This is a genomic window from Brevibacterium sp. S22, from assembly GCF_004745485.1.
GTDB lineage: Bacteria > Actinomycetota > Actinomycetes > Actinomycetales > Brevibacteriaceae > Brevibacterium.
In genome coordinates, this window is record NZ_RHFG01000023.1 from 1 (window position 1) to 57,671 (window position 57,671).

Here is a 57,671-nt window from a genome sequence, read left to right on the forward strand (position 1 = left end):
GATGCCTGCCTGGTGGAGCCACTCCGGTGGCGGAGGTTTTGTTCTGAGTCAACGACCCGGCCGTGCCGGAGGTTTTCAAATGAGGCAACGATGATGGTTACGCGGAGGTTTTCTATGAGTCAACGCGCCCCCTTGAGACTCAGATCACGGCATCGTATGGTGAGAACACCTGTAGGAGGTGGTCACAATGACCGGAGTCAATGAAGATTTCTACCAGCCCCAGACCCACCCCGGCGACATCATCGAAGTCGAGGACGAAGAGACCGGTGAGATGGTCAAGCACGTGATCTATCTCGACGAGTTCGGCAACGGCACGAAGACGCGGCCGCTGACCGAGGAAGAGCTGAAGGACCGCGGCGAGGCCTGAGTCGCCCCTCGCCGAGGCGGACACGATCACCAGCGGGCGCGCACGGTCTCCGTGGGTCCGTCGACTTCGGTGAAGCCTGCGTCGACGACGCTGATCTGCTGCTCGTTCGCCGCCCAGGCTTCCTTCGTCGCGGTCTGCACGCGCAGACTGAATCCCGACTCACGCCAACGATCCCGCACATCGTCTGGCATCTGCTCGAACGCCAGCTGCGCGGCGTGACCGCTCTGGGCGGCGGCCTTCCCGGTCGTCAACGTGAGCGCGGGTGAGAGTTCGATCGTCACGACCGCCTCGGCGGCGGGGACGGAGCTCTCCCCTCCACCGGGGAATTCGGTGCCGCCGACCTGGAGTTTCTTCAGCTCGGGCGGCAGCGGCTCCACGGGTCCGGGCGCGAAGACGAACGCCTCGGCGGCGGCGAAATCATCCGTCCCGCCATGAGTCACCCCCACGCACCCCAGGGCCTGTGCGTCCTCGAGCTTCTTCCCGTCACCTCGGCGCACGACCTTGCGAATGGCACCATCACGCCAGTATTCGACTGCGTCGTGCCACTCACCTCCTTCGTGGGCGCGCGGGTCGTCAAGGAAGGTGACGACGGCTCGGGCGGTGGCCTCGAGGACGTCGATATGGCGGGCGATGGCGGTCTTCGACCGGCGCACGACGATCGGCAGTGACCATGGGACTTCGTGGTCGGTCTCGTGTCGGCGCATGTGTTCGGTGCGCATGGGTTCGGTCAAAGTACTCGCTCCTGGACGACGGTCGGAAGTCGGATGCTCCCCCCATCACAACGCCCCACAGCCGGCCGTATTCCCGTGGTCGCACCCGACTCGCCGAGGTGGCCCGCAATCGTCGAGGCAAGCCGCTGCCAGCGAGGCGATTGCTTGTCGGCCGGTCGGTCATCAGCGCCCGGTGCGTCCGTCGATGAGCTCGCGGAGGATGTCAGCATGTCCAGCATGGCGGCCGGTCTCCTCGATCATGTGGGTCAGCGCCCACCTCGCGCTGGGGCCGGTGCGGTCGCCTCGCGCACGAAGGACAGGCTTCGAGAGGTCCGTGCACCCGTCCAACACGGCATTCGCCCGACTCACAGTCTCGCGATATCGGGCGACGACGTCCTCGACGAGGTCGGTCTCTGAGCACCGGAACGTCGACTTCCAATCGGTGATCTTCTCACCCAAGAAGACGGTCTCTTCGACTCGCGTGAGGTGGTTGAGCAGGCCGAGCAGATTCGTTCCGGAAGGCACTTGAGCCGTACGCACGGCAGGTTCGGGAGCGGTTTCGACCTTGGCAGCGATCGACTCGCGCAGATAGTCGAGAAACCCGCGGAGCACGTCGATCTCTGTGTTGTCGGTCTTCGGAGGCGGAGTGTCACGGCGACGTCGCCGAGTCGTGGTTCCAGGCATATCATCCTCTTTCTCGTATGGTGCGGTGTCGCGGCCAGGGTTGCCGGGCGGAGGCAGGGCATCGCCTGATCGTGGGTTCCACGCTCCCACGGGCCATTGCAGAACCGTGAGATCTTTTGCAGAATTGCAAGTGATAACGCAGTTGTCGATGTGAGGAGCCGGTGATGGATGACAACGAAGTACTTGACACCCTTGGTCCGCGATTGCGCGGCTTCCGGCAGGCGTTCGGACTCAATCTTGCCCAACTGGCCGAGCGGAGCGGGCTGACCGCGAGCACCATCTCTCGACTCGAAAGGGGCCTGGTGCGTCCCGGCCTCGAGCAGCTGCTGCCCCTTGCCCGGGTCTACGGTCTGCCCTTGGATGAGCTGGTCGCCGCTCCCAGGGTGGGCGATCCGCGCGTCCACCTCAAACCCGTACGCAGACACGGTCTCACCTTCATCCCCCTCGGCGTCCCCACAGGCGGCCTGCAGGGCTACAAGGTCGTCTTCCCGCCGGGACCGCAGCCCGATCCTCCGAAGTTTCACACTCACCCCGGCCGCGAATGGTTCTATGTCCTCTCCGGCACACTCAACCTCACCCTGTCCGATCAGCGCACCGCCCTCGTCGCCGGCGAGGCCGCAGAGTTCGACACGATGACCCCGCACTGGATCGGCAACGCCGACGTCAATCGCCCCGCCGAGATCATCGCGCTCTACGGCACTCAGGGCGAGCGCGTCCACGTCACCGATGTGTGACCGGTGAGCGGATGAAATCGATGATCTCGGCACTGACTGCTTCAGGACTCTCCTCGGCGAGCCAGTGCCCCGAGTCGGGGACCTCCTCGGCCTTCCGCAGATCAGTCACCAACGATTCGAGGGTCGGCTGCGTCCCTGCCAAGGAGCCCTCCGCCGTCAGCAGCATCGTCGGAGCGGCAACCGGGTCTGCAGCGTCGTTGTCCCGCTCGTCCTGATCAAGTGACCTGTAGAGCTCGAATCCGGCGCGAAGCACCTCGGGGCGTGAGTACGTGCGGGTGTACTCATCGATCTCGGCATCCGAGAACGGAGCCTCGGTGCTCTCGCCGCCAAAGGCGGCTCCGTCATGGGCGACCTGTGCGTAGAACTCCTGCAGATATTCCCGGACGTCGCCCCGGTCGTCGACGAGCTTCTCGGGAATGCGCGGCCGGCTGTTGAAACTCATGTGCCAGGAGAACGTGCGATATGTCTCTGCCGGCAACACGTCGCTGCTGGGCAGCGGATAGTCCAGATGAACGTAGCTGCGCACGTCATCCGGATACCGGGAAGCATATTGGAATCCGACGCCCGCGCCGAGGTCGTGTGCGACGATATCCGCCTGCTCTCCATCGAGTTCAACCTCGAGCAGCTCGTGGACATAGCCGGAGAGGGTCTTCTTGTCGAATGCCTCCGGCGTACCCGAACTGTCACCGAATCCAGGCAGATCGATCGCATACACCGTGCGGTGTTCGGCGAGTTCCGGCATAATCTCCTTCCATGCGTACCAGGTCTGGGGCCATCCATGGATGAGCACAAGAGGCGGGCCGTCTCCTCCGACGACGTAATGCATGTTCACGTCGTCGACGTCGACGAATTCATGGCTGAACCGCTCGTTGAAGTCCGTATCGTTGCGGGTGGCCGCATCGTGCGTCCCGTTGACCGTGGAGACCGCCTCAAGGACTCCGCCACCTTGTGAAACGCTGTGGCCCAACGGGACACCGACCGCCGCCCCGATCACCAACCCCGCGCCGAGTGCCGCACCGACAAGTCTTCGCATCCGCCTCGGCGGCGTCTTCGTCTCAGTCATGCGATCAGTCTCGGCAACATAGGATCATTACTGCAATCAATTTTGCATAACTGCAAACCCGCGGCCCGGATATGACGCCCGGACCTACCGTTCGGAAGTGCCGGCCCGGACACGCCCACCCGGGCTCATCACCGGCGGCGCAGACGCGGATCGTTCAACGCAGGCGGAGCGGCGTTCTTCTCTGCGGGAGCGAGGTCGACTCCCGGCGGCACGATCTCGTCGACCGCGTCGAGCACTTCGGTCGACAGCACCACATCCGCAGCATCGAGCTGGGATTCGAGGTGGTCGAGCGTGCGCGGACCGATGAGCGCTGCCGTCACGGACCGGTGTGCAGTGACGAAGCCGAGAGCGAGCTGGATCAGCGTCAGCCCAGCTTCCTCGGCGAGTGCTGCCAACCGCTCGACCGCCTCGAGCTTCGCACGGTTCTCCGGCACCGTGAGATCGAAGCGCGATTGCATGAACGCTGACCGGCTGGTCGCGATCTCCCGACCGTCTCGGACGGCACCGGACAGCCACCCTGAGGCGAGTGGACTCCACACCAACACCCCGAGCCCGTAGTCACCTGTGACCGGCAGGACATCACCTTCGATTCCGCGCTGGAGGAGGGAGTAGTTCGGCTGCTCGGTTGAGTAGCGGCCGAGCCCCCGCTCCCGGGAGGTCCATTGCGCTTCCACGATTCGATAGGCAGGGAATGTGGAGCTGCCGAAGGCGCGGATCTTCCCGGCCCGCTGCAGATCGGTCAGGGCGGACAGCGTTTCCTCGTCGCTGGTCGCAGGGTCCCACCGATGGATCTGATAGAGGTCCACGTGGTCGGTTCTGAGCCTGCGCAGGCTTTCGTCGAGCGCCTTGACCAACCAGCGACGTGAGCTTCCACGGTGGTTGCGCTCCTCCCCCATGGGCAGACCCGCCTTCGTCGCAAGGACGACATCGTCGCGACGAGCTCCCAGCGCCTTGCCGATCATCGTTTCGGACTCTCCGCCGCTGTAGACGTCGGCGGTGTCGATGAGGTTGACACCGGCATCGAGGGCGGAGCCGACGATCGACTCGATGTCCTTCTGCTCGGTCCGGCCGATCTGGCCGAAGTTCATGGCCCCGAGTGCGAGTGTGCTGACCTGGACTCCGGTGCGTCCGAGTGTGCGGTATTCCATGACGGAACTTCCTTCCGGCGGCCTGTCCGCCATTCAGTGTCTGCGCCTCCTCTGGCATGATGGAAGCGGAGCATCGCTCCGTATTCACTATACGGAGCGCTGTTCCGCTTAGCAATGGTTATGAGAGGAGATTCTGTGACCGACCGAGATGAGCGACCCGCCCGCGCAAAGCGCGCGGACGCCAAGCGCAACGAGACGGTGCTGTTAGAAGCTGCCGCCGCTGTCTTCGTGGAATCGGGCGTCGATGCCCCGGTACGCGAGATCGCGGCAAGAGCGCAGGTCGGCATGGGCACGATCTATCGCCATTTCCCCACTCGAGCCGACCTCATCGTGGCCGTCTATCGCCATCAGGTCGACGCCTGTGCCGAGGCGGGTCCGAGACTGCTCACCGAGCGCATCTCACCGCATGCGGCGTTGAGCCGATGGGTCGAGCTCTTCGTGGACTTCCTCGTCACCAAACACGGGCTCGCCGCCGCCCTGGGCAGCGACCAAGCCGGTTTCGCAAGTCTCCACGCCTATTTCATCGACCGCCTCGTCCCCGTCTGCGAACAGATCCTCGACGCCGCGATCGCCGCAGGTGAGATCAGGAAGGATGTCGGTGGGTATGAGCTGCTGCGCGGCATCGGCAATCTCTGCATCTTCGCCGACGACGACGCGGACTATGATGCACACCGCCTCGCCGGCCTGCTTGTCGCCGGGCTGCGAACGTGAACGACTCGGCCACATCCCACGATCTCGCCCAGGCGCTTCTCGCGACGATTCCCGATGACATCGTCGCGTCGATGTCGGTGCAGATGAGGCACGTGCTCGCGATCCAGGCCATGCGTGCCGAATTCTGCCGGGAAACCGGCGACGAGGCCGTTCGAACCGCCTCCGCGCACTCGGATACGCCCCTCCGCTTCGTGCGGAGCCGCGCCGAATACCACGCCGAGCGCGCCATGTGGAACGAAGGCGGCCCCATCATGGCACGCACCGACGATCGACACATCCGCGCCGCCGGCGTCGACGTTCCGATCCGCATCCATCGCCCCACCGCCGAGGCAGTCCTGCCCGGAATCGTCTTCCTCCACGGCGGCGGGTTCACCGTCGGTGACCTCGACACGCATGATCGGATCATGCGGGTCCTCGCCGAGGCGGCCGGCAGCGCCGTCATCGGCGTCGACTATTCGCTCTCCCCCGAAGCGACATTCCCGCAGGCACTCCACGAATGCGCGTCCATCATCGATCACCTCGCCAGGCACGGTGACGAGCACGGCATTGACGGCGGGCGACTGGCTCTCGCGGGTGACTCGGCCGGGGCCGGACTGACGTTGGGCGCAGCACTGCTCTTGCGCGACGAGCCGGAAGTCGTGGCGGCAGCACCGGCGGGCTTCACCTCTCTGCGCGCCCTCATCTCGATCTACGGCGGTCACGGACTCGCCGATTCAGCCAGCCGCAGGCTCTTCGGCGGCGACTGGGACGGAATGGGAGCCAACGACCTGGGCAACCTCATGGACGACTACTTCGCCGAACCTCAGGATGCGCAGTCACCCTACGTCGCACACATGACCGCCGATCTGTCCGGCCTGCCTCCGGTGTTCGTCGCCGCGGCCGGACTCGACCCCCTGCGCGACGACAGCCGCCGCCTGGCCGAGACACTTGAGCGGGCCGGCAATGATGTGACATTCGAGGAGCACCCACACGTCCTGCACTCATTCCTCCACTTCGGACGTGTGCTCGACGACACGACCACCGTGCTGCACCACGCCGCCGAGTTCGCTTCCACCCAGCTGAGCTGAGGCGCCGCGTCCACTCCTGTGTCGACGCCGTCCGGCCCTGAAACGCACCGGACAAGGTCCCTCCGGTCAGCCCGCATCGAGGAAAATCCGAAGAAGCACTAAAACAGAATCTGTACGGTGTGCCGATGACCAGAATGCGACGTTGGCCCTACACCTTTGCCATGGCGCTCTCCCTGCTCGTCGGAGCGGCCGCCGTGGTCTCATCCCTCTACCTCGATCTCCCGCTGAAGGACCCCGACGGCTTCCTCGGACCTTCATACATCCGCCTGCCCCTGCTGGCTCTGGGGTTCATCGGCGGCGGGCTGATCGTCGAGGCGGTGAGACGAAGTGGGTGGCGGAACCTGCCCACCACTGTCGTCGACGTCGTCAAGAAGGAATGGAACACCCACCGTCTGCTGTGCATCGGCACCGGACTGCTGAGCTTCTACGTCTGCTACGTCGCCTATCGAAATCTCAAGAGCGTGCTGCCGGTCTATCGCGACGGCGTCCTCTTCGATCGACAGCTGTTCCGCCTCGACAATTGGCTGAGCGGCGGAAGCACCCCGTCGCTGATCCTGCACGATCTCCTCGGCACGGGCATCGCGGCGAACTTCCTCTCCATCGCCTACCTCGCCTATCTTCCGCTCATCCCGATTAGCCTCGGCGCATTCCTCGTCCTCAGCCGCAACCACGCCATCGGAGCCTGGTACGCGACGACGTTGTGCCTCAATTGGGTGCTCGGCACCATCAGCTACTACCTCCTGCCATCGGTCGGACCGGCATTCAGCCACCCCGAGGCCTACCGGGCGCTGCCTGACACCGGAGTCAGTCAGCTCCAGGAGTCCCTCTTCGACACTCGTCTCGACTATCTCAGCAATCCGATCGGAAGCGACTCCATCCAGGGTGTCGCCGCGTTCGCGTCCCTCCATGTCTCCGTCACCTTCGCCGCCGCGCTGTTCGTGACGCTGACGAAGCAGAAACGCGCCGTCCGGGCGTTCACCTGGATCTTCTTCGGCGTGACGGTCGTGGCCACGCTCTACTTCGGCTGGCACTACATCCTCGACGACATCGCGGGCATCGGCATCGGCTGGGCATCGGTGACGCTCGCCGCATGGGTCACCGGGCAGCATAGAGCACGCCGAGCCCTGGTCGCCTCGGCACATGAGCAGGCGGACGCCACCATCACCGTCGCCGAACCTGAGCCTGAACCCTCCGCCGCACTCGACGTCGTCCCGGAGCCGGCACCCGAACTGTCACCCGTCGATGAGGGGCTCGGGCGTCCGGCCTAGGTACGCTGACGCCGCCCTGCTCACCGACGGATTCTGCTCACGACCCGACGGGCGCTATACTGAAAGTACTTGCGAACCCGTTTTCGGGTTCCCTGCGTCGTCAGGACGCCTCGTCTCTGCAGCTGGGTGAGATCACCCGCGCATGTTTCCGAAGCCGTTTTCTCTCGGCGATCGAGAGCGCCGACAGCGCTCATTCCATGACCGGAAGCGGCTGCCTGCCATCAATCCACGGCACCGGCACGCCCTCCGGCACGTCGAAGGGCCATCCCATCACTACGTCACAGACACGCACCACCCGCACCAAGAAGACCACCCAGGCACCGACCTCGTTCGCCGAGCTCGGTGTTCCCCAGAAGCTCGTCGACTCCCTCAATCGCGAGGGCAAGACCTCTGCCTTCCCGATTCAGCAGGACACTCTGCCGGACACCCTGGCCGGCCGCGATGTGCTCGGCCGCGGAAAGACCGGGTCCGGCAAGACGCTCGCGTTCTCCATTCCACTCGTGACTCGTCTCGTTGAGTCAGGAACGGGTGCACAGAAGTTCCGTCAGCCCCGCGGACTCGTCCTCGCCCCAACTCGTGAGCTCGCCACCCAGATCACCGAGGTCATCGACCCGCTGGCCAAGGCCGTGGGCTTAAGGACGACGACGATCTTCGGCGGAGTCAAGCAGCGTCGCCAGGAGGATGCACTGCGCTCCGGCGTCGACATCGTGGTGGCCTGCCCCGGCCGCCTCGAGGACCTGCTCAACCAGGGTGTCCTCACGCTCGAGCACATCGAGGTCACCATCCTCGACGAAGCCGACCACATGGCCGACCTCGGTTTCCTGCCCGGCGTCACCCGCATCCTCAAGCAGACCCCCGCAGAGGGGCAGCGGATGTTCTTCTCCGCCACCCTGGACAACGACGTCGACAAGCTCGTGCGTCGCTTCCTGCACAACGAGGTCCTCCACTCCGTCGACGAGGCGACCTCGCACGTGTCGGCCATGACCCACCACGTGTTCGAGGTCTCGGTCGATGACAAGAATGCACTGGTCCACAAGCTCGCTTCGGGCACGGGCCGCCGCATCCTCTTCACCCGCACGAAGCACCGGGCCAAGCGCTTCGCCCGCCAGCTCACCGCCGCCGGCATCCCCGCCGTCGACCTCCACGGCAACCTGTCCCAAGGCGCCCGCGACCGCAACCTCGCCGCGTTCACCAATGGTGATGCGAAGGTGCTCGTGGCCACGGACATCGCCGCCCGCGGAGTCCACGTCGACTCTGTCGAGCTCGTCGTCCACGTCGATCCCCCGACCGAGCACAAGGCCTACCTGCACCGTTCCGGTCGCACCGCTCGTGCCGGCAGTGCTGGCGACGTCGTCACCGTGATGACGCCCGATGAACGCAAGGACACCCAGGTTCTGCTCCGCAAGGCCGCCATCAAAGCGACACCGAAGAAGGTCACCGCAGAATCCCCCGAGGTGACCGACCTCGTCGGTGAGATCGCCGGGTACGTCGAACCTCAGCCGAAGGAACCGGCACAGCCGCGGAAGAAAACCGAACCGGCGACCTCCAATGGTCGTTCATCCCGCCGTCGCCGAGGTGGCCGTGGCGGACGCGGTGGAAGCTCGGGCCGCGATGGCGCCGGCAATGGCGCCACCGACCGCAGCCGTGAGAACTCAGGCAGCACCGGTGGCGGTCGCAATGGCGAGTCCCGTCGCGGCGAGGGCAGCGGCCGCGGCAGGGGAACCGGGCACAGCGGCGAGGGCAATCGTCGTCGCGACAACTCCCGCGGAGGCCGTTCCGGCAATGGTCGATCGGGCGGCCAGCGGTCGGGTGACTCCAGCCGTCAGCCGAGCAGCCGCCGCACTTCGGATTCCCGTGGCACGAGCCCCGAGACCCGTCGCCGCAATCGCACCCGCTCCGGAGGCTCGCAGCAGGTCTACTCGACCAGCAGCTGAGTCGGCGAAAGCCTGACGGCTCGCTCTGGGAATTCTCCTCACGGCACACATCACACGGGCGTCGGCCCTGCCGAGTGATCTCCGCGAATGCGCTTGGCGACCACCTCGGCGCTGATGAGGCACATCGGCACGCCGATTCCCGGCGCGGTCGTCGCACCGGCATAGTAGAGTCCGTCCACGCGCCGTGACTGGTTCTGCATCCGCAGGAATGCGCTCTGACGAAGCGTGTGCGCCGGCCCGAGCATTCCGCCCTTCCAAGAGTGGAAGTCCCAGGCGAAATCGGCCGGTCCGAGCGTCTTTCGGAGCTTGATCCGGGAGTGCAGATCATCGATCCCCGCCCACAGTCCGATGCGCTCAATCGCGGCATCGACCGCAGCCTCCACGCTGGGAGACCCTTCGCCGTCCGATCCCCCGCTGCCGATCGCCACGTCCGCCGGGACCGGGATGAGAACGAAGAGATTCTCTTTCCCGTCCGGCGCGACTTCGGGGTCAGTGGCGCTGGGTTTGCACACGTAGAGCGACGCCGGCTCGGGGATCTTCTGCTTGGTACCGAAGATCGCCTGCAGGTTCGCCTCCCACTCATCGGTGAAGAACAGCGAGTGATGACCGAGCTCGGGCAGGGTCCCGTCGACGCCGAGCATCGCGATGATCGCCCCGGGACCGCTCTCGACGCTCGACCACGCCGATTCGGGATAGCTGCGCAACCGCGACGGAAGCAGCTCGGTCTCCGTGTGGTGCAGGTCGGCCGCAGAGACGACGAGATCGGCCAGTTCGACATGCGATCGCCCCTCGGCATCGGTCCAGCGGACGCCGCTGACAGTCGTTCGACTGCCGCGCTTGATAGCGGCGCGGCCACCACTCTGTTGCGTCATCACCTCGGTCACCTCCGCCCCGGTGACGACCGAGACCCCGGCCGCGCAAGCCAGTGCTTCCACGCGCTCGACCACGGCCCAGAACCCGCCCATCGGATAGAAGACCCCCTGGTCCAGATCGAAGGCACTCAACAGATGATAGATCGCAGGAGCACGATTGGGATCGGTGCCGAGGAACACCGCCGGGTACGTCAGAATCCGCCGCAGAATCGGTTCTCTGAACCGCCTGTCCACGAATGCGGCAAGAGGCCGCAACAGCAGTCCGGCAAACAGCGGCAGCGACCGGAGAACATCCTGCCCAGCCATCGAAGCCAACCGGGTGAAGGGGTTGTAGAGGAACCGACTGCGAGCGACGTCGGCGGTCGCGCCCGCCGATCGCACGTACTTCCGCACCGCGCTGCCTGCGCCGGGTTCGATGCTCTCGAACAGTTCGACGACCGCGTCTACACCGTGCGGCACAGTCACCCGGCGCGGCCCGGTCACATCATCAGGTTCGGAGAAGACCTGATATCCGGGGTCGAGGAGCCTCAGATCCAACTGCTCGTCCGTACTCGTTCCCAGCAGCGCGAAGAAATGGTCGTAGACCTCCCGCATGAGGAACCATGAAGGCCCGGTATCGAACCGGAACCCCTGATCTTCGACACTGCCGGCCCTCCCGCCGAGGCGGTCCCCGCGCTCGAGGACGGTCACCTCTTGACCGTCGCGGGCCAGGAGCGCCGAGGTGGCGAGTCCGGCGATTCCCCCGCCGATGACGATCACTCGGCTCACCGCAATGACCCCCTCCGCACCTCATACATCGTCCGGAGGACGAGTGCCGCCTTGCGTGGGCCGGCCACGCGGATCCGTTGTCGCGGAAGCTCGGCGGCAGGCACCGCAGCCAGTCTGTCGGTCAGTTCCGAGAACAATTGCAGCGCGCTCAGTACCGCCAAGCGAGCGTCGCCGGGCAGGAGCGGAATCGTCTGCGCGGCAGCATCGAGCTGATCGCGGATCGCGTCGATCCACTGCTCCTGTGCCTCATCGTCGACCGTGCCCGTCTCGCTGAGGTAGCTGCGTCCCAGACGCTGAGTGTCATCGCCGAGGTCGCGCAGGAAGTTGACGTTCTGGAAGGCCGCACCGAGGCTGCGCGCACCGCGGACCAGCCGTCGTTCGTCCTCAGGTGTGCAGCTCTCATCACGGATGAAGACCCGCAGGCACATGAGGCCCACGACCTCTGCGGACCCGTAGACGTAGTCGGCATGGTCTGCGGGTCCGAAGCTCACCGGATCGGCTGCCTCGGTGATCTTGGGATCTGCCGGAGTCAGCTGCAGGTCAGTGCGCATGGAAGCGAAGAATGGGCGGGTCAGTTCGGCACCGATCTCGGCCGCGCGTGCGGTGCGGGCGTAGGCGTGGATGATGGGGTTGCTGCTGTATCCCAGACGCATTCCGCTTTCGGTCTCGGATTCGAGCTGGTCGAGCATCCGCCGCTGTTGGTCGGCGTCGACCCCTGCCTCGGCCGCCACCCCGTCGACGAGTTCGTCCGCGACCCGGACCAGCGCGTAGATGTTGCGCACATGGTCCCGGTGTCGGGGGGCCGAGCAGTCGCGTCGCCAGGCCGAAGGACGTCGAATACGCTCCGATGACCGATTTCGCGACCCGGTCGGATACGGAGGAATAGCGCCCGAGGGGACCCATTCGGTCCACGCCGTGCCTCATGATCGCCTTCCGTCGAGGGTCTCGATGAGGTCGTCGATGAGCATCACCATGTCCGGCCCGAGGAGGTCCGGTTCGGTGAAGACGAGGTCCCGCGCGTTCACGGAGAGTTCGACGATGAGCGCCCGAATGTCATTCTCCGCACCGCTCTCGGTCAGCAATGACCGCACCGCTGCGCCCTCGGCGGCGCTGAGGTCGCCGGCGCCGAAATGCGGTTCGATGAGCGGCCAGGCTGTGCTTCGTCGGGCGATGGCGATGACCGCTGTCTCCTTGCCCTCGCGCAGGTCGGAATACGGGTCCTTGCCGTGGTCGTCGGGTTCGCCGAAGACCGACAGGAGATCGTCCTGCAGCTGGTAGGCCAGCCCCAGAAGATCACCGACCTGTCCGAGGAGGGCTTCGACCTCGGGTCCGCGTCCGGAGAGGATCGCAGCAGACCGCAAGGGCAGTTCGAAGGAGTACGTCGCCGTCTTCTGCCGGCTCATCTCCACGACCTCGGCCAGTTCGGGACGAACACGACCGGCGCTGAGTGCGACATCGGTCAGCTCTCCCGACACCGATTCCAGCACCGCCTGATCGAGCGCCTCGAGAAGCCGCTGCCCCGCCTCACCCGGTGTCGCTTCGCGGAAGAAGATCTGATGAGCGGTCGACAGCAAGAGGTCTCCGACCAGAGTCGCCGTGCTGCGCGCGGCATGCAGCCGTGACGCGGAACCGCCGTCGTCCTCCTCCCACTCCTCGAGCAGGAGGGCGATGAAGTTCGGGCGTCCGCGGCGCATGAGGTCACGGTCGATGACATCGTCATGGAGGAGGAAGGCGAAATGAAGCAGCTCGATCGCGGCCGCGATGCGCACCGCTGGGCCTCTCGCCTCGGCGTTGCGCTGCTCGGAGCCAGTTAGTGCGTCAACGGCTCCGACGAGCAGCCGCGGTCGCAGCAGCTTGCCGCCGAGAACACAGCGCGAGGCCAGGTCCCATGCGTGCGCCGCCGCAGAACCGAGTGGCGCCAAGCGATCCGCTCTGGAGTCCAGTGCGCGTCTGACTTCGGACTCGATGTCGGTGGTAATGGAGGGGCCGAACGCGACGCCCGTGGCAGTGGTCATCGATGAGTCCTTCGTTCGAGTTTCAGTAGCCTCAACGATATACTACACTTTGGGTTAATATATACAGAAGGTTATTCTTGTGCACTCGAGGGGGAAGCATCAGTAAGATGGCGATATGGCGTCACCGGAGGTCGCGGACAGTCACGACCCGATCACAGCGAACATGTACACCGGCTCAGAACACAGCTTCCCCGGTGACCTTGTGGACTCTTCCGACCTGTCGAACGCTGACCGCGAGCAGATCGCTCAGCTCATGAACTCCCTGGCCCGGCTGCGCGAGGCCGAACGCACTCTCTCCGACGCTTCACGGAAGTTCATGCACTTGAGCGAACAGGACATGCGTGCCCTGCACTACCTCATCGCCGCGAAACGGCAGGGCGCAGTGGTGACCCCGAAGATGCTCTCAACACACATGAGCATGTCGGCCGCCTCGGTGACGAAGCTGATCAACCGCCTGGAGCGCGAAGGGCACGTGATCAGGGCTCTCCATCCCAGCGACCGCCGGGCCTATGCCATCACGGTCACCGAGGAGACAGCTCGCTCGGCACGAGAGACCGTCGGTCGTTCGCAGGCCCGACGGATCTACGCGGCCGCCCGGCTGACCAGCCGCGAACGCGATGCCGTCATCCGCTTCCTCGACGGAATGTCCGACGAGTTGTCCCTGAGCAATGCCGAATGGGCGAACCAACCGTGACTCCGGCTCCTCGGGCGCATCGATGCTCGGGGGTGCGTGGGCGCAAGGCCCGACGCGACGACGAGCCGACCGCTCCTCCCGTCGAGACCGTCACGATTCGCAAGGCCACCGAAACCGGCAATTCCGCCGAGGTGGCCGGACCTCAGCGCGACATGTCCGGAACTGAGCGCGGCATGTGGAGGATCCGTTCCTTCCACGCGGCCCGGCAGGTGTTGCGCGCCCGCGGACGTTCGACGCAGGCGGGCTTCACCGCGGAGAAGATCCCTCGCGGCCTCTTCCGCGCCCACCCCATCCTCATCTCCGACGGCCCGGACCATAACCGGCAGCGCAGGGAGGTCGCCCGGTTCTTCGCCCCTGCTGTCATCGCCGACCGGTACGGTGAGCGCATCGCCGACTCCGCGCAGAAGATCGTCGACGAGGCCGTGGTCACCGGTCGGTGCCGGCTCGACGAGGCGGCTCTGCACTTCACCGTGGACGTGACGTCGCAGGTGGTCGGCCTCACCGAGTCCGATACCGACAGCATGGCTGCACGGCTCGTGGCCTTCTTCCGTCAGCCTCCGGTCGACCTCGCCGCAGAGAATTGGGGACGGACGAAACGCCAATGGGTGCAGGCCGCGGTCAACGGCATCGTGCCGCTCCTGCGCTTCTTCGCCCACGATGTGCGCCCGGCCATCCGCACTCATCGGCGCCGCCACCGTGGTGATGTCATCTCCCATCTGCTCGATTCCGGGCACAGCACCGGTGACATCCTCGTCGAGTGCCTGACCTACGGCACCGCGGGGATGGTCACGACCCGCGAGTTCATCGCAATGGCATGCTGGCATCTGCTCGAGGACGAGGAACTCCGGCAGGATTACCTCACGGCCGAGCAGCCTCGGCGGCTGTCCATCCTCGAAGAGATCATCCGGCTCGAACCCGTCGTCGGTCATCTCTATCGTCGCGCCACCTCGGCGATCGACATCGGCGATGACCGCACTGCCATCACGGCCGGCGACCTCATCGATGTCTGCGTCCGTGAGGCCAACGTCGATCCCGATGTCTACGGTGCCGACGCCGAGGCGCTCTGCCCGCATCGGAGCGGATCCGTCCCTGCCGCGGGCCTGAGTTTCGGCGACGGCGCCCACGCCTGCCCCGGCAAGCCGTTGGCTCTGTTCGAGACCGACGCCCTGCTCCACCGGCTCCTCGCCTGCGAGCCCCGGCTGCTCACCGAGCCCACCATCGACTGGGACGACCTCATCGAGGGATACCGGATCCGCGACTTCGATCTCGGATTCTTCGTCACCGCTCGTCCCGCCCGTGTACCTGGCCCGGCTCCCACACCCCGCCCGGCGAGCAGCGGCGAGCCTGCCGAGAAGGCGCAACCATGATCGGCGCGTGGGACGGCTTCGGCCACTGGGATTATCTCGCCCTCATGGGTGCGTGCGTGCTCATCACGCTGCCGCTCGAATTCGTGTTCTCGGCACGCGTGTACCGCCGGCTGCCGCTTCTGCTCAAGGCCCTGCTGCCTGTTGTCGTCGTCTTCGCCGTCTGGGACATCGTCGCCATCGCCCGTGATCACTGGACCTACGATCCGCGGTTCGGCACCGGCATCGACCTCGGGGTCCTGCCGCTCGAGGAGCTCGTCTTCTTCCTCGTCATCCCGGTTTGCGCGCTGCTCAGCTACGAGGCGGTCGGCACCGTGATCGGTTGGGCCAACCGCTACGCCGTTCACCGGGCGAACGCGAGTCACGGGACGACGTCCACCGACCGGGCCAAGCCCGACCCCCACCCACCGGAGGGAGGGGACACCCGATGATCCCTGAGTACACCGTGTGGACCGTCATCGGCATGCTCGTGGTCATCGGGCTCGAGCTCTTCGTCATCCGCAGCGGCATCTTCCGCCGCGCGCAGTACTGGGCGGCGCTGGCCATCTGCCTGGGATTCCAGTGCCTCGTCGACGGGTGGCTGACGAAACTGTCCGACCCGATCGTCATCTACAACCCGGACATGTTCCTCGGCATCCGCTTCCCCTTCGACATCCCCATCGAGGACTTCGGGTTCGGCTTCGCCATGATCACCGCGGTGCTCATGCTCTGGCAGCGCAACCTCAACCGACGCCCCGAGGAGGCTCCGTGACCCCGCACGATCCCCACGCCGTCCGCATCCCCGCCGCGCCCGGACGTGACCGTCTCCTGCGGCCGAAGACCGTGACGGTCATCGGCGGCGGCATCGCCGGCCTGTCGGCTGCTGTGATCCTGGCCGAACGCGGATCCGAGGTCACGATCGTCGAATCCGGGCACCGCCTCGGCGGGCGTGTCAGAGCGTGGCCGCTGGGCGATGGACGGACGATGAGCCGGGGATTCCACGCATTCTTCCGGCAGTACTACAACCTGCGCGACCTGCTCGCCCGCACCGACCCTGACCTCGATCGTCTCCGACCGATCCCCGATTATCCGCTCACCCGCCGAGGTGGTCCCACCGATTCCTTCGCCTCGATTCCGCGCATTCCCCCGTTCAATCTTCTGGGCTTCGTCCTCGCCAGCCCCACGTTCCCTCTGCGTGGGCTCTTAGATGTCGACCTGCGCACTGCCTTAGAGCTCATCGATGTCGATTTCCCGGACTCGTTCTCCTTCTATGACGGGGAGTCGGCGGCGGCTTTCCTCGATCGCCTCCGTTTTCCCGAGCAGGCGCGCGACCTCGCCCTCGAGGTGTTCGCGCGGTCGTTCTTCGCCGATCCGTGCAAGTTCTCCGCCGGCGAGCTCGTCCCGATGTTCCACACCTACTTCGCCGGTTCGGCTGAGGGGCTGCTCTTCGACGTTCCCGATGATGACTATGACACTGCTTTGTGGGCGCCGCTGGGGCGGTATCTGCAGAATCTGGGCGTGCGCATCGAGACCGGCACGGAGGCGCGCGCGATCTCACGCTCGTCCCGCGGCTGGAGTGTCGAGACGACGGCCGGGGACATCGGCTCCGATGCCCTCGTCCTCGCAGCCGATCCGGCAGGAACGAGGCGGCTCATCGCCACGCTCGGGGCGCATGCCGACGGTATGGATGCCGGCGGCGTCTCGCAGAGCTCGAGGCCCGCCCGGGGTTCGAGATCCGCACAAGAGTGCACGCCGAGCAGTTCGGGAGCTGATCATGAGCGAATGCAGGCCTGGTTCGACCGGGTTGAGGCAGGGCGCAACGCTCCATCCTTCGCCGTGCTGCGACTGTGGTTCGCCGAAGCGGTCTCGGCTGAGCGGCCGGCATTCTTGGGCACGAGCGGCTTCGATCTGCTCGACAACGTGTCCGTGCTCGAACGCTTCGAGGCCGGTGCCGCCCGGTGGACAAACGATCATGCCGGATCCGTGGTCGAACTCCACGCCTATGCCCTGACCGACCCTCCGTCCGAGGACGAGCTCATCGAACGACTGCTCGCGGACCTGCACGACGTATATCCGGAGACGCAGCACTTCGAGATCCTCCACCACGAACTCCTCATCGAGTCCGACTGCGGGCTCACCGACACCCGTCCCTGGGGCAAGCGCCCCGGGGTGACTACTCCACTGCCTGGCCTTGTCCTCGCCGGTGACCACATTCGGTGCGAACTGCCCGTGGCGCTCATGGAGCGGGCGGCGACCACCGGCTACCTCGCCGCCAACGAACTGCTGGCCGACTGGCGGGTCGAGGGTACTCCGATCTGGTCACCGTCACGGCAGGGCATGCTGCGCCGCGGACTCCTGGGCCGTCTGCGACAGCATCGCGGACCTGAGGGCCCGATGGGGCGTGACCCGCTTGGCAGCCAGCGCCGGCCGAAGAAGGAGTCGAGCCGATGAGCGACGACGCTGCTCAACCTGCTGACCATGACCAACTCACCCTGGTCTGGTTCCGCGACGACCTGCGCGTTGACGACCACGAAGCACTGACGGCAGCCCGCACCGACGGTCAGGTCATCGGCATCTGGATCAGAGAGCAGCGTGACGCCGACGGCCTCGGTCCTCGGCCGCTTGGCGCGGCCGCCCGCTGGTGGGCACACGAATCCCTCCGTGCTCTGGGGACCGAACTCGATGGGCTCGGTATCCCGTTGCTTTTCGCCGCTGGACCTGCCGCAGACATCATCCCGCAGGCCGCCGCGGAGCTGGGTGTCGATGCCGTCCGCTGGTCGCGTCGCTATGCGCCGGCCTCCCGTGCCCTCGACGCAAAGATCAAGACGCTGCTCACCGATGCCGGGTGTGCCGCGCACTCCAATCCCGGGGCACTGCTCGTCGAACCGTGGACCGTCAGCCCTCAAAGCGGTGACTTCTATAAGGTCTTCACCCCGTTCTTCAACGCTGTGCGCGACCGCAAGGTCGGAGATGTCCTCCCGGTCCCGGCCAAGCAGCCGCCGCTGCCCGAAGCTCGCCTGGCAGCGATGGACGACCACGATTGGGTGAGCGACCTCGACGGTCTCGGCCTCCGCGACGGCACCGGCCATCGCAACGAAAGCGGCACCGATTCAGGCGGCACAGACATGGGCACCGACGGCACCACCTCGGCGAGGGTTCCGCAATGGTGGAAGTCGACCGTGGCACAGCATTGGTCGCCTGGCTGCCGGGAAGCCCAACGACAACTGCAGGGCCTGGGTGAGAGCATCGACGGCTACGGCGACTCGCATGATGTCCCGGGCGATCCCGACAGCACGTCGGCGCTGTCGCCGCGGCTGCGGTTCGGTGAGCTCTCTCCCAGACAGGCCCTGGCGGCGGCACTGGATCTGCCGGACATCAGTGACGACGACAGGTACGCGTGGATCAGGCAGCTCTACTGGCGGGAGTTCTCCTGGCACCTGACCTATCACCTGCCCCACATCGAGACTGAACCGATGCGCTCGGAGTTCGCACGGTTCCCCTATGAGGACGATCCCGAGGCGCTGAAGCATTGGCAGAACGGGACGACGGGGATCCCACTCGTCGATGCAGGCATGGCGCAGCTGTGGCAGGCCGGGTGGATGCACAACCGGGTGCGGATGGCCACCGCGAGCTTCCTGACGAAGAATCTGCTCATCCACTGGTGGCACGGTGAGCAGTGGTTCTGGGACACCCTCGTCGATGCCGATGAAGCCAACAACCCGGTCTCATGGCAGTGGGTCGCAGGGTGCGGAGCCGACGCCGCCCCGTACTTCCGGATCTTCAACCCCGAACGACAACGGGAACGCTTCGATCCGCACGGCGAATACGTGAACCGGTGGCTGGGACAGGGACCGGGCGGCCTCACCCAAGCGGAGCGGGCCGGCGAGGACTGCGAGCCGATCGTCGACCTCAAGGCCTCGCGGCAGGCGGCACTGGCGGCCTATGACCGGATGAAGGCCGAATCGGACTGAACTCGACGACGTGCCTCGGCGGTTCTCCACCCGTTCGCCAGACGTCTCGCCGGGCACGCCTGCACAAACTCAGCCGACGAGCGCCCGGACGGCGAAGTAGAGCACCGACGGTGCCATGAGCAGGCCCAGACCGGTGTAGAAGGTCGACGTCATCGCTCCATAGGGGACGAGTCGTTTGTCCGTGGCCGCCAGGCCGGCGGTGACACCGCTCGTGGTGCCGAGCAGACCGCCGAAGACGATCGCCGACCGTGGGTTGTTCAGACCGATGGACTTCGCGATGAACGGTGTGACAACCATTGTCAGTACCGACTTGACCAGACCGGCACCGACGCTCAGCGCGATCACACCGCTGCCCGCGCCCAGGGCTGCCCCGGTGACCGGGCCGACGATGTAGGTGGCAGTACCGGCACCGATGGTCGTCAGCTCGACCGGATCACGGTAGCCGAAGAACCAGGCAATGACGGCACCGATGACGAAGGAGAGCACAACACCGAGCACCAACGCGATGATGCCGCCCAGCCCGGACTTCTTCATCTCGTCGAAGCTGGCTCCGAAGCCGGTGGCGACGATCGCGAGGTTCACGAGCATGCCTCCGCCCATGAGCCCGACTCCGGAGAACAGGGTGAGGTCGGCGAGGCCGTCTTCACCACCCGTGGCGACCCCACCGAAGTAGGCGAGTACAAGGCCGATGATGATGGCGATCGCTGAGGCCTGGAACTTACCTCTCGTGAGGACTTTCGAGATGACTACGGACACCGCGACGACGGCGCCGACCAGAGCGAAGGCAACGATGAGGTCGTTGTCCCGTAGGGTCGAGAGCAGGGCGTCCATCAGTTCTCCTCAGCGAAGACTGCGACCGGCTCGTCGACGCCCGGCGTCTTCACGCGGGCGAGCACCGGCACGAGGGCGAAGCTGATAATGACCGCCACAAGTCCGGCGACGAGCGCGACAGGACCCGCGGTGACAGCCCCGACGACATTCTGCGTAGCTGCCATGGCCACCACGATGGGGATGTACATGGCCGACCAGAATGAGATTCCCGAGGAGGTCTCGGGTTTGAGCCGACCGTGTCGCGCCAGCATATTCGTCGACAGAATGAGCAGAATCATGGCAATACCGACTCCGCCGACATTCGCATCGACACCGAGCACATCGCCCAGCAGATTGCCGATGAAAGTGCCGATGAGCAGGCTGCCAGAGAGCAGAGCAACACCGAGGATGACCACGGGAAGAGACCTCCTTGTCAGAAGCTGTGTTCGACTCGCTGGAACTGAGCCTCGACCAGCTTAGTTGACCGACAAGAGCCCTTGACGACAGGGGTGGTTAGTTCAACGTTCGCGGGCGTACGCTGAGTGCTCATCCGCGCTCAACAGCGAAAGCCGGAGCATCATGTCGACCATGCACATGGCAGAATCGAAGCATGTCCATCGTCAACCGTGGGCCGACACTGACCCAACAGACTACCGAGCAGCTGCGTCAAGCAATCATCAAAGGTGACCTGCCCGCGGGAAGCCTTCATTCGGCGACGGCGCTCGGCGAATGGCTCGGAGTCTCACGCACTCCGGTCAGGGAAGCTACCGCCGAACTCGCGCGTCTAGGGCTCGTCGCCATCGAGCCGAATCGCGGCATCCGCGTCCTCGAGACCAACATCGAATCCCTCATCGACGGCTTCGAACTGCGGCTCATCATCGAAGTTCCGCTCGCCCGCAAAGCCGCCCTCAACCCTGATGACAACGCACGGCAGAAGCTGTCCTCCCACTTCTCAGCATTCGAAGAGGCAGCCGACAGCGACGACGCCGAGGCGACACTGCGAGCCGATCGCGATTTTCACTCCGCAATCCTGGAGATGGCCGGCAACGCTCGCGCAATCGAAGTCCTGCAGGAACAACGGAACATGGTTCTGCAGACGGGCGTGGGAACCGTGCCGACGAGCCGAACATGCCGAGACTGCTTCGACGACCACGTCGACGTCTTCAACGCAATCATGGTCTCCGACCCGGAAGCAGCCGCAACGGCTATGCAGCGGCACATACGCAACACCGCCGACCTGCTGATCAAGCAGGAGACACGACAGCGACCCGAGTTCGGCGAGCAGGACCTCACAGCGCGTCTGTCCTGGCTGACCGCCTGACTCAAGCCCAGTTCTGCGAGAGCCGCGCCGGCGCCTCACCGACAAAGCCTCAAGCACCCCACCCCCGTCGCGCTCGACCACCGGGCAGATCATGTAGTTGCATGCAACATGTAACGTAGTTTACGCTGACTTCAGCGAGGCTGTGGTCAGGGTCTCCCCTGCAGTCGCAGGACATCTGGACACACCGCTGCCCCAACGAGGAGGAAGCAGACGATGACAGCAGAGAACCGGCACGACGGACACACATTCGCCGTGATCGGAGCCGGGATCAACGGCACCGCGGTCGCCCGAGAGATCACGCGCAGATTCCCCGATGCCGTGGTCACAATCTTCGAGAAATCCGATCGTGTGGCGGCCCACCAATCCGGTCACAACTCCGGTGTGGTCCATGCCGGTCTCTACTACGAACCGGGCAGCCTGAAGGCTCGACTGTGCCGTCGCGGAGTCCACCTGCTGCACGACTACGCGCGATCCAATCAGCTCCCTTTCGAAGAGTGCGGAAAGATCGTCGTCGCTCTCACCCCCGAAGAAGAGGAGCGCCTGCACGATATCCATGAACGCGCTGTGGCCAACGGGGTGCCCGATGTCGAGCTCATCGGCCCCGACCGGATTCGTGAGATCGAGCCGAACTCAGTCGGACGTCTCGCCCTGCACTCACCTCACACGGCAATCACCGACTACGCGGCGATCGCCCGGTCGTTCGCCGAGGATGTCGAGGCTGCCGGGGGCACGATCCACCTCAACGCCGAGGTCGTCGACATGAATGTGCAAGCCCACGGGTGCACGATCACCTCCGAGCGCGGCACCGACCGACACGTCGAAACCTTCGACTTCGTCATCGCCTGCGCCGGACTCCAATCCGACAGGGTCGCAAAGATGGCCGGCGGAGCGACTCATCCCACTATCGTGCCGTTCTTCGGTCAGTATTCCCAGCTGGCACCCGAACATCGCACCATTCTCAATGGACTCGTCTACCCGGTGCCTGACCCTGCATACCCGTTCCTCGGGGTGCACCTGACGAAGCGCGTCGATGGAGAGATGCTCGTCGGGCCCAATGCATTCCTGTCGTTCGGCAGAGAGAATTACTCGGGACGGAAGATCGGCATCAAGGACAGCCTCACGGTCGCTGCCGACCCTGCATTCTGGAAGTTCGCAGCGGGGAACATGAAGGCCGCGGTCCGCGAGTTCGCCGCCGTGGTCTCTCGGAAGAAGTTCCTGGCAGGCGCTGCCGAATACGTGCCTTCACTCAAGGGAGCGGTCTCGAAGCCGATCCCCCGCGGCATCCGGGCTCAGGCAATGGATGCCGATGGCGGTCTCGTCGATGACTTCGTCATCGAGCAGCAGGACCGAGCAACCCTCATCCGCAATGCCCCGTCCCCCGGGGCCACCTCATCGATGGCGATCGCCGAACACATCGTCGACGTCGTCACGAACACCCACGACCTCCTCCCATCCTCACCGGAATCGACACCAAAGGACGACTGACGCTCATGAGCTCCATTCGCAACGACGCGAGTACCGACCCCCGGCGGTACCGCGATGAAACTCCTCACGACGAGAAGAAGCGGCTGCGCAAGGTCGCGGTCGCGACCATCGTCGGCACCACCGTCGAGTGGTACGACTTCTACCTCTACGCCACGATGGCCTCGATCGTGTTCGGCAAGGTCTTCTTCCCTGAGGGCGACAGCCAAGTGGCGACTCTGTCGGCTTTCGCGACTTTCGCGGTCGGCTTCATCGCCCGACCGATCGGCGGCATCGTCTTCGGCCACCTCGGTGACAGATTGGGGCGCCGCAAAGTCCTCGTCATCACCTTCGCGCTCATGGGTGTGTCGACTTTCTGCATCGGCCTGCTCCCCACGTATGCCACCATCGGTGCGTGGGCGCCGATTCTGTTGGTGGTGCTGCGCGTCTTCCAAGGCATGGGCGCTGGAGCCGAATACGCGTCAGCTGCGGTCAACGCCTACGAACACGCGCAGGCCGGAAGACGCGGGCGTCAGGGTTCCTGGCCTGCTCTCGGACTCAACATCGGCCTCGTCCTGTCTTCTGCGACGGTCTTCCTCCTCACCCTGCGCAACGACGAATTCCTCATGGCCGGCGGATGGAGGATTCCGTTCATCGTCTCCATCGGGCTCGTCGGAGTGGGAATGTGGATCCGATCATCTCTGCCCGAATCTCCGGAATTCGAGCAGAAGGTCGAAGAGAAGATCGAGAATGATGAGAAGCGCGCGCCGAGATTCTTCGACGTATTCATCCACCACTGGCAGCCGTTGCTCGTCGTCTTCGTCATCGCCATCGGCTACAACGCTCTCAGCTACGTGTTCAAGACCTTCTCACTGGCCTACCTCGACGAATTCCAGGGCGTCTCGGCCAACGTCACCTCCGGGGCCGTCATGGTCGCAGGCATAGTGGCCATCGTCACCGTCCCGATCTTCGGCGAACTGTGCGATCGCCTCGGCTCAAAGATGGTGATCATGGCAGGCGGTGCCTTGTCCATGGTGTTCGCGTTCATCTTCCTCGCCCTGCTCCAGGACTCGGGCACATTCATGGTCTATCTCGCGATTGCGATCGGCACCGGCGTCCTGGCTCCGATGATGTTCTCTGCCCAGGGGTCGTTCCTGTCGAGGCAGTTCCCACCGGAATCCAGGTCGGCCGGTGTCGGCACGGCACGCGAGATCGGCACTGCGGTGGCCGGTGGTCTGGCCCCTCTCGGCGCTCTGTCCCTCGTGGTCTCGTCGCCGACGAACTCCACCGCTGGAGTCGGCTGGGTTCTCGTGGCTGCAGGTCTGCTGGTCGTCGTCGGAGCTCTGGCCGACCAAGGCAAGCGCTACACAACCGAACGGAACTGAGTCCGACCGCGACACCGGCCAACGCGGTCCGACACCGTCCCATCAGCCACATGCTCGCCCGTTGCAACGGGTGGGCATGTGGCTGATCGAGGATCTGTGGTCACGACGCAGTCGGCTCGAGCGCGCCGCGGTGCGCATCCGGCGTATCGCCTCGGCGATGGCGTAGGCTTCGCCGCCCGTTAATCTATGTCAACGGTGATAGCGCCTCGCGAAATGATTGGGAGGTTCAATGGAGTGCCAAACACCTTCGCAGTGATGGTGGCGATTCCTTCACGCAGATAGGGCAGCACAGCCATCACGGCCACTTCATTGACGAACTGCTTGATGACGCGGCTGCTGGGTGCGATTCCATCTTCGATGACATATTCACCCGCGACGCTGACCACGGCCTCACCGGCTGGAGCTTGGGTCATGCCCCTGAGACGAACACCGAATCTGTCAGAGTCTTCGTTGATCTGCACTTCGATGGAGATATCACCGTCAGCGCCGCCTCGATCAGAGTCGAAACGACGGGCGGAGACTTCGTGGAACTGCACAGAGTCGAGTCGAACTCGGTCGATGAACTCGCGAAGACCGCTCAGCTCTGATTCCGCATCATCCATCGCTGATCAACCTGCCAGTCCGACATCGGACTGCTTCACAGTTCGCCACTGCCGCACCACCGGCAGCGTCGCAGCAGCGGCCGGCGGTTCCACCGGTAGGGACGTCTTCTTCGCAGTCTCCCACCTGCGGCGCGTTGCCAACCATGCTGATTGCCCGTGATCCCTGTGAACCCGATGCTCATACATCGCCCCGAGAGCATTCGCGTACCGACGCATAGTCGATGCTTTCGGATCAGAGTCGTAGCGTTCTAACTTGTGGATCGCTTGTTGCGAGACACCCATGATCTCAGCGACATCCTTTTGAGACAGACCCGACTCCTGTCGGGTTCGGATCAGAGCGGCCTTGAGCTCGCGGTCCTCTCGGGCCAGCACTTTCGCCCGCGCCTTCACAAACTCAGGTTCGAGCGTCGACATAACGTCCTCCTAGGGGATACCCATAAAGTCCATACTACCGAAACAACCTTTAGGTTGTTAAGACGCTTACGGTATTTAGAGCCAGTACTCCGGCGCACCGAGGCGGTCACCCGCAGCAGTCGTCGATCAACCGCGAAATCATTGTCTCCCCCGGGACAGACTCGCCGACGACTTCGTCATCGAGCAGCAGGACCGTGCCACTCTCATGCGCGCCGGTCACAACCATACTGACGAGATTCACCGGCACCTCGGACCGCCGGTGACAATTTTCGACGCCGACCAATCCAATGCGACGAGTCCTCCGAATTGCCCATGTTCGCTCCGCTGCAGACGACAGCGGCCACAGCCAGAAGAGGACAGTGACAATGAAGAATCTCAAGCTCATCAGCACTCGCACCGCCTCCGGTGCCGCACTCGCGGCCCTCGTCATTGCAGTCGGTCTCATGGCCGCGCCCGCCAGCGCCTCCGCAGCCCAGACTTCCCAGCGGGAATCGACTGAGACATCGGGGGCACTCATCAACGGTCCGATCATCGATCTGGGCGACCTCCTCGGCGATATCAACATCGGTCAGTTCCAGTGACGACCGCTCCCCTGCCACGGCGCCCACGTCACCTCTGCGCCTGATGGTGCTGAGCACCCGCGCTCCTCATCCCCGACGTCACGCCCCTACCCAATGCGAAAGACACGATGACTGACGAGACCTCTCGAATCGACCTCACTTCGGCACAACGCGGAATCTGGTATGCCCAGAAGATCGAACCCGACAACCCGGCCTTCCAGATCGGGCTCTATGTCGACATTCGCGGACCGCTCGATGTCGAGAAGATGCGTGAGGCGGTCGCCACGGCCGTCACCGAAGCCGACTCACTCAATGTCGTCTTCGGCGAGGACGAGCAGGGCCCATTCCAACAGCACGGATCGGCCCGCAGCCATCTCATGGTCCGTGACCTGCAGACGGAGGCAGCCGAGGATCCCAAAGCCTCGGCTCATGCGCTGATGCAGGAGGACCTCGAAACCGTCCACGACATCGACGAGGGTCATCTGCTCAGGTCACAGCTGTTCCACCTCGGGCCCGACCACTGGATCTTCTATCAGCGAGCCCACCACCTCCTCGTCGACGGATACTCCGCCGTCCTCGTCCTGCGCCGCGAATCCCAGGTCTACCGGGAACTGGCCGAGCAGAGAACCGGACCTTCGGACTCGCCTTTCGGCAACCTCGACGACCTGATCGCCGAGGAGGGCGACTACCGCTCCTCACCACGCTTCACCACCGACGCCGAGTTCTGGAGGCAGATGCGCTCCGAATCGGAAACGGCGACCGGTCTGGCCAAACGCCCGGCCTCCCCGGCACGACGGCTTGTCACCTGCAACGCCGACATCCCGCAGGAACTCTCGTCATGTCTGGCCGGGTCCCGGTCGGCACCGACGCTCATCCTCAGCGCCGCGGCGGCCTACCTGCACCGCATGACCGGACGAGAATCCGTCTCGGTGGGCCTTCCGGTCACCGCCCGCCGCAGCGCCCTGGCCAAATCGGTGCCGTCCATGATGTCGAAGGTCCTGCCGGTGCAGCTGCGGACAGCACCGGAGATGACGACAGCAGATCTCCTCGCCGACACCGGCGCTACGCTGCGCGAAACACTCATCCATCAGCGCTTCCAATACCAAGAGCTGGGCACCGACAACGACTACATCGGGCCTTCGGTCAACATCTTCCCTCACGTCGATGACATCGACTTCGGAATGTCGACTGCCTCGCTGCACCTGCTGTCGACCGGCCCGGTCGATGACCTCTCGATCATCATCCACGGCATCGGAGCCGACCCGCACTCCGACGGAGACAGCGGGCCTGCCATCGTCCGTTTTGAGGCGAACGCCGAACTCTACGACCATCACAGCCTCGCCGAGCATCAGCGCCGGTTCCTCTCCGTTCTGTGCCAGTTCGCCGCAAACGACGATCAGCATCTGTCGGGTCTCTCACTCCTGGACTCAGACGAGTCCGAAGTGCTCATCGCGAAGGGCAAGGGACCCGACCTTCAACTTCCCCACCACACCGTGGTGGAGGAATTCTCCGTACACGCCCACAAGTCCCCGCTCGCCACTGCGGTCGTCGCCGAAGACGGACACATCAGCTTCGGCGAACTCGATCGTCGCTCGACTCGGCTCGCTGCCTATCTTCGAGACTACGGAGCCAAACCCGGAGCCCGCATCGCGGCACGCTTGGGCCGGTCCACTGCTCTGCCCATCGCCGTTCTCGGAATCCTCAAAACCGGCGCCGCCTACGTGCCCCTCGACCCCGACTATCCGGCCGGCCGCATCGAAGCGATGATCGCCGATGCAGCGCCGGTGCTCGTCATCAACTCCTCAACGGTGTCGGGTCCGGCGGGAGAGACGAGTGTCATCACGGACCGTCCCGTCATCGACATCGGTGCGGAACCGCAGGCGGCAGCACCGGCTGACGAGTCGCCCCAGACCGAGTCAGTGCAGAACGGGTCGACGCCTTCCCCCGACGACCTCGCCTACGTCATCTTCACCTCCGGGTCGACCGGTCGCCCCAAAGGCATCGGAGTCGAGCACCAGTCGCTGCTCAATCTCTTCCACAGTCACAAAGAGGCCATCTTCGATCCGGCCGTGCAGCGGCTCGGGCGGGGCCTGCGTGTGGCACACACAGCCGGGATCTCGTTCGACGCCTCCTGGGACCCGCTGCTGTGGCTCTTCGCAGGACACGAACTCCACATCGTCGACACGATCACCCGCCGGGACCCTGAAGCCCTCACCGACTACTTCTCCACCCACAGCATCGACTCGATCGAGACGACGCCCTCATTCGTCAAGGCCCTCCTCGCCCACGGCACCTTCAGCGGCACCGAACATCCCAGTGTCGTCGCCCTGGGCGGGGAAGCCGTCGAACGCGGACTCTGGGATCAGCTCGCGACCCTGCCCGAGGTGGACTCCTATAACCTGTACGGACCGGCGGAGACGACCGTCGACACTCTCACTGCACCCATCGTCTCCGGCTCCTCACCTGACCTCGGCAGCTCCGTAGCCAACACCAGACACTACGTCCTCGACTCACGTTTGAACCCCGTTCCCTCACAGGCACGGGGAGAGCTCTACATTGCGGGGACGAATCTGGCACGCGGCTATGTGGGCCGGCCGGCCACCACGTCCGAACGATTCATCGCCGATCCCTTCGCCGACGACGGTTCCAGAATGTATCGCACCGGTGACATCGTCCGCAGACCCCTGGCCGGAGGCATCGAATTCCTGGGCCGCGCCGATGAGCAGATCAAACTGCGCGGTTACCGTGTCGAACTCTCCGAGGTCGAGCTCGCCCTCCAGGCGGAGAGTGGAATCCGATCCGCCGCGGTCATCCTGGGGCAGAATCAGGCAGGCTACAGTCAGCTCCTCGGCTACATCACCGCCGATGAGCAGATTGACACCGCCGAGGTGCGCAGGGACATGAAGACACGCGTACCCGACTATATGGTCCCTTCGTTCATCACACAGATCGAGCGGATCCCCCTCACGGTCAACGGCAAACTCGATCGGGCTGCACTCCCGGAACCGGAGTCGACGCGATCGGAATCGGCAGTCCCGCGGACCCTCCAGGAACAGGCCGTGGCCGAGGCCTTCGCGCAGTCACTGGGAGTGGACACCATCGGCATCGATGATGACTTCTTCGAACTCGGTGGGCACTCTCTGCTCGCCACCCAACTGGTGTCCTCGCTGCGGAAGCGATTCGCCGCCCCACCTGCACTCAGCGAAATCTTCCACCACCCCACCGTCCGCGAACTCAGTGCCGGGCTCGACCTCGGCGATTCTGCCCACGAACCCGTGGCAGAGCTCGTCGCCGCGAACCGACCCGCGACCATCCCCCTGTCCTATGCGCAGAGCCGTCTGTGGTTCCTCAACCAGGTCGACCCGACATCCGCGGCCTACAACATTCCTCTCACCCTGCGCATCCGCGGAGACCTGGACAGCAATGCTCTGCGTGAGGGAATCAACGACGTCGTGTCTCGGCACGAGAGCCTGCGCACCGTGTTCCCGTGGACCGAAGGTCAGCCCGAACAGGTGATCCTCCCCGCTGCCGATGCGCAGATCGCCCTGCCCATTGTGGAGGTCGGCGAGAAGCTCGTCGATCACACCGTCAACTCTGAAGCCACACGCGGCTTCGACGTCTCAACGCAGCTGCCGATTCGGGCCCTGCTGGTCAGACTGGGCGCCCGGGATCATCTCCTGCTCCTGACTCTGCATCACATCGCCGCCGACGGTTGGTCGCTGCGTCCTCTGGCAGATGACCTTTCCACCGCGTACCGCGCTCGGACTCACGGTGTCGCTCCCGCCCTTGCCGAGCTGCCCGTCCAATACGCCGACTACGCCCTGTGGCAGCGGAGAGCTCTCGGCTCCGAGGACGTACCCGACAGTGAGATCGCCTGCCAGCTGGCCTACTGGAAGGACGCACTGAGCGAGGCTCCCGTCGAGCTCAGGCTTCCCGTCGATCGGCCCAGGAGCGCACAGAGCACGGGTCATGTCTCGCGCAGGATCCCGGTCGAAATCGACGCCGCGACCCATGCCGGTCTGCGCCGGCTCTCTGGGGAGAGGAACGCCAGTCTGTTCATGGTGCTGCAGGCAGCGTTCGCGGTGCTGCTGAGCAAACTCGGCGCCGGCAATGACATCCCCATCGGCACTCCCGTCGCCGGCAGGACGGAGACGAAGCTCGACGACCTCATCGGCTTCTTCGTCAACACTCTCGTCCTGCGCACCGACACCTCCGGCAACCCCAACCTCGTCGATGTCGTCGATCGGGTCCGCGCTTTCAACCTCTCCGCCTATGCCAATCAGGATGCGCCCTTCGACCGCGTCGTCGACGAGGTCGGTCCTCCGCGCTCGGACCAGCTCCATCCCCTGTTCCAGGTCATGCTCACCCTGCAGAACACCGCCCCGGCGGATCTGGACATGGGGGACCTCGACATCGAGCCCGCGCCCGGGCCACAGGTGACGGACGCGAAGTTCGACCTCCTCCTCGACCTGGCCGAACGCGAGACCCACGGCGGCGCTCACGCACCCAGTCAAGCCGCCGGCATCACCGGTTCCCTCGAGTTCGACTCCGCGCTCTTCGACGAATCCACCGCCGAAGCCATCGCCGCACGATTCGTCCGCGTGATCGACCAGTTTGCCGCCGATCCGGACACACCGATCTCGGAACTCGAGGTGCTGCGACCGGACGAACTCGCAACGATCCGCGCTCAGGGTCAGGGTCGCGACCTGGTCGCACCCGAGTCCACGATCCTCGACGCCCTCGATTCGACGATGAGGCGCCACCCCGATCGTCGGGCGCTCATCGCCGAGGACGGTGAGCTGACCTTCGCCGATCTCGGTGCCCGCATCCACCACTTCGCTCAGGTCCTGACCGCCCGAGGAGTCACAGCCGGAGATTCCGTCGCCATCGCCCTTCCCCGATCCGCCGACGCCATCGCGGCCCCTTTGGCCGTCCTGTCGATCGGGGCCGTCGCCGTGCCCATCGACCTCAGCTACCCCGGTGACCGGATCCGGCTGATCCTCGACGCGAGCAGTCCCGAGGCCGTCATCACCGACGAGGCTGCGCTCCCGGTTCGGCCCGGCACAGCAATCGCCACCGCCGAACTCCACGCCGCCGAGGCGGGTCGGCGTGAGGTCGGCCGCCCGGCTCCCAGCGATCGCGCCTATGAGATGTATACCTCGGGTTCGACCGGCACTCCGAAGGGCGTGGCCGTCCCCCACAGTGCACTGATGAATCTCCTGGCTCATCATCGGGAGACGATCTTCGCCGAGGCGGGTCTCGGGTCCGGCCCGGTCCAGGCAGCGCACACAGCCGGGTTGGGCTTCGACGCCGCCTGGGATCCGGTGCTGTGGCTCGTGGCCGGAGCGAGTCTGCACATCGTCGGCGATGAGGTCCGCCGCGATGCCGAGGCGCTCGTCCGATTCTGCCGAGAGCACCGGATTCGGGTCCTCGAGACCACCCCGTCCTTCGTCAGGCAGCTCATCATCTCAGGACTGCTCAACGACGAAACCAATGGAGACCGCGTCCCACTCTCGCTCGCCCTCGGCGGCGAGGCCGTGCCCGAAGATCTCTGGCGCGAACTTGCTGCGCACCCCGGCGTGCGAGCTCACAATTTCTACGGCCCCACCGAATTCACCATCGACTCCGTCATCGCAGAAGTCGAGGGAGACCGGCCCACGATCGGACACCCGATCGGGAATGTTCGGACTATGGTCCTCGATCAGCATCTGCGAGAGGTCCCCCACGGAGTCATCGGCGACCTCTATCTCGCAGGAGCTGGAATCGCCTCCGGCTACGTCGACCGACCGAAAGAGACAGCGACACGGTTCGTCGCCGATCCTCTCGAACCGGGCGCGCGGATGTATCGCACCGGCGACCTCGTGTGCCGGAATCCTGACGGCAGCCTCGACTTCGTCTCCCGCGATGACGACCAGATCAAACTGCGCGGATACAGAGTCGAGCTCGGCGATGTCGAGAACGCCCTGGCTTCGGGCGACGGAGTCGCCCAGGCGGCGGCCATCGTCGAGAACCTCACGGAACCCGAATCGGCACGGCTGATCGGCTACTTCACCGGCAACGTCGACGAGGTCGCTCTCCGCGAGCACCTCGCAGCCCAGCTCCCGGCACCGATGGTCCCCCACGTTCTCGTGGGTCTCGACTCGATCCCGCTGACGTCACATGGCAAACTCGACCGTTCCCTGCTGCCTGCCCCCACCACGTCGAGCACCAAGGATTCCCGAACTCCCCGCACCGCCGACGAACGCACCATGTGTCGGCAATTCTCATCCGTACTCGGAACGGAAGAGATCGGCCTCGACGACGACTTCTTCGAACTGGGCGGCCACTCGCTGCTGGCGGTCTCGCTCATCGGCCGCATTCGGGCTGCCTTCGACACCGAGCTGCCTCTGCGCGCCATCTTCGACTCACCCACCCCAGCAGCGCTTCTTCATCGACTCGGTCCACACAGCTCGACCGCGCCGACGCCCGACGACGATGCCGCGATCACGGCAGCCCCTGCCGACGGTGCACCGCACACGAGCCTGACGGCATGGAGTCGATCAGGTCAGCATGCTCGCCCGCAGCTGATCCCCCTGTCGTTCGGGCAGGCACGACTGCACTTCCTCAATCAGCTCGACACCGATGCCTCGGACTACACCGTCTCCGTTGCTGTCCGATGCACCGGAGATCTCGACCCGGAGACTCTCGGGCAGGCGCTGTCGCACGTGATCGCCCGGCACGAGATTCTGCGCACCGTCTACCCCAGTGTCGACGGAAGCCCTGTCCAGCAGATCTTGCCCCCGGACGCCGGTGATGGGCTCGTGGAACGCCGCACCACGGCGTCTGGCACCGAGACCGCGGAGCAGATGAGGGCAGAGGCAGCCATCGGATTCGACCTCAGCCGCGACCTTCCCATTCGCGCGAGCCTCTTCGCCGAAGGTGACGAGTGGGTGCTCCACCTCGTGATGCACCACATCGCCACCGATGGTGCCTCGCTGCGACCACTGACGCAGGACCTGTCGACCGCCTATGCCGCATTGCGAGGCTCCGCCCATCCGATGCAGCGCACACTGGACGTCCAGTACGCCGACTTCGCGCTCTGGCAGCGCCATGTCCTCGAGGACGAGCAGCGTCCTGGCGCAGATTCCCCGCTCCTGGACCGAAAGATCCAGACCTGGCACGAACGGCTCGAGGGGATTCCCACCGACATCAGACTGCCCGCCGATCGCCCCCGCCCCACGACCGCACGACAGTCGGGGCGTCATCATCACTTCAGCCTCGACGCACGCACATCTGCGCGTCTGGCAGCGGTGGCCGCAGAGAACGGGGCCAGCCTGTTCATGGCGCTGCACTCGGTTCTCGCCGGCTATCTCAGCAGGCTCGGTGCCGGTGAGGACATCGTCATCGGCTCGCCCAGCGCCGGACGGTCGGACCCGGCACTGGAGGACATGGTCGGCCTCTTCGTCAACACCATTCCGATCCGCACCGACACTTCGGCGGGCCCCGGCCTGCGCGCACTCCTGGCCCGCACCCGCACCGCAGTCATCGACGCTGTGGAACTCGACGACGTCCCGTTCGAACGCCTCGTCGAATCCGTCAATCCACCTCGTGAACTGGGCCGTCACCCCCTGTTCCAGGTCATGCTGTCCGTCGAGGAGGCGGCAGCACCGAGCCTCGAGCTGCCCGGGGTCGCCACGAGCATCGAGCCTGAGGTCGAGACCGGTGACGCGAAGTTCGACCTCTCGTTCACATTCCGCCGCGGCGAAGCCGACGCGGGGCTCGCGGTGGTCCTCGATTTCAACTCATCGATGTTCGACGCAGAGACCATCGCCGGTCTCTGCCGACGATTCTCCCGATTCGTCGACGAGGCTGTGCAGGACCCCGAGCGACCGCTGCACGACATCGCTCTGCTCGACCCGGTCGAAACGCAGACTGCGATCGATTCTCTCACCGGTTCGACGCCGGCAGACACGCCGCCGCCGGTCCTCGACGTCTTCGCCGCCACAGCAGCCCGAATGCCCGATGCCGTGGCGGTCCGGTCCGACCAGACGTCGCTGTCCTACCGGGAACTCGACGCGGCCTCGACCCGGTTGGCGCACGAGCTCATCGACCAGGGGGCAGGTGCCGGCGAGACGGTCTCCGTTCAGCTCAGTCGCGACATCGGCGTCATCGTCGCCACGCTGGCCGTGCTCAAGGCCGGTGCGGTGTTCAACCCGATCGACCCCGACTACCCCAGCGGCCGCACCACTGCGATCCTCAGCGATGCCGAACCGCTCATCGTCATCACACAGCAGGGCGGGACCGCAGAGCTCACGCCGCTCCTCACCGATGCCGGGATCACCCCGAGCATCATCGAAGTCACCCCGAACGGCAGTTCGACTGATCCGTCATCGGCCCGCTCGCCTGCCGCGGCCGCTGGCTCAGCGAGGACGGCCACGACCGCGATTCTGCCTGTGCCGCATCGGGATTCGGCGGCCTATGTGACCTTCACCTCCGGATCGACCGGTCGGCCCAAGGGCGTCGCGGTCGGCCATAGGGCCCTGGCGAGCCTCCTTGCCTCCCACCGCACAAGGCTGCTGCCGACCCCGAGCAGTGGGGCCGACCGGATTCCGGTGGCCCACACCACCGGAATCGGATTCGATGCGGCCTGGGATCCGCTGCTGTGGATGATCGTCGGGCACCCGCTTCACATCGCCTCTGAAGCCGTCCAACGCGATCCACAGCAGCTGGCGGCCGACCTCCGCAGACTCGACATCGGATTCTGGGAGACGACGCCGAGCTACCTTCGTCTGCTTTCCACCGAACCGGAATTCGGGCGAATGCTCGCAGAAGCCGCCGAGCAGGACTCTCCGATCATCCTGGCCCTCGGAGGGGAAGCGATCGATGCGGACCTCTGGCAGTGGCTGCGCGACCATCCCGGCATCATCGCCTACAACCTCTACGGACCCACGGAGACGACCGTCGACGCGTTCGCCGCGCCCCTGGCCGCTTCCTCAACGCCTGTGCTCGGATCACCGCTCGAGCACATGGTCGGATACGTCCTCGATGAGCGCCTGAACCACGTGCCGTCCGGGACGGTCGGGGAACTGTATCTGGCGGGTGAGCAGTTGGCCCACGGGTACCGGAACCGTCCGGGGCTCAGTTCCGAAAGCTTCGTCGCCGATCCGCACGGTGCACCGGGTGAGCGGATGTACCGGACCGGTGATCTCGTCGTCAGGCACGATGGTGGTGAGCTCGAGTTCATCGGGCGCGGCGACGATCAGATCCAGCTCCGCGGTTACCGGGTCGAACTCGGGGAGGTCGAGCGCGCCCTGCGCCAGGCACCGGGGGTCAAGGACGCGCTCGTCCGTCCGTGCGGCACGGATCCTGCCACCCTGCAGCTCATCGGCTATATCGTCGCCGAGTCGGGCGTGAGCACCGAGACCGCCACCGATCTCGCCGATGAGGCGCGAGACCATGTGCGATCGATCGTTCCCTCGTACATGATGCCCGCGCGCCTCGTCGTCATCGAAGGGATTCCTCTCACCGCTCATGGCAAGATCGATGAGGCGGCCCTGCCCGACCCGTCGACCGCGGTCGTCGGTTCGCGACTGATGCCCCGCACGCCGCAGGAAGACACCGTTGCCGCGATCTTCGCTCGCGTGCTGTCCCTGCCCCACGTCGGCGTCGACGAATCGTTCTTCGAACTCGGAGGGCACTCGTTCCTGGCCCGACCTCTCATCGCAGAGGTCAACGAAGGTCTCGAGGCCGACCTGTCGGTCCAGGCCCTGTTCCGCTCGCCGACAGTCGAGCAGCTCGTTCTCGAGGCCGGCCGAGGCGGCGCCGGCTCTATCGCCGACAGCCTCCACCGCCTGCTCCCGCTGCGTTCGGCGGGCACCAAGCCACCGCTGTTCGCCGTTCATCCGGCTACGGGCATCAGTTGGGGATTCGCCGCGATGCTCCACGGTCTCGATCCGCAGCGTCCACTCATCGGCCTGCAGATGCCCGGCCTCTCCCCGGACGATCCGGAGGAGATGACGGCACAGACACTGACCGAACTCGCCGACGACTACATCGCCCACCTGCGAACGGTCCAGCCCGAGGGTCCGTACCACCTGATCGGGTGGTCTCTCGGCGGCATCCTCGCCCACCGCCTGGCCACCCGCCTCCAGGAGCGGGGCGAGAGGGTCGCGTTCCTCGGCATTCTCGACGCGTTCCCCACCGGACAGGAACGCAACGCCGATGTCGGCGAAGGATCCGAGCTGTGGGCGAACTACCTCGGCGCCAATCATCCGGCGATCACGGAGGCAACGGATGGCCTCGACGACGAAAGGGCCATGGAGATCCTGCGTGAACATGGGGATCCTCTCGGCAATGTCGCACCGGAGACCATTGCGGCGATGACGTCCGGGTTCTTCACCCTGGCCCGGCTGATCCGCGAGGCCCCGGTGGAGACGTTCGACGGTGAGCTGCTGCTCTTCACCGCGACCCGGGACGTACCGAACAGCACTCCCGGACCCGACTCCTGGCGCCGGTTCGTCACCGGCGACGTCCACGTCACCGAGGTCGCTTCGCGGCACTCGGACATGCTGGGCGCCGAGGCCCTCGAAGAGATTCTTCCCGTCCTGTCCATCCATATGGACGAGGCCGCCGAATCACAGACGAGTTCCAATCACTCCTGGAACCAAACCCCGCCAAAGCAACACCACTAGGAGCTGAAAACCAGTGAACAACCCCTTCGACGACACAACCGGTACCTTCCGCGTGTTGGTCAACGATCTCCAACAGCACTCGCTGTGGCCGTCGTTCGCCGATGTGCCCGCGGGATGGGTCCTCGTGTTCGGACCGGCCAGCCGCGACGACTGCCTCGAATTCGTCGAGGAGAACTGGACGGACATCACTCCGCGCCGGCTCGCCGAGATCGCCTCATAGTGATTCGGCTGGAGAACCTGAGGAAGAACTACGGAGCCTTTCGTGCTCTTGACGGCATCAGTCTGGACATCGAGGAGGGACAGATCTTCGGTCTCCTCGGCCCCAATGGGGCCGGGAAGACAACGACCGTGAAGGTCCTGTCCACACTGATTCGCCCCGACTCCGGCACCGCCCTCGTCGCAGGGCACTCGGTGCTCACCGATCCCACGGCCGTCCGCCGCAGCATCGGTCTCTCCGGCCAGTACGCTGCCGTCGACGAGAAGCTCACCGGGTACGAGAACCTCGTCATGGTCGCCCGCCTCTACGGGATGACTCGCAGAGAATCGGTGGCCCGTGCTCGCGAACTGCTGGCCGAATTCGGTCTCAGCGACGTCGCGGGCAAACGCGCTGGCGCCTATTCGGGAGGCATGCGGCGACGACTCGACCTGGCCTCGGCCCTGGTCGTGCGTCCCCCGGTGGTCATCCTCGATGAGCCGACCACCGGGCTCGATCCGCGCGCTCGGCTCGACACCTGGGAGGTCATCACCACCCTGGTCAGAGCCGGCACCACCGTGCTGCTGACGACCCAGTACCTGGAAGAGGCCGACCAACTGGCAGATCGCATCGCCGTCATCGATTCCGGACAGGTCATCGCCGAGGGAACCTCCACAGATCTCAAGGGCAGGCTCGGTGCTGAACGCATCACACTGACGCTGACCCACCGCGACTCCCTCGAAGGGACCCTGCGGATCCTCGACCGCATCATCGGCGAGCCCGCCCGTCCGCAGGCGGACTCCTCGGGACTGCGCATCACCGCGTCCGCACCGCTGGGACAGAGGGACCTGCTGCAGGTGCTTGCCGACCTGGATGAGGAGGGACATTCCGTCACCGAGGCGGCCCTGTGCCGTCCGACGCTTGATGACGTGTTCCTCGACCTCACCGGCCAGCCCGCCTCGGCGAGGCCCTCACAGACACCAGCCGACACCGCCGAGGTGGGAGTATGAGCACCCTCGTCTCGGCCGCCCGCGACAGCTCCGTCATCGCCTGGCGCAATCTGCTCACCGTCCGCCGGACTCCGGGTGCCCTGGTCACGGGGGTTGTCCAGCCGGTGATCTTCGTCTTCCTTCTCGCGTTCGTCTTCGGCGGCAGCCTCGGCGGTGGCCCGTACCGGGAATTCCTCATCGGTGGGATTCTGGCTCAGACGCTGACCTTCAATTCCTCCTTCACCGCCGTCTACCTCGCCAAGGACCTGCAGCTCGGTCTCATCGACCGGTTCCGTTCGCTGCCGATGTCACGGGTCGCCGTGATTCTGGGCAGAACATCCTCGGACCTGGTCACCAGCCTGATCTCCGTGGCGGTGACGATGATCTGCGGTCTGCTCATCGGGTGGCGCATCACCGAGGGATTCGGTTCGGCGCTGCTCGGCATCACGCTCCTGCTCCTCTTCAGCTTCGCCATGTCGTGGATCGGTGCGGTCATCGCGCTGACGGCCAGGAGCGTCGAGGTGGCGCAGAGCCTCGGGCTCATCTGGCTCTTCCCCGTCACCTTCATCTCCGGGGCCTTCGTCTCGATCGACACCCTTCCAGGCCCGCTGCAGGCGATCGCCGCATGGAATCCGATCACCGCCGTCGCCACCAGCGTCCGAGAGCTCTTCGGCAACGCACCGCCGGCAGGATTCATCACCAGCACAGGGTGGGCGGCCGACAACGCCGTCATCTATGCGATCCTCAGCTGCATTGCGGTCATCGCCGTCTTCTCCCCCATCGCCGTGTCGCAGTACCGTCGGATCAGTCGGAGATGACGAGCACCGCGATCGAATATCTCATCAGCGACATCGCAGCGATCGACCGAGTGCTGACCGAACACCCCTGGCTCGATACGCTGCTGTCAGCGGACGAAGCTGCTCGAGCAGACCGTTTTCGCAGGCGCACGGATCGGGATGCGTACCGAGGAGCGCATCTGCTCTTTCGGCTCATGGCTGCCCGCCGCCTCGGCATCGATCTCAAAGAGGCCGGCGACTTGGCGCTGACACGCCGCTGTCGCACGTGCGGCGGTCCCCATGGGAAACCAGAAGTACCCGGGGCCGAACTGAGTCTGTCGCGCTCGAACGACACGGTCGTGATCGCCTCGGCGCCTGCGTCCTCACCGATAGGAGTCGACATCGAGCAGGTTCCGAGCGATGTCTTCTCAGGCTTCGACGACTATGTCATCAACCCCTCGGAATCACTGCCCGATGGCGAGGATCCCGTTCGTCAGCGCATCGACCTCTGGGTGGGCAAAGAAGCCGCGGTGAAGACCACCGGACACGGTCTGTCTGTGCCGCCCGGCGATCTCACCCTCAAACAGGTCAAACGAGCGCCATCACGGTCCAACTCGGACCGGCAATGGACGGCTTCGATCAGCGCTCCCGAAGTCTGCGAACTCGACGCACTCAACATCTCTTCTCTGCCGAGCCCACGGGGATATGCCGCCGCATTGTGCTGCGCTCAGAGACCGCCGATCGAAGCTGTGAGCTTGCTCGATATTGTTGAGGTTCTGCCGAGGCTCGGCCGCTCGAAACAGACGAGCACCGGGTCAATCGGCCAGAGCAGAACCCACGTCGTAACGGAGGATCGCCGCGATGCCGTCCGGCATCGGATCATGGCTGAGTCCGATGTCTGCTGAGGACAGGACGGCCTGGGCCACGATGGCGGCCTCCCCTTCCGATGCCTCGGCGTCATCAAGCAGCAGGGTTGCCACAGCTCCGCGCCCGACAGCCTTCTCGACCTCGGCGCGGCCTTCGACCGCACGGTCATGTGCCTTGCTCTCGGCCAGCCGCTCCGAGTTCGCGGCCTCGCGCTCCTGGGCAAGGCTGGTGACGAGCGTTCGCACCGCCACATCGATCGCCTCTTCAGCGCCCTCATCATCGTCGCCGCCTTCCGAGATCTCGTGAAGCAGCTCTTCGGCCTTCACAGACAGCTCGGCCTTGACCGCCGTTCTGCCCTGGACCTCTCCGGCCAATACGACCGCATCTGGTGCGTGATCCGTGATGAGTCGATCGACGAAGTCAGCGACACTGCGCGCATGGTCTTTGATGATCTCGTCGACACGGCGCCGGATCTGGTTGTGCGAGTACGCGCCTCGCCGCGGCTTGTTGATGTCTTCGTCGTTGTCGCCGGTCACGTGGACCCCGTCAAACTCACTTCGTTCACGATCCGGGGTCACACTCAGCTCGCGGACGGTTGCGCCGTCCTGGCCTGCGATGACGAGGACCACATCGAACTGTCTGCATTCCTGGCGGAGGTAAGCACCGAGTTCTGGCACGTCTCCGTAATGGGCGTCATCCCCATCTCCCAGAGCGGCGTCCCAATGCGCATCGAGTTGGACACCGTGCAAGTTCACCACGATGGTTCGGCCATCCGTGTGGACCTCGGTCGGTTCGTCGACGAGGACGATGGCATCGATGGATTCGAGGAGGGACTCATCCGCCCCGGCCGAGGACAGTCGTTCCCTCAGGTCCGACCAGCGCAGACGCAGCTGCGTGTCGGCATCGGCCGAAGGGGACCGCCCTTCGAAGTAGACCGTGGCGTAGGGTCCGCCCTGCTCGTAGAACTTGCGTAGCTGACTGGTGTTCATCGCTTGTTCCTCCTCGGCTTCCGCGATTCAGGCGACGGGACCGACAGGAGCCCCGCAACGCTTGGAGCGTTGACGTCAGCCTGTCATCACCGGGCGGCCCCTGTAAACAACCCCGACGAATCTGACAGTGCTTCGGTCGACACAGCTGGGGGTACTGCTCAGCGAGGGGACCCGCGTAGACTGATCACCCGCCCGCGCTCTCCAGCGAAAGGTGACGAGAATGTCGACCGAAGACAACACCGATGGCACCACTGCAGACAGCATGCGCAAGGCTGCGGAGAATCTCGACCACGAGGCCGGGGGCGCGCCATCAGCCGAGTACCTCAAAAAGGTCGATCCCGACGAATTCGGTCGCTCCGACGAGACCGCTGAGGATGAGAACGATGACGATGAAGACACCGACGATGAGGATGTCCCACCCGCTGCGCCGTCGACTGATCGCTGACCGCTTTCCTCATCACTGCGTCGCGGGGAACATGTCCTCAACGATGTCGAGCAGAGCCATCGCCTCGTCGTAGTCGCCGCGCATCGACCAGTACGGGAGGTCGTGGACCTGACCGGACTCGAAGGCAGGGACTCGATCGTACGGCGCTTCGTCCTTGAGGTCGTCGACGCCGATGCTCGCATTGTTGAAGCCGACCACAAAGACCGTCTCCGAGTTCAGAATGTCAGGCAGAACCTCGAGCGAGGGCCCGAACATGTCTCCACCGGCAGTGTAGGGTTCGATGTCGTTCTCTTCGAACAGCGGAGCAGTCGTGAAACCGAGCGGTTCCAGCTCCGCCGACAGACTCTCGCCCTCGATGAGGATGTAGGGCGTGTCCTTGCTGTCGAGCGTGAGGATGGAGATCTCACCCTCGGGGATCGAGATGTTGTCCTTCACCTCGGCGACGCGATCCTCATAGACGGATACGAACTTCTCATAGTCCGCCTGTCTGCCCAGCACGTCGGAGGCGATGAATGAGAACTGGTCCTGCCATGTCTGCTTATCCCCGGACACGAGCACCGTGGGCGCCACCTCCTGCAATCTGTCGTAGGAATCGGTCGCATGCTTGAGCGGGAACCCGATCCCTCCGGCGATGATGAGGTCAGGATCGGCCGCGATGATGGCCTCGAGGTCGAATCCATCGTTGCTCCACGGGAGGAATTCGGTTCCCTGCGCCTCAGCCTCCTCAGACCAGAACTGTGAGAACTCCCCATCGGTTTCCGTCACCTCGGGGGTGGTGGCGACGACCGGCACATCGGGATCGAAGAGGTAGCCTGCCAGGGCGTAGTTGAGCACGACCACCCGCTGCGGATCGGCAGGAACCTCAACCTCTCCCTGCTCGGTTGTGACAACACGCGTCTCGGATCCGCTCGCCGAGGAGCTGTCGTCAGCAGCGCTCGTGGGGTCCGCACAGGCACTGATGAGCAGAAGACCTGCACCCACAAAGAGCGCGCTGATGCGACGGAGCAAGGACATTGGCTACCTCTGTCAGGTGAGTAGGACTAGAATCAGACAACATAGCCCAGCCTAACCAAACTCTTCGATTCACCTACGACAAAGGCGACACCATCACTCGACCAGCACGACATGTTCTTCGACGACGCAGCGACACCGAGGCTGAACGACCGGTGCACTTCACGGGCCATGATTGGCACAGCCATCCGTACCCGCTGCTCATTCATGTCATCAGCGGGTCCGTGGACGTCCATCTGCGCGGACACAGATTCGAACCGACGCGCCTCAGCCTCGGCTCCGAGTCCAGCCTGTGGCTGGGTTCGGGCATCGACCACTCGGTCACGACGAAATCGGATTCCATCATGCTCGGCCCGCGTCTGTCACCGGTGACAGAGCCTCCCGAGGGGTTCCTGCATATCCGCCGATCAGACACCATTCGTGAAACCGCTCTGCTCATCCTCGCCTCGTCCCCGAGCTGCGAGGCCGAACGTAGGCCGTTCAGGGAGACTCTCGACGCGGAGCTCAGCACGTTCGCCGTCGATGACTTCTCCATTCCGGAACCGCAGCACCGCGCAGTGAGAGCGATTATGGACGATCCCATGAGCCTGCTGGTGCCGCTGACCGCTGTCGCCGCGCGACATTCGATGAGCAGAAGGCACGTCGAACGGATCGTCAGAGACGATCTCGGCATGTCTTTCGTGCAGTGGAGGACGCGGAGACGACTCAACTTGGCCCTGCGCAGGATCCGTGCGGGATCGACGGTCGCCTCCGCTGCCCGATCCGTCGGCTACCGCGGATCAGACGGGCTGATCAGGGCGATCAGTCGCCTCACCCACCTCACCCGCCAGGATCTCTCCGGCGACCTGGCCGGTGCGGTCAGGGACTCCCGCAGAAGGTGACCTGAGCCCACGGACTCGAATGGAACGGCAGGTGACCGCGGGCATCGCATCGGCACCCTGCCACTCTGCGACCCCGCCGCTCAGGCGGCAGAGGGTGGAAGGCTGCTCGGCGCCGACACCGACCGGCCGCGTCTCGGCCTGCTCCAATTGGTCAACAGCCTGAGGAGGTATTCGGCCGGCCCGTACCGGTGGGACCGCAGCCACCAGGCACTCACCACGGCCTGCACCGCGAAGATCACCACAGCAAGCACGAAGAGCATCAATGGTGAGACCCCGCCGGCAAGGCCGAGGCCGATCCCGGTGAACAGGACGAGGCCCACCAACGACTGCCCGAGGTAGTTCGTCAGGGCGATGCGACCGACCGGTTCGAGGACTCTGCGCATCGGCCCACCCTGCCGAACATGCAGGAGGCGGATGAGAGTGGCCACATACGCGGCACTGAGGAATGGGGCCGTCACCACGCTCACCGCTGTCGCCCATGTGTTGGCATCTCCTCCGAGCCAGGCGAAGAGCACTCCACCGGGCAGACCGACCGCGAAGCCGACCAGCTGAACCCGCCGCAGAAGCTGCGTCCGATTCCCCAGGTCCGAGAACAGCCGGCGTCGCGCGGCGATCATCCCGATGAGGAACATCGCCAGCGCCGTCGGCCCCTGAAGGGAAGCCGCCTGGATGACCAGGAGGTCCAGCCCGGCCAGATGGTGGCCCAGGATCTCGAGCGGGCCACCGAGCATGGCCTGAGTCTGTGTTGCGGCCTGAGCGAGTGCCTCGTCATGGCTGGGCATGAACATCGAGCGGTCGAGGAAGGCGGCACTGACGACGAGCGACAGCGTCACAAATGCGTAGATGATTCCGCTCGTCACAAGCGCCGTCCGATCTCGGACGCGATACATCGCCAGTAGCACCAGGCAGATCACCGCGTACGTTGTGAGGACGTCTCCGCTGTAGAGCAGCACGATGTGCCCTGCCCCGAAGATGAAGAGCCCCAACGACCGGCGCAGCATGCGCGGCACGAATGCAGCCCCCGCCCGAGCAGCAGCGTCCATCTGCAGCACGAAGCTGTATCCGAACAGGAAGGAGAAGAGCAGGTAGAACTTCATTGAAAACAGCGCGGCCACAAGGAACCGGACGGCATCATCAATTGGTCCCGAGAAGTTCGGATCATCGACGAGGTTGCCCGGATAGGCAGATGCCATGAACGTGATGTTGACGACGAAGATCCCTAGCAGGGCAAAGCCCCGGAGTGCATCGACATCATGTACTCGGCCGGCCGGCGTGGGTGGCTGTGATCGTGTTCTCTGAGTCATGCGAATGACGATATCATAGAAACTATATGCCTTAAACTATATGGGTCTGTAGAATCGTGTTCATGTTGGTGGAAGTGGAGAGTTCATGACCGATAACGCTGTACCGGACTTCTTCAGAAGGCTCTGGCGGCTTCCGGAAGCACCACAGCAGCGGGGCCGGAAGTCGACCCTCGATGTCGAGACCGTCGTGAGCACCGCCGTCCGACTCGCTGATGGCGGCGGACTTGAGGCGGCGACGCTGCCCAAGGTCGCTGTGGAGCTGAACGTGACGGCCATGTCGTTGTACCGACATATCGGTTCTAAGCACGAACTGCTTCAGCTCATGATCGATGCGGCCAGTCGGCCGACCGCCCCACGCCCGGCCGGGGCCGATTGGCGGGAGGGCCTTCGATCATGGGCGGGTGATCTGTGGACGCTGTATCAGGAGCGACCCTGGCTCCCCCGCGTTCCCATCTATCGCGCTCCCTCGGGACCGAATCAGGTGGCCTGGCTCGAACGGGGGCTCGCAGAGCTCGCCCATACTGGGATGAGCGCGAAGGAGAAGCTCTCGGCGCTCACGCTGCTCAGCGGCTTTGTCCGGCAATCAGCTCTGCTTCAGACAGAACTTGAGGAAGGACGGGAACCCGGACAGGCGAAATCCGAGAGCGAACGCGCGTACGGCGAAGCGCTGGCGCAGGTGATCTCCTCAGAGACATTTCCGCACCTCGCCGAGGCGCTGTCCTCCGAGGCATTTCGCAGCGGCAACACGGACGACGGCGAAGCGGGAGAAGACACCGACTTCTCCGAGGGCCTCGAAGTCATCCTCGACGGCCTGGCGACCAATGTCGCGGTGTCACGGGCCGGGTCGCGAGCCGCGGAAGAAGACGATGGCGATGATCGGTGAGGCGATGACCTGATAGCTGAGCCACAGCGTCCATCCCTCTGCCCCGCGCCCGAACACCAAGAAGAGCGCAGCTGCGGTCGCAAGGAACCATCCTGCGTCGTAGGCCACAAGATATTTCGTGTGCGTTCCGGTCCCGTTTCGAGCTGCATACGCGATCTCAGCGACCGCGCTGATCGACACCGCCAGCACGGTCAGCAGAAGCAGCCAGGCAGGGGCTCCATTGTGCCTCGTGATCGGCTCGAGCAGAACCAGCATCACAACGGCGACGACCGCCTTGAACACTCCGTCGGCAAAGAACCCGATCCGCAGCAGTTGTGCAGTGTTGCGTCGCATGAGTCCAGCTTTACGTGCCATATGCACGAAGGAAGACGTCGACTCCGGCGCTGATCCATATCGATCGCTCTGCTGCGCTGAGGTTCGAAACAGCGACAGTGTTCGGCCCCGCAGACACGAGCTGAGCGAAGTGTGCCGCAGCGATGTCCGCACGGGGAACCGTCAGCAGTCCACGCTCATCCCAACTTTGGAAAGCCTCGGACAGCTTACCAAGGACCAATCCGGGCCCCGCTTGGTACCACGCCTCAACGAGGGCCGGCTCTTCGTGCGAGGCGATGCCATGCATCTGATCCATGAGGATGCGGTGTTCCTCCGACGGCGCTTCTGTCAGCAGCCACGCCGTCGCGAAGTCGGTCATAGCCGATTCTCTGCCTTCGACACTGATTGCCTCCAAGAGGTGCTTCTCGATGAGTGCCGTGATGTCCTCGGCCACTCGAGCTGCGGATTCGGCAATGATCTCGGTGCACAGCGTCGCTTTGTCCTTGAAGTGCTTGTAGATGGTTCGGGTGGACACATTGGACGCGGTGGCGATCGCATCGATGCTTGCCCGTTCGATCCCATGCTGGGCCAGTACTGTCCGACCGCCTTCCATGATCGCGGCGCGCTTCTCAGGGCGCAGACGGCTCGTTGATTTTCCAGCTGGAACCGGCGTATTGGAAGTCGAAGTCATCCCTCACCTTTCATCTCGAGTATTGGCTTCGTCATGGTGTAAAGCAGTCAATTTACCTTACTCTCCCTCGGCAGACTCTCAAAACGGCTGCGCGTCGGACGCCCGAGAAGGACCATGACCACGACTGCACCCACTGCGCAGACCGCCGCAAGGCCCCACTGCGCGAAAGTCCAGCCGAAGCTGATTGCTCCCGCGAGTGCCGCATCGCCACCGATGTCGACACCCGTCGCAAGCCTGCCCGCCAGTTGCGGATCACCGGTCTCCAATCCGATGAGTCCTACGACCGCCGAACCGAAGAGAGCCATAATGAGCGTTGTCGATGCTCCTCGGACCGTGTTCACCAAGCCTGCTGCCTGCCCGTGCTTCTCCGGCTCGACGTGATTCATGGCCTGCGCATCCACGATGCCTGTGGCTGTCCCCAGACCGAGACCGATGAGCACGAGGGGAAGGATCAGCTCTGGCGCGGAAGAATCGGGGGACACTGCGAACCCGAGCCACGCATTGCCGGCAGCGATGGCGAGCAGGCCAGGACCGATCATCAGTCGGGCCGGCACTTTGGTGCTCAGCTGCCCCACCAGCATCGGCAGCAGCACCATGGGCACGACCGGAGTCAGCAGCATGAGCCCCGACTGCGACGGAGAGTATGCGAAGACGCTGTGCAGGTAGCTGGGCAAGTGGGCGAGCAGTCCGGCGTAGCCGAACGACACTGTTGCCAACGCGATCAACCAGCCCGAGAAGTTCGGGTTGCGCAACAGCGAGAAGTCGATGATGGGAGAAGCGACTCTGCGAGCATGAAAACGGAGTGCTGCGAAGCACACAAGAGCAAGCATGCCGGCGCCGAGCGTGACTGGGTTTGCCCAGCCGCGACTGGGCGCCCCAGCTATCGCGAGCATAAAGGAGCAGAGGCCGGCGACGACCAGCGCGGCACCGATCCAATCGATACGCACCGAGTCGTCCCCATGGGATTCCGGCAAGGCGAAGGATCCGCCGAACACAGCCAGACCTGCCAGAGCGAACGCCATGAATGCACCCCGCCATCCGAGCGTTTCGACCAGTCCTCCCGATACGACAGGACCCGCCGCAAGTCCGACTGCGGCCGCTGTTCCGATCGCGGCGAACATTCGACTTCTCGCAGGACCGGTGAATGCCGCTGCAGCAGTTGCCGCACCGCCTGCCATCACTGCCGCGGCCCCCATCCCGCTCAACACTCTCCCCGCGAGGAGTATGGTGATGCTCGGCGCGAAAGCGGCACAGACCGCGCCGAGGATGTAGATGACGATGCCGAAGCGATACGTTCGTCGCCGCCCGAGGTTATCCCCCAGGGAACCGGTGACCAGCATGAGCGACGAAGCCGCAAGAAAGTACCCGGTGACTACCCACGACGCCGCAGATCCTGCGGACTCCAGGTCATCGCCGATTGCCGGCACTGCAACACTGGCCCCGGACATCGCCAACGGCAGGAGGACTGCGCCGAGGAGAATGACCGGCACGGCCCAGGAAGATGTTCGCGTGTTCATGCCGCTGAGAGTTTCCGACGCACGGTGGTCATCGCCTCAGCCCATGTCACCACCGCATGCAGAGTGGCAGACAGATCAGCCAGTTGTCGCAGCGCCGGAGCGAATGTTCCTGTCGCCGCGGGGTCGGACTCATCCCAGCCGGTGTAGTCGAAGTCCGTGAACGTCGACAGCACGACCTGTGCACCCACATCGGCAAGTCCCAGTTCAGCGGCAATCATGCGCATCTGCTCGACTGCACGAACGCCGCCGTGCATTCCATAGCTGACGAATCCGGCCGACTTGTTGATCCATTCGTTGTACAGATAGTCGATAGCGTTCTTCAACGGACCCGGTACGCCGTGGTTGTACTCGGACAGGACGAAGACGTACCCATCGTAAGAATCGATGGTCTCTGCCCACTGTCGCGAATAGGCATGCTCATACACACCCCACGCCGCAGGTGCGGGCTCGTCGAGGACCGGAAGGGCGAAGTCGACCAGATCGACGATGTCGAAGTGCACTCCTTCCGGCGCTTTCGCTCGCCCGTGTTCGTATACCCAGTCGGCCACCATGCGGCCGCGGCGGTGTACGCGGGTGCTGCCGACGATGATTGCGATTCGAGTCATGACTGTCAGACCTCCAGATGTAAAGTACGTGTTGTACTTTACCCACTTTAATGGTCGATCTCCCCCGCCACAAGCCCCCTCGTCCACAAACATCAAGACAGTGAGCATCTACGTGGAAACGCAGATTCCCACCCGAACGAGCCTCACTGCCCCGAGCAGCGAGCGTCACGTCAGACGGTCACTGAAGACTTCTTCGATCCCGTCGGGTCCGCGCTCGTCCATGTCGGGATCGCGCCGGAGGCCCAGCTTGAGTGCCACGTTTCGCGAGGCCAGGTTCTCTGGTCGCACCCGGGCGACAACGGGACCGTCCTCGGCATGAGCGTCGGCCCGCTCAAGCGCCGCCTTGACAGCCTCGGTCGCATATCCCGACCCCCATGCGTCCGGATGAAACCGAGCTATCAGGTTGCGGGCCGGCATGCCGTTGATACGCATCCTCTTCGTCCCGCAGTAGCCGATGATTCGCCCCGTCCGAATCTCCCGCACGCACCAGTACCCGTATTCGTGATCCGCCCAGTGGCGAAGCCACCTCTCGATGAGTTCGGTCGTCCCCTGAAGGTCGCTGACATAGTCCGAAGGATTGTGCGCAACAGCGCGGTGATCCCCGACGATGGCGAATATGTCCGCGGCATCGTCACGGTCAGGCACATCGAGGACCAGGCGAGATGTGTGGAGGCGGCGGGTTCCGTTCGCATGGGACGAGGCGTTTCGCCCCTCCTGCTCCGAGGCCCTCTTGATCCGCAGGAGAGTCTGGTCCATCCCGTCCCTCATGCTCCGTGTGAACGCGGCCGTTCCACCCATGTGCTTTTCGGTCATGGCATGAGCCCAATCGGATATTCCGTGCGGTGCCTCGCGACGGTGGACCACGCGAGTCGCCTCCGCACCCATCGGCTCCAGAGTGAATGACCACACCAGCCAGTTTTCGTCGACCCGAAATGCCATTTCACGGAGGGGCACGAACCGTACGATCTCCGCAGATGTCGACCACTTCATTCCGTGGTCATGATTGTGATTGACGAAGCGGACGCCGAGCGATGCAGTGTCCGCACCGTCGCAGAATTCCGACGAAACGACCTGTGGACTCCAGTCGGCGAGTCGACGAGGATCGCCGACCAACTCCCAGACCTCTGCAAGTGGCGCATGGATGATTGTTTCGGTTTCCAGCTCTTCGAGTGCAGGCACGTCATCTCCGTTCCGCTCGGCACAGACGTGTCAGCCATTGCCCCTCTCGCCTTCCATCGCCGGCATCACTGCTCATGCGCAGCGGAGACAGCACTGGAGGACAGCAGCATTGACGACGACGCTGTCGAGTTCAATTAGTGTAAAGTACATTCTGTACTATACCTTTTCTTTGCCGCGAACATGCCGTCCGGGCAATTCGACGACGACACCGGTACACGATTTCGGCTCAACGACGCCGCCGTTTCAGATGAGGACCACATATGACAACCTCGAACCACCACTTCGAATCAGTGCTCATCGAGCGCGAAGGCATACAGCTGCACGCGGTGCGGCGAGAAGGATCCGGGCCTCCGGTCATCGTCGTGCCCGGAGCAATGGCTGATTCCCACGATTTCATTGCGGCAGTGCGGGCGATGAACTGCGCGGGACCCGTGTTGATCCTCGACCGACGGGGCCGGAGGCATAGCGGCGCACAAGGGGCAGGGTACAACCTGCACACCGAGATCGGTGACCTGCGGGCCTGGATCGATCATCTTAAGCAGCCGGTGCACCTCGTGGGATGGAGCCTCGGTGGGACGATCACACTCGAAACTGCCGCCCAGGACACGCGCGTTGGATCAGTGGTCGCCTACGACCCCGTGCTTCCTCCGTTCGCCGAGGACGCCGTGTCGACTATGGCAGAGGCCGATCTCGATGAACGGGTTGTCATCATCAACCGCGACATCAGCGGGCTCGAACCTGAGCTTGTCGAAGCCATGAAGGAACAGCCCGAGTGGCCACACCTGCAAGAACTGGCCAGGCCCCTCGCTGCGGAACTCGCCGCTCTCAACGATTTCACGCCCAGCACCGAATGGGACAACGTGGCTGCGGCTCTGATCGTCGGCGAACGATCACATGCGGTCGAACCATATGGACCTGCCTTCGACCGCGTATCGGAGCGCATCCCACGGGCACCGATCACTGTCCTGCCCGGGCAGGGGCACCTTGCACATCTCGAAGACCCCACTCTTCTGGGCACCACTATCGGTGACCTCCTGACCGAAGCGGTGTCGACATGACGAGCGTCGAAGACAACCCCGTGTCTTCTGTGACCGCGCTGCGGGAGTGGATGTTCAGAGTTCGAATCATCCTCGCCCACGCTGTGGTCGCCATTATGCTGATCACGGCCGTGGCGGCATTTCTTCCGACCCCGCGACCATTGCTGACCATGCTGTCCGGCGCGTCGTATGCTGCACTGACGCTGGCGGCGATCTTTCTGGCTGTGTGTGCCTTCGGCCGTCCCCACGGTCCTACCCGGCTTCATCTTCTGCACCCACCCGTCCGAGGCCGATGGCTCGCGGCGAACAGCCCCGCGACGAAGATTCCCAGTCACGGAGTGCGCATGTACGGCCAGTCTCATGCCATCGACCTCGTCGCGTGGCCCGAAGAGAGTCAGGGAGTCGCAGACTACCCCACGACGACCGGCATGCTTCCAGCGGATCAGTTCCCCGGTCAGGGGCTCCCCGTACTCGCCATGGTCGACGGCGTCGTCGTCAATGCGAGCGATTGGCAGAGGGACCACCGCAGCCGGACAAGTCCTCTCTCACACGTCTACCTCGCCATCGAGCAGACAGTGCGAACGATGGGCGGCCCACACTGGATCTTCGGCAACCACGTCACGATCCGGGCAGACGATGGGACTTTCGCCGTCGTTGCCCACATACGCAGACGATCTCTTCGAGTTCAGGTGGGCGATCGGGTCAGAGCAGGAGAACACATCGCCGACTGCGGCAATTCGGGAAACAGCACGGAACCTCATGTCCATGCCCAGCTCATGGACCGTCAGTCCCTCTGGTCGGCTCACGGACTTCCCATGGGATTCCGGCATGCCGAATTCTTGCCCAGAGATGATGAGACCGACCTGGCTGAAACGGACACACCTGTCCTCCCGGCCAACGGCCAACTCATGATCACAGCCGATTCGTCGTGACTCGCGAAGCAGGTCCACATGGACATGTCCAAACTCGAAGCCTTCCTCCTGGTCGCCGAGGAGGAGTCGTTCAGTGCCGCCGCCGATAGAGCCGGTACCGCTCAATCGACGATCAGTTCGCGCATCAAGGAGCTCGAGACTGTGTTGGGTCAGAGTCTTTTCCTACGGAGCACGCGGAGGGTGAGTCTGTCTCCGGCAGGAGTCGCCGTCCTGCCTGCGGCTCGGACTGCTCTGTCGTCGTTGGACGCGATCCGTCAGGTCGTCGACGATATGGCAGGTATCCGCCATGGACGGATACGCCTCGGCGTCATCGCCGGGGCCACCGTCCCTGGCCTGGGAAGAGTCCTGGCAGACTTCGCCAGCGACTTCCCCGGTATTGATCTCGTCATCACGTCGCAGTCGAGCGATGCCCTCGAACGTGCCGTCGCAGACGGCTCAGTGGACATCGCTCTGGTGGTCCGGTTCGGCACCGCGGTCCTGCGATGGGAACGGCTGCTGCGCGACTCACTGATCGTCGTTGATGACCCGCCGCGGCAGGCCCGGATGTCCGCGACTCCCTTTTCGAGCCTGCACGAGACTCGTCTGATCATCCTCGACGGCGGGGTCGGCGTTCGACAGGCTCTGGAAGCGGAGGCTCGACGGGTTGGAATCTCCCTGAGCATCGTCGCTCAGGTCGCGACTCCTGCCGTCGCCGAGGAGCTGCACACTCGAGGCTTAGGTCGGCTCATCGTCCCGAACTCATTCGCACAAGGACGGGGCGCACCGCTCGTGGATGAGCACGGCAGCAAGCTCAACGTCGACGTCGGTCTCGTCGCCCGCCCCGACCTGCACGCCCCGGCTGCAGAACTCCTCATGACCCGGCTCATCGAAGGGATCGGAGACCATTGAGCGGAGTCGAGGATCCTGCTCATCGCGGGGTCAGCCGACTCCTGATCCGCGCGGCCGGAGTGCCTGCCCAGACGCTCGCACCCGGAACCGCCGCGATAGACGAAAGTGGCCCGGCCATCACTCGCCAGAAGGGAACGGGCATGCGAGTGCGCCGCAATACCGATGGGTTCCAATCGACCCCGTCGCATATCCAGGCAAGGAACCGGAGCGCCTCGAGCGGCGTATAGCCTGCAGCCCATGCCCGCTGTTCGAATTCCTTCCATTCTTGGTGGGTGAGCACACGAGTGGCAATGTCCATTCCGTCGGCTTCCTCGTGCTCGAGGTGTGCCCGCAATGGTCCTTCCAGCACGTCGAGGGCGGCAAGAACCTCCTGCGGCCCATTGCGTGCGGCGACGAGACCGCGGGCAGCAGCCTCAAGGTCTGCAAGCGGTTCGTCGATTGCCTGATGCTCGTCCTCCATGGCATCGAGCAGATCAGAACTCTCCGGCGAGCGCTCGAGCAGCAGGGGCCACAGAAAGTGGTCTTCTCCCTCATGGTGTCGGCGCAGCTCACCCATATTCCACAGCAGCATCCGACCGAGGCTGCGTGCACGCCGCGGGCTCAGCCAGTGTGGGTTCTCCAGCAGGAATCGGGCTCGTTCGAGATCTCTGCGCAGCGCTGCGTGGAAGAGGGTCATCGTCAGAGTGTCGGCGGGCCTGGCTGCATCCGGCGACCGCTTCACGGCCATTTCACTCATCACTGGTTCCCTGCGTGGTCAGATGAATCGGTGTCGTCGCGATGTCAGCTGGTCCGCTGACCGTCGGCTTCCAGTTCCAGGGCGATTCAGCGGCCGATACCCGCAATTGTGCTCTCATTGTGCGGACTTCGAGTGTGCTCATCTTCTTGGGACCTTTCTTGAAATCGTGGAATTCAATAGTGTCGCCCGTGAAACTGTGCCGTCCAACCGATCTTTTCGGATCTACCTATCGCCCATTTCGATAAGTCCGAAAACAGAGTTCTTCCCGCCCAGATCAACGTCAATAGACACAGGACCAGTCCGTGCGAAAGACCTCACGCCTCAGCGCTCGTCAGCAGACTGACCTCGATCGACAACACATTAGGTGCGTCGCCCAACACATAAGGTCCCAGCCATCTGTTCGCGAACAGATGGCTCGGACGTTTTGTGGTAATTCAGCCCCTCAGAACTTCGGCACGTCAGAGATCAGCGCCCGCGTGTACTCGTGCGACGGATTCTCCAGCACCGAGGCGGTCGGACCGTAGTCGACGATCTTGCCCTTGTTGAGCACGGCGAGGTTGTCGGCGATGTGCCTCGACAGCGCGATGTTGTGCGTGACGAAGAGCAGCGCCAGCTGTCGTTCCTCCCGCAGGGTCCGCAGCAGCGCGACGATCGAGGCCTGCACGCTGACATCCAACGCCGAGGTGATCTCATCACACACCATCACCGACGGCGCATTGACCAGGGCTCGGGCGATCGCGGCCCTCTGCCGCTCGCCACCAGAGAGGTCACCGGGACGCCGGTGATAGAACGACCGCCCCAACCGCACCGAGTCGAGGGCCTCCTCGACGGCGGCCTTCCGGCTCGCGGCCGTGCCCTCACCGCTCATCTCCAGCGGCACCGACAGCGACTGACCGATCGACCGACGCGGATTGAGCGAGGAGAACGGCGACTGGAACACATACTGAATGCCCACCCGCTGCTCGTTCGTGCGCTTGCGCGTCGACCGCGCCAGCTCCGTGCCCCGCAGCCGCACCGACCCGGAGTAATCGTCGTTGAGCCCGGCCACACACTGCGACAGGGTCGTCTTGCCCGATCCCGATTCGCCGAGCAGCATCGTGCACTCCCCCGGTTCCAGGACCATGTTGATCCCGTTGAGGATCTGCGCCTTCCCGTAGGCGAGCGCCACATCCGCGACCTCGAGCAGAGGCGCATTCGCCGAGGCGGCGCCGCCGTCCCGCTCCCCCGCCGAGGCGGTCGCCCCGTCCGGTGCGTCGCCGCCGGATCCGGAACCGACCGTATCCCCCGACCCGCCACGCTCCCCTGTCGAGACGAGGATATGCGTCTTCTCGTCGTCTTCGGACGGTTCCTTCGCTTCCGCGGCACCGTCGCCGATCGTCTTGCGGCCGGCCAGGTCCGGCACAGCTGCCATGAGCATCTTCGTGTACTCGTGCTGCGGGTCGTCGAGGACCGACGACACCGGTCCCTCTTCGACGAGGTCACCGCGCAGCATCACGGCCACCCGGTCGGAGATGTCCTTGATGACAGCCAGGTCGTGGGTGATGTAGAGGCCCGCGACATTGTTCGCCACCGTCATCTGCCGGATCGTGTCGAGCACGACCGACTGCGTGGACACGTCCAGTCCGGTCGTCGGTTCGTCGAGGATGAGCACATCGGGGTACATGGCGAAGGCCATGGCGATGCCGATACGCTGCTGCTGACCGCCGGAGAGCTGGTGCGGCCAGCGTTTCTGATACGCCTTGTCTCCGGGCAGTCCGACATCGACGAGCACCTCGGCGACGCGATCGGTCCGCTCCCGCTCCGAGGATCCGAAATCGTGGATGTCGAGGACTTCCCGGATCTGTTCGCCCACACGCATGGCCGGGTTGAGCGAGAGTGCGGGGTCCTGTGGGATGTACGCGATCCGGGATCCGCGCAGATCACGCAGGGCCACCTCGTCGAGGTCGCCGACTTCCACGTGGGTGGCCTCACCGCGCGGCCAGATGCTCACGGACCCGGACCCGAACTTCAGCCCTTCCCGGAAGTGACCCATGCAGGCCAGGCCCGCAGTGGTCTTGCCCGACCCCGACTCGCCGACGAGCCCGAGGATCTCCCCGCGGGACAGCGCGAAGTCGACGCCGTGGAGGATCTCATCGTCGGCGTTCGTGAGCACCCGCAGGTCGGACACCCGTAGGACGATCTTCTCGTTTGGTTCGTTCGCGGCATCGTGGCGAACGGTTTCTGTCTTCGGGCTCATCATGCCTCCACGGATGTCGATGCGGTGGCTCTGGCGAAGGAGTCCGCGAGCAGGTTGGTGCCGATGGTCAGCAGCGCGATCGCGATGACCGGCAGCAGCACACCCCAGGGCTGGATGGACAGGGCGATGCGGTTCTCGTTGATCATCAGACCCCAGTCGGCCGCGGGCGGCTGCAGGCCGAGACCGAGGAACGACAGCGAGGCGATATAGCCGATCGAGTAGGTCAGGCGCAGCCCGGCCTCCACGCTCAGCGGTCCGGTGATGTTGGGCAGCAGCTCACGCATGAGCACCTTCCACCGCGGCATCGCGTACATCTCGGCGGCCTTGATGTAGTCCTCGGTGATGACGCCCAGGGTTGCCGACCGCGCGACCCGGGCGATGCGCGGGGCGTGGGTGAGTCCGATGACGGTCACGAGCACCCACCCCTGCGGCCCGAGCACCGTGATCGCAAGGAGTGCGAACACGAGCTGCGGGATGGCGAGGATGACATCGTTGAGGCGCATGATCACGGCGTCGAACGTCCCGCCTACATAGGCGGCGAGCATGCCGATGATCGCACCGACGACAATACCGAGGACAGTGGCCAGCACACCGTAGACGATGAGGGTCACACCGCCGGCGAGGAACCGAGACAGCACATCCCTACCCAGGTTGTCCGAGCCGAACAGCCCGTAGGGGCTGAAGGGCTTCGTCACGAACTGTGTGGCGGTGTTGCCCGTCGCCCAGGGCAGCAGCAGCGGCCCGCACAGAGCGAGCACGACCACAACGACGGTGATCGTCAGACCGATCTTGCCCTGCTTCTGCGCGAGCACCCGCTTGTAGAAGGGAACATAGGTGGTCTGGGATTCTTTGGGGACCTCGGCGGCGTCGGTGGCCGCGGATTTGAGATCGTCGAGGCTGTTCGCGTCGGTGCTCATGCTGCGCTCCTCAGTTTCGGGTTGGTGAGGATGCCGACGACATCGGCCGCCAGGTTCACCACGACATAGACGGCGGCGACGAGCATGGAGATCGCTTGGACGACCTGCACATCTCGGTAGGTCACCGCGTCGATGAGTGCTTGCCCGAGTCCCGGGTAGCGGAAGAGGAACTCGACGACGACCACGCCGCCGGCCAGCCAGGCCAGCTGGATCGCGACGACCTGGGCGACCGGGCCGAGTGCGTGGGGCACGGCGTGGCGCATGATCACGCGTTTCTCCGGGACACCCTTGAGACGGGCCATCTCGACGAATCCGGAGTCCAGTACTTCGATCATCGTCGCCCGCATCATCCGCACGATATAGGGGGTGACGACGAGGATGAGGGTCAGGGTCGGCAGGATCAGCTGTTCCGGCCGGTTCCACACGGGTTCTCCCGGTGGGGCCAGGGTCACAGCGGGCAGGATCTGGAACACCGAGGTGGCGAAGATCGCGATGAGTCCGATGCCGATGACGAACTCGGGCATGGCCGCCAGCACGAGGCTGAGCCCGGTCATCGCCTGGTCGCGGCGCTTCCCGCGGTGCAGGGCCTGGAAGACGCCGAGGCCGATTCCCAGGGGGACGGAGATGATCGCGGCCAGTCCCATGAGGATGAAGGAGGCCCCGACTCGATCGCCGAGGAGGGCACCGACCGATCCTCCCGTCGCCGAGGAGGTTCCGAAGTCGCCGACGAAGAGTCCTCCCAACCAGGTGAAGTACCGCTGCCAGGCGGGTTGGTCGAGTCCCAGCTGTTCGTTCAGCGCCGCAATGCGTTCGGGTGTGGCCTGTTGGCCGAGAATCGCCCGTGCAGCATCGCCGGGCAGCAGCAGGGTGGCACCGAAGACGAGCAGGGACACGGCGATGAGGATGAACGCGGAGAAGAGCAGCCGCTTACCGATGACTTTTCCGAACATGTCAGACCTCTCCGATCCATACGCGGTCGAATCTCCAACCGCTCAGGGGACGTCCCGTGGAGTTGGGGATGAGCCCTCCGACGTACTTCTGGAAGGCGTCGACCTGGTTGGCGAAGCCCCACACGATGTATCCGCCTTCGTCATAGAGCATCTTCTGCAGCTCGTGTTCCATGTCCCGCCGTTCACCGGGGTCGGGGATGGCGCGAGCTTTGTCGAACACCTTGTTGAACTCCGGTTCGTCCCAATGGGTTTCGTTGAAGGGCGATTCCTCGATGCACGAGGAGATGACCTGCGGCATGAAATCGCGGGTGTACCAGAAGTCCTGGGCGAAGTCCCAGTTGAGGTAGCCGTCGCCGAAGAACGTGGTGGCGTCGACCTTGCGGATCTTGACCCGGATCCCGGCGTCAGCGGCCTGCTGGGCGAAGACCTGGGCGGCTTCGACGGCTCCGGATTGGATGGGGGCGGTGACGAGTTCGACGTCGAGCCCGTCGGGGTAGCCCGCCTCGGCGAGGAGTTCCTTGGCCGTGTCGATGTCCTGTTTGCGCTGCGGGAACTCCGGGTAGTTCTCGCTCAACGGGCCGAACATGTCGTTGCCCAGGGTGCCGTAGCCGGAGAGCACCTGTTCGATCATCTGTTCGCGGTCGACGACGAGGCGGAAGGCCTGCCGGACCTTGACGTCGTCGAAGGGCTTCTTGTCCACGCGCATGGTGAAGGGCAGCCACATGCCGGTCTTCGAGTTGAGGATGGACATGCGCTCGTCG

General features: G+C 64.5%; 52 protein-coding genes (1 of these 52 running past the window's edge). 27 read left to right on the plus strand and 25 right to left on the minus strand.

The window, feature by feature from the left end; translation table 11 throughout:
• Window positions 1-187: 187 nt before the first annotated feature.
• Entirely contained in the window at window positions 188-367 is a 180-nt protein-coding gene (locus tag EB835_RS15680; protein WP_135810392.1) for a hypothetical protein, read from the plus strand.
• 26 nt (window positions 368-393) lie between these two features.
• Here the strand turns inward: EB835_RS15680 and EB835_RS15685 are convergent, their stop codons facing one another.
• Together EB835_RS15685 and EB835_RS15690 are read right to left on the minus strand one after the other, a co-directional pair.
• A complete protein-coding gene (locus EB835_RS15685) occupies window positions 394-1,098 on the minus strand; it encodes a peptidyl-tRNA hydrolase (protein ID WP_346763157.1) in 705 nt (234 codons plus the stop codon).
• A gap of 162 nt (window positions 1,099-1,260) precedes the next feature.
• Window positions 1,261-1,761, minus strand: coding sequence for a DinB family protein (locus EB835_RS15690; protein WP_135810393.1), 501 nt, complete (start codon window positions 1,759-1,761; stop codon window positions 1,261-1,263).
• Between the two features lie 164 nt (window positions 1,762-1,925).
• Between EB835_RS15690 and EB835_RS15695 the strand changes: the two genes are divergently transcribed.
• The gene (locus EB835_RS15695; RefSeq protein WP_135810394.1) at window positions 1,926-2,495 is read left to right on the plus strand and encodes a cupin domain-containing protein; all 570 of its coding nucleotides are present in this window, start codon (window positions 1,926-1,928) and stop codon (window positions 2,493-2,495) included.
• Here EB835_RS15695 and EB835_RS15700 read toward each other — a convergent pair.
• Together EB835_RS15700 and EB835_RS15705 are read right to left on the minus strand one after the other, a co-directional pair.
• Complete coding sequence (locus EB835_RS15700; protein ID WP_205749958.1) at window positions 2,482-3,558, minus strand: alpha/beta fold hydrolase; 1,077 nt, start codon at window positions 3,556-3,558, stop codon at window positions 2,482-2,484. The genes EB835_RS15695 and EB835_RS15700 overlap by 14 nt on opposite strands.
• Before the next feature lie 128 nt (window positions 3,559-3,686).
• Window positions 3,687-4,706, minus strand: coding sequence for an aldo/keto reductase (locus tag EB835_RS15705; protein WP_135810395.1), 1,020 nt, complete (start codon window positions 4,704-4,706; stop codon window positions 3,687-3,689).
• Window positions 4,707-4,841: 135 nt separating this feature from the next.
• On the opposite strand from EB835_RS15705, the gene EB835_RS15710 reads away from it, so the two are divergent.
• The 4 genes from EB835_RS15710 (at window position 4,842) to EB835_RS15725 (ending at window position 9,686) form a co-directional block, all read left to right on the plus strand.
• On the plus strand, window positions 4,842-5,417 hold the full coding sequence (locus EB835_RS15710; protein ID WP_135810396.1) for a TetR/AcrR family transcriptional regulator: 576 nt from the start codon (window positions 4,842-4,844) through the stop codon (window positions 5,415-5,417).
• Window positions 5,414-6,484, plus strand: a complete 1,071-nt coding sequence (locus tag EB835_RS15715; RefSeq protein WP_240688786.1) for an alpha/beta hydrolase fold domain-containing protein — start codon at window positions 5,414-5,416, stop codon at window positions 6,482-6,484. Before EB835_RS15710 ends, EB835_RS15715 begins: the two co-directional genes overlap by 4 nt.
• Before the next feature lie 125 nt (window positions 6,485-6,609).
• Window positions 6,610-7,752 carry a phosphatase PAP2 family protein gene (locus EB835_RS15720; protein WP_240688787.1) on the plus strand — a complete coding sequence of 381 codons (1,143 nt, stop codon included), beginning with the start codon at window positions 6,610-6,612 and terminating at the stop codon, window positions 7,750-7,752.
• A 197-nt stretch (window positions 7,753-7,949) separates the two neighbouring features.
• A complete protein-coding gene (locus EB835_RS15725; protein ID WP_135810397.1) occupies window positions 7,950-9,686 on the plus strand; it encodes a DEAD/DEAH box helicase in 1,737 nt (578 codons plus the stop codon).
• A 50-nt stretch (window positions 9,687-9,736) separates the two neighbouring features.
• Here the strand turns inward: EB835_RS15725 and crtI are convergent, their stop codons facing one another.
• The 3 genes from crtI to EB835_RS15740 form a co-directional block, all read right to left on the minus strand.
• On the minus strand, window positions 9,737-11,326 hold the full coding sequence (crtI, locus tag EB835_RS15730; protein WP_135810398.1) for a phytoene desaturase family protein: 1,590 nt from the start codon (window positions 11,324-11,326) through the stop codon (window positions 9,737-9,739).
• Window positions 11,323-12,108, minus strand: a complete 786-nt coding sequence (locus EB835_RS15735; protein ID WP_240688788.1) for a phytoene/squalene synthase family protein — start codon at window positions 12,106-12,108, stop codon at window positions 11,323-11,325. The genes crtI and EB835_RS15735 overlap by 4 nt, the downstream gene beginning before the upstream one ends.
• A 138-nt stretch (window positions 12,109-12,246) precedes the next feature.
• Complete coding sequence (locus tag EB835_RS15740; protein ID WP_135810399.1) at window positions 12,247-13,341, minus strand: polyprenyl synthetase family protein; 1,095 nt, start codon at window positions 13,339-13,341, stop codon at window positions 12,247-12,249.
• 115 nt (window positions 13,342-13,456) lie between these two features.
• On the opposite strand from EB835_RS15740, the gene EB835_RS15745 reads away from it, so the two are divergent.
• The 6 genes from EB835_RS15745 to EB835_RS15770 are packed head-to-tail and all read left to right on the plus strand — an operon-like array spanning window position 13,457 to window position 19,349.
• Window positions 13,457-14,035, plus strand: coding sequence for a MarR family winged helix-turn-helix transcriptional regulator (locus tag EB835_RS15745; RefSeq protein ID WP_135810400.1), 579 nt, complete (start codon window positions 13,457-13,459; stop codon window positions 14,033-14,035).
• Complete coding sequence (locus EB835_RS15750) at window positions 14,017-15,402, plus strand: cytochrome P450 (RefSeq protein ID WP_240688789.1); 1,386 nt, start codon at window positions 14,017-14,019, stop codon at window positions 15,400-15,402. Before EB835_RS15745 ends, EB835_RS15750 begins: the two co-directional genes overlap by 19 nt.
• Window positions 15,399-15,830, plus strand: a complete 432-nt coding sequence (locus EB835_RS15755) for a lycopene cyclase domain-containing protein (protein WP_135810401.1) — start codon at window positions 15,399-15,401, stop codon at window positions 15,828-15,830. Before EB835_RS15750 ends, EB835_RS15755 begins: the two co-directional genes overlap by 4 nt.
• Window positions 15,827-16,150 (plus strand): lycopene cyclase domain-containing protein, encoded by a 324-nt coding sequence (locus tag EB835_RS15760; protein ID WP_135810402.1) that lies wholly within the window; start codon window positions 15,827-15,829, stop codon window positions 16,148-16,150. Before EB835_RS15755 ends, EB835_RS15760 begins: the two co-directional genes overlap by 4 nt.
• Window positions 16,147-17,829, plus strand: a complete 1,683-nt coding sequence (locus tag EB835_RS15765) for an FAD-dependent oxidoreductase (protein ID WP_168216757.1) — start codon at window positions 16,147-16,149, stop codon at window positions 17,827-17,829. The genes EB835_RS15760 and EB835_RS15765 overlap by 4 nt, the downstream gene beginning before the upstream one ends.
• Window positions 17,826-19,349, plus strand: coding sequence for a cryptochrome/photolyase family protein (locus tag EB835_RS15770; protein ID WP_135810403.1), 1,524 nt, complete (start codon window positions 17,826-17,828; stop codon window positions 19,347-19,349). Before EB835_RS15765 ends, EB835_RS15770 begins: the two co-directional genes overlap by 4 nt.
• Before the next feature lie 69 nt (window positions 19,350-19,418).
• Here the strand turns inward: EB835_RS15770 and madM are convergent, their stop codons facing one another.
• Both madM and madL read right to left on the minus strand, forming a co-directional pair.
• On the minus strand, window positions 19,419-20,180 hold the full coding sequence (gene madM, locus EB835_RS15775) for a malonate transporter subunit MadM (protein ID WP_135810404.1): 762 nt from the start codon (window positions 20,178-20,180) through the stop codon (window positions 19,419-19,421).
• Window positions 20,180-20,575, minus strand: coding sequence for a malonate transporter subunit MadL (gene madL / locus EB835_RS15780; RefSeq protein WP_135810405.1), 396 nt, complete (start codon window positions 20,573-20,575; stop codon window positions 20,180-20,182). The genes madM and madL overlap by 1 nt, the downstream gene beginning before the upstream one ends.
• A gap of 194 nt (window positions 20,576-20,769) precedes the next feature.
• Between madL and EB835_RS15785 the strand changes: the two genes are divergently transcribed.
• The 3 genes from EB835_RS15785 to EB835_RS15795 all read left to right on the plus strand — a co-directional run bounded on the left by EB835_RS15785 (window position 20,770) and on the right by EB835_RS15795 (window position 24,326).
• Complete coding sequence (locus EB835_RS15785; RefSeq protein WP_135810406.1) at window positions 20,770-21,480, plus strand: GntR family transcriptional regulator; 711 nt, start codon at window positions 20,770-20,772, stop codon at window positions 21,478-21,480.
• 213 nt (window positions 21,481-21,693) lie between these two features.
• Window positions 21,694-22,965 carry an L-2-hydroxyglutarate oxidase gene (gene lhgO / locus EB835_RS15790; RefSeq protein ID WP_135810407.1) on the plus strand — a complete coding sequence of 424 codons (1,272 nt, stop codon included), beginning with the start codon at window positions 21,694-21,696 and terminating at the stop codon, window positions 22,963-22,965.
• A gap of 5 nt (window positions 22,966-22,970) precedes the next feature.
• Complete coding sequence (locus EB835_RS15795) at window positions 22,971-24,326, plus strand: MFS transporter (RefSeq protein WP_135810408.1); 1,356 nt, start codon at window positions 22,971-22,973, stop codon at window positions 24,324-24,326.
• 179 nt (window positions 24,327-24,505) lie between these two features.
• Here the strand turns inward: EB835_RS15795 and EB835_RS15800 are convergent, their stop codons facing one another.
• Both EB835_RS15800 and EB835_RS15805 read right to left on the minus strand, forming a co-directional pair.
• Entirely contained in the window at window positions 24,506-24,928 is a 423-nt protein-coding gene (locus tag EB835_RS15800; RefSeq protein WP_135810409.1) for a hypothetical protein, read from the minus strand.
• A 6-nt stretch (window positions 24,929-24,934) separates the two neighbouring features.
• Window positions 24,935-25,342 carry a helix-turn-helix domain-containing protein gene (locus EB835_RS15805; protein WP_135810410.1) on the minus strand — a complete coding sequence of 136 codons (408 nt, stop codon included), beginning with the start codon at window positions 25,340-25,342 and terminating at the stop codon, window positions 24,935-24,937.
• Window positions 25,343-25,707: 365 nt separating this feature from the next.
• Here EB835_RS15805 and EB835_RS15810 point away from each other — a divergent pair, with 365 nt between their 5' ends.
• The 6 genes from EB835_RS15810 to EB835_RS15835 all read left to right on the plus strand — a co-directional run bounded on the left by EB835_RS15810 (window position 25,708) and on the right by EB835_RS15835 (window position 39,435).
• Complete coding sequence (locus tag EB835_RS15810) at window positions 25,708-25,923, plus strand: hypothetical protein (RefSeq protein ID WP_135810411.1); 216 nt, start codon at window positions 25,708-25,710, stop codon at window positions 25,921-25,923.
• Between the two features lie 107 nt (window positions 25,924-26,030).
• Window positions 26,031-36,572 carry a non-ribosomal peptide synthetase gene (locus EB835_RS15815; RefSeq protein ID WP_135810412.1) on the plus strand — a complete coding sequence of 3,514 codons (10,542 nt, stop codon included), beginning with the start codon at window positions 26,031-26,033 and terminating at the stop codon, window positions 36,570-36,572.
• A 13-nt stretch (window positions 36,573-36,585) separates the two neighbouring features.
• Window positions 36,586-36,792, plus strand: a complete 207-nt coding sequence (locus tag EB835_RS15820; protein WP_135810413.1) for an MbtH family protein — start codon at window positions 36,586-36,588, stop codon at window positions 36,790-36,792.
• Window positions 36,792-37,775, plus strand: a complete 984-nt coding sequence (locus EB835_RS15825; protein WP_168216756.1) for an ATP-binding cassette domain-containing protein — start codon at window positions 36,792-36,794, stop codon at window positions 37,773-37,775. Before EB835_RS15820 ends, EB835_RS15825 begins: the two co-directional genes overlap by 1 nt.
• Window positions 37,772-38,572, plus strand: coding sequence for an ABC transporter permease (locus EB835_RS15830; protein WP_135810415.1), 801 nt, complete (start codon window positions 37,772-37,774; stop codon window positions 38,570-38,572). The genes EB835_RS15825 and EB835_RS15830 overlap by 4 nt, the downstream gene beginning before the upstream one ends.
• Window positions 38,569-39,435 carry a 4'-phosphopantetheinyl transferase family protein gene (locus EB835_RS15835; RefSeq protein ID WP_135810416.1) on the plus strand — a complete coding sequence of 289 codons (867 nt, stop codon included), beginning with the start codon at window positions 38,569-38,571 and terminating at the stop codon, window positions 39,433-39,435. The genes EB835_RS15830 and EB835_RS15835 overlap by 4 nt, the downstream gene beginning before the upstream one ends.
• On the opposite strand, the gene EB835_RS15840 is transcribed toward EB835_RS15835, so the two are convergent.
• Complete coding sequence (locus EB835_RS15840; protein WP_135810417.1) at window positions 39,346-40,386, minus strand: baeRF2 domain-containing protein; 1,041 nt, start codon at window positions 40,384-40,386, stop codon at window positions 39,346-39,348. The genes EB835_RS15835 and EB835_RS15840 overlap by 90 nt on opposite strands.
• Before the next feature lie 220 nt (window positions 40,387-40,606).
• Here EB835_RS15840 and EB835_RS15845 point away from each other — a divergent pair, with 220 nt between their 5' ends.
• Window positions 40,607-40,831, plus strand: a complete 225-nt coding sequence (locus EB835_RS15845; RefSeq protein WP_135810418.1) for a hypothetical protein — start codon at window positions 40,607-40,609, stop codon at window positions 40,829-40,831.
• Window positions 40,832-40,843: 12 nt separating this feature from the next.
• On the opposite strand, the gene EB835_RS15850 is transcribed toward EB835_RS15845, so the two are convergent.
• Entirely contained in the window at window positions 40,844-41,845 is a 1,002-nt protein-coding gene (locus EB835_RS15850; protein ID WP_135810419.1) for an ABC transporter substrate-binding protein, read from the minus strand.
• Window positions 41,846-41,997: 152 nt separating this feature from the next.
• Between EB835_RS15850 and EB835_RS15855 the strand changes: the two genes are divergently transcribed.
• On the plus strand, window positions 41,998-42,723 hold the full coding sequence (locus EB835_RS15855) for a helix-turn-helix domain-containing protein (protein ID WP_135810420.1): 726 nt from the start codon (window positions 41,998-42,000) through the stop codon (window positions 42,721-42,723).
• Window positions 42,724-42,803: 80 nt separating this feature from the next.
• On the opposite strand, the gene EB835_RS15860 is transcribed toward EB835_RS15855, so the two are convergent.
• Window positions 42,804-44,027, minus strand: a complete 1,224-nt coding sequence (locus EB835_RS15860; RefSeq protein ID WP_135810421.1) for a DUF418 domain-containing protein — start codon at window positions 44,025-44,027, stop codon at window positions 42,804-42,806.
• A gap of 85 nt (window positions 44,028-44,112) precedes the next feature.
• Here EB835_RS15860 and EB835_RS15865 point away from each other — a divergent pair, with 85 nt between their 5' ends.
• Entirely contained in the window at window positions 44,113-44,910 is a 798-nt protein-coding gene (locus EB835_RS15865; protein ID WP_135810422.1) for a TetR/AcrR family transcriptional regulator, read from the plus strand.
• Here EB835_RS15865 and EB835_RS15870 read toward each other — a convergent pair.
• The 5 genes from EB835_RS15870 to EB835_RS15890 all read right to left on the minus strand — a co-directional run bounded on the left by EB835_RS15870 (window position 44,860) and on the right by EB835_RS15890 (window position 49,214).
• Entirely contained in the window at window positions 44,860-45,243 is a 384-nt protein-coding gene (locus EB835_RS15870) for a hypothetical protein (protein ID WP_135810423.1), read from the minus strand. The two genes, EB835_RS15865 and EB835_RS15870, sit on opposite strands and share 51 nt — an antisense overlap.
• Window positions 45,244-45,253: 10 nt before the next feature.
• The gene (locus EB835_RS15875; protein ID WP_135810424.1) at window positions 45,254-45,913 is read right to left on the minus strand and encodes a TetR/AcrR family transcriptional regulator; all 660 of its coding nucleotides are present in this window, start codon (window positions 45,911-45,913) and stop codon (window positions 45,254-45,256) included.
• Window positions 45,914-45,960: 47 nt separating this feature from the next.
• On the minus strand, window positions 45,961-47,430 hold the full coding sequence (locus EB835_RS15880) for an MFS transporter (protein WP_135810425.1): 1,470 nt from the start codon (window positions 47,428-47,430) through the stop codon (window positions 45,961-45,963).
• A complete protein-coding gene (locus tag EB835_RS15885) occupies window positions 47,427-48,035 on the minus strand; it encodes an NADPH-dependent FMN reductase (protein ID WP_135810426.1) in 609 nt (202 codons plus the stop codon). The genes EB835_RS15880 and EB835_RS15885 overlap by 4 nt, the downstream gene beginning before the upstream one ends.
• Window positions 48,036-48,200: 165 nt before the next feature.
• The gene (locus EB835_RS15890; protein ID WP_135810427.1) at window positions 48,201-49,214 is read right to left on the minus strand and encodes a GNAT family N-acetyltransferase; all 1,014 of its coding nucleotides are present in this window, start codon (window positions 49,212-49,214) and stop codon (window positions 48,201-48,203) included.
• A 260-nt stretch (window positions 49,215-49,474) separates the two neighbouring features.
• On the opposite strand from EB835_RS15890, the gene EB835_RS15895 reads away from it, so the two are divergent.
• Genes EB835_RS15895 through EB835_RS15905 form a run of 3 tightly spaced genes read left to right on the plus strand, consistent with a single transcriptional unit; the run spans window position 49,475 to window position 52,071 of the window.
• Complete coding sequence (locus EB835_RS15895; protein ID WP_135810428.1) at window positions 49,475-50,272, plus strand: alpha/beta fold hydrolase; 798 nt, start codon at window positions 49,475-49,477, stop codon at window positions 50,270-50,272.
• Window positions 50,269-51,183: a M23 family metallopeptidase gene (locus tag EB835_RS15900; protein ID WP_135810429.1), complete on the plus strand. Its 915-nt coding sequence runs from the start codon at window positions 50,269-50,271 to the stop codon at window positions 51,181-51,183. Before EB835_RS15895 ends, EB835_RS15900 begins: the two co-directional genes overlap by 4 nt.
• 18 nt (window positions 51,184-51,201) lie before the next feature.
• On the plus strand, window positions 51,202-52,071 hold the full coding sequence (locus tag EB835_RS15905) for a LysR family transcriptional regulator (RefSeq protein WP_135810430.1): 870 nt from the start codon (window positions 51,202-51,204) through the stop codon (window positions 52,069-52,071).
• 19 nt (window positions 52,072-52,090) lie between these two features.
• Here EB835_RS15905 and EB835_RS15910 read toward each other — a convergent pair whose 3' ends face one another.
• The 6 genes from EB835_RS15910 to EB835_RS15930 form a co-directional block, all read right to left on the minus strand.
• Window positions 52,091-52,807, minus strand: a complete 717-nt coding sequence (locus EB835_RS15910) for a hemerythrin domain-containing protein (protein ID WP_135810431.1) — start codon at window positions 52,805-52,807, stop codon at window positions 52,091-52,093.
• Complete coding sequence (locus tag EB835_RS20320) at window positions 52,800-52,949, minus strand: hypothetical protein (protein ID WP_168216758.1); 150 nt, start codon at window positions 52,947-52,949, stop codon at window positions 52,800-52,802. The genes EB835_RS15910 and EB835_RS20320 overlap by 8 nt, the downstream gene beginning before the upstream one ends.
• 300 nt (window positions 52,950-53,249) lie before the next feature.
• A complete protein-coding gene (locus EB835_RS15915) occupies window positions 53,250-55,043 on the minus strand; it encodes an ABC transporter ATP-binding protein (protein ID WP_135810432.1) in 1,794 nt (597 codons plus the stop codon).
• On the minus strand, window positions 55,043-55,960 hold the full coding sequence (locus tag EB835_RS15920) for an ABC transporter permease (RefSeq protein ID WP_205749960.1): 918 nt from the start codon (window positions 55,958-55,960) through the stop codon (window positions 55,043-55,045). Before EB835_RS15920 ends, EB835_RS15915 begins: the two co-directional genes overlap by 1 nt.
• Window positions 55,957-56,910 (minus strand): ABC transporter permease, encoded by a 954-nt coding sequence (locus EB835_RS15925; RefSeq protein ID WP_135810433.1) that lies wholly within the window; start codon window positions 56,908-56,910, stop codon window positions 55,957-55,959. The genes EB835_RS15920 and EB835_RS15925 overlap by 4 nt, the downstream gene beginning before the upstream one ends.
• A gap of 1 nt (window position 56,911) precedes the next feature.
• Window positions 56,912-57,671, minus strand: partial view of an ABC transporter substrate-binding protein gene (locus EB835_RS15930; RefSeq protein ID WP_135810434.1) — the end only. Its footprint extends 788 nt past the window's final position; only the last 760 of its 1,548 coding nucleotides appear in the window; its start codon lies beyond the right edge, outside the window — the gene reads right to left on this strand; its stop codon occupies window positions 56,912-56,914.

Bases quoted from the DNA above. Each gene is read 5' to 3' on its own strand.
- EB835_RS15785 (WP_135810406.1), top strand. From the start codon at position 20,770: ATGTCCATCGTCAACCGTGGGCCGACACTGACCCAACAGACTACCGAG.
- EB835_RS15750 (WP_240688789.1), top strand. From the start codon at position 14,017: ATGGGCGAACCAACCGTGACTCCGGCTCCTCGGGCGCATCGATGCTCG.
- EB835_RS15865 (WP_135810422.1), top strand. From the start codon at position 44,113: ATGACCGATAACGCTGTACCGGACTTCTTCAGAAGGCTCTGGCGGCTT.
- EB835_RS15760 (WP_135810402.1), top strand. From the start codon at position 15,827: ATGATCCCTGAGTACACCGTGTGGACCGTCATCGGCATGCTCGTGGTC.
- EB835_RS15800 (WP_135810409.1), bottom strand. From the start codon at position 24,928: ATGGATGATGCGGAATCAGAGCTGAGCGGTCTTCGCGAGTTCATCGAC.
- EB835_RS15680 (WP_135810392.1), top strand. From the start codon at position 188: ATGACCGGAGTCAATGAAGATTTCTACCAGCCCCAGACCCACCCCGGC.
- EB835_RS15845 (WP_135810418.1), top strand. From the start codon at position 40,607: ATGTCGACCGAAGACAACACCGATGGCACCACTGCAGACAGCATGCGC.
- EB835_RS15695 (WP_135810394.1), top strand. From the start codon at position 1,926: ATGGATGACAACGAAGTACTTGACACCCTTGGTCCGCGATTGCGCGGC.
- EB835_RS15770 (WP_135810403.1), top strand. From the start codon at position 17,826: ATGAGCGACGACGCTGCTCAACCTGCTGACCATGACCAACTCACCCTG.
- EB835_RS15880 (WP_135810425.1), bottom strand. From the start codon at position 47,430: ATGAACACGCGAACATCTTCCTGGGCCGTGCCGGTCATTCTCCTCGGC.
- EB835_RS15700 (WP_205749958.1), bottom strand. From the start codon at position 3,558: ATGACTGAGACGAAGACGCCGCCGAGGCGGATGCGAAGACTTGTCGGT.
- EB835_RS15720 (WP_240688787.1), top strand. From the start codon at position 6,610: ATGACCAGAATGCGACGTTGGCCCTACACCTTTGCCATGGCGCTCTCC.
- EB835_RS15810 (WP_135810411.1), top strand. From the start codon at position 25,708: ATGAAGAATCTCAAGCTCATCAGCACTCGCACCGCCTCCGGTGCCGCA.
- madM (WP_135810404.1), bottom strand. From the start codon at position 20,180: ATGGACGCCCTGCTCTCGACCCTACGGGACAACGACCTCATCGTTGCC.
- EB835_RS15745 (WP_135810400.1), top strand. From the start codon at position 13,457: ATGGCGTCACCGGAGGTCGCGGACAGTCACGACCCGATCACAGCGAAC.
- EB835_RS15875 (WP_135810424.1), bottom strand. From the start codon at position 45,913: ATGACTTCGACTTCCAATACGCCGGTTCCAGCTGGAAAATCAACGAGC.
- EB835_RS15860 (WP_135810421.1), bottom strand. From the start codon at position 44,027: ATGACTCAGAGAACACGATCACAGCCACCCACGCCGGCCGGCCGAGTA.
- EB835_RS20320 (WP_168216758.1), bottom strand. From the start codon at position 52,949: ATGAGCACACTCGAAGTCCGCACAATGAGAGCACAATTGCGGGTATCG.
- EB835_RS15830 (WP_135810415.1), top strand. From the start codon at position 37,772: ATGAGCACCCTCGTCTCGGCCGCCCGCGACAGCTCCGTCATCGCCTGG.
- EB835_RS15905 (WP_135810430.1), top strand. From the start codon at position 51,202: ATGGACATGTCCAAACTCGAAGCCTTCCTCCTGGTCGCCGAGGAGGAG.
- EB835_RS15740 (WP_135810399.1), bottom strand. From the start codon at position 13,341: ATGACCACTGCCACGGGCGTCGCGTTCGGCCCCTCCATTACCACCGAC.
- lhgO (WP_135810407.1), top strand. From the start codon at position 21,694: ATGACAGCAGAGAACCGGCACGACGGACACACATTCGCCGTGATCGGA.
- EB835_RS15840 (WP_135810417.1), bottom strand. From the start codon at position 40,386: ATGAACACCAGTCAGCTACGCAAGTTCTACGAGCAGGGCGGACCCTAC.
- EB835_RS15850 (WP_135810419.1), bottom strand. From the start codon at position 41,845: ATGTCCTTGCTCCGTCGCATCAGCGCGCTCTTTGTGGGTGCAGGTCTT.
- EB835_RS15920 (WP_205749960.1), bottom strand. From the start codon at position 55,960: ATGAGCACCGACGCGAACAGCCTCGACGATCTCAAATCCGCGGCCACC.
- EB835_RS15795 (WP_135810408.1), top strand. From the start codon at position 22,971: ATGAGCTCCATTCGCAACGACGCGAGTACCGACCCCCGGCGGTACCGC.
- EB835_RS15870 (WP_135810423.1), bottom strand. From the start codon at position 45,243: ATGCGACGCAACACTGCACAACTGCTGCGGATCGGGTTCTTTGCCGAC.
- EB835_RS15910 (WP_135810431.1), bottom strand. From the start codon at position 52,807: ATGAGTGAAATGGCCGTGAAGCGGTCGCCGGATGCAGCCAGGCCCGCC.
- EB835_RS15705 (WP_135810395.1), bottom strand. From the start codon at position 4,706: ATGGAATACCGCACACTCGGACGCACCGGAGTCCAGGTCAGCACACTC.
- EB835_RS15725 (WP_135810397.1), top strand. From the start codon at position 7,950: ATGACCGGAAGCGGCTGCCTGCCATCAATCCACGGCACCGGCACGCCC.
- EB835_RS15915 (WP_135810432.1), bottom strand. From the start codon at position 55,043: ATGAGCCCGAAGACAGAAACCGTTCGCCACGATGCCGCGAACGAACCA.
- EB835_RS15690 (WP_135810393.1), bottom strand. From the start codon at position 1,761: ATGCCTGGAACCACGACTCGGCGACGTCGCCGTGACACTCCGCCTCCG.
- EB835_RS15815 (WP_135810412.1), top strand. From the start codon at position 26,031: ATGACTGACGAGACCTCTCGAATCGACCTCACTTCGGCACAACGCGGA.
- EB835_RS15925 (WP_135810433.1), bottom strand. From the start codon at position 56,910: ATGTTCGGAAAAGTCATCGGTAAGCGGCTGCTCTTCTCCGCGTTCATC.
- EB835_RS15895 (WP_135810428.1), top strand. From the start codon at position 49,475: ATGACAACCTCGAACCACCACTTCGAATCAGTGCTCATCGAGCGCGAA.
- EB835_RS15755 (WP_135810401.1), top strand. From the start codon at position 15,399: ATGATCGGCGCGTGGGACGGCTTCGGCCACTGGGATTATCTCGCCCTC.
- EB835_RS15885 (WP_135810426.1), bottom strand. From the start codon at position 48,035: ATGACTCGAATCGCAATCATCGTCGGCAGCACCCGCGTACACCGCCGC.
- EB835_RS15900 (WP_135810429.1), top strand. From the start codon at position 50,269: ATGACGAGCGTCGAAGACAACCCCGTGTCTTCTGTGACCGCGCTGCGG.
- EB835_RS15835 (WP_135810416.1), top strand. From the start codon at position 38,569: ATGACGAGCACCGCGATCGAATATCTCATCAGCGACATCGCAGCGATC.
- EB835_RS15805 (WP_135810410.1), bottom strand. From the start codon at position 25,342: ATGTCGACGCTCGAACCTGAGTTTGTGAAGGCGCGGGCGAAAGTGCTG.